This is a genomic window from Clostridioides sp. ES-S-0006-03, assembly GCF_020662275.1.
Classification (GTDB): Bacteria; Bacillota; Clostridia; order Peptostreptococcales; family Peptostreptococcaceae; genus Clostridioides.
Genome location: NZ_JADGMM010000007.1, coordinates 115,343 through 173,013, shown reverse-complemented (window position 1 = coordinate 173,013; position 57,671 = coordinate 115,343). Strand labels below are relative to the sequence as shown.

56 protein-coding genes, 1 pseudogene and 2 riboswitches (2 of these 59 running past the window's edge) are annotated in these 57,671 nt (G+C 28.4%); of the genes and pseudogenes, 1 reads left to right on the top strand and 56 read right to left on the bottom strand.

All coding sequences use genetic code 11. From position 1 onward, the window contains the following. From fliG to IR151_RS11300, 50 genes are all read right to left on the bottom strand, one after another. Nucleotides 1–214: the 5' portion of a flagellar motor switch protein FliG gene (gene fliG, locus IR151_RS11545; RefSeq protein WP_227434670.1), read on the bottom strand. It extends 857 nt beyond the left edge of the window; only the first 214 of its 1,071 coding nucleotides appear in the window; the start codon lies at nucleotides 212–214; its stop codon lies beyond the left edge, outside the window. Nucleotides 215–226: 12 nt separating this feature from the next. After that, nucleotides 227–1,771, bottom strand: coding sequence for a flagellar basal-body MS-ring/collar protein FliF (gene fliF, locus IR151_RS11540; protein WP_227434669.1), 1,545 nt, complete (start codon nucleotides 1,769–1,771; stop codon nucleotides 227–229). A 24-nt stretch (nucleotides 1,772–1,795) separates the two neighbouring features. Beyond that, a complete protein-coding gene (gene fliE / locus IR151_RS11535) occupies nucleotides 1,796–2,113 on the bottom strand; it encodes a flagellar hook-basal body complex protein FliE (protein WP_227434668.1) in 318 nt (105 codons plus the stop codon). 9 nt (nucleotides 2,114–2,122) lie between these two features. Beyond that, complete coding sequence (flgC, locus tag IR151_RS11530; protein WP_227434667.1) at nucleotides 2,123–2,527, bottom strand: flagellar basal body rod protein FlgC; 405 nt, start codon at nucleotides 2,525–2,527, stop codon at nucleotides 2,123–2,125. 7 nt (nucleotides 2,528–2,534) lie between these two features. After that, on the bottom strand, nucleotides 2,535–2,852 hold the full coding sequence (gene flgB, locus IR151_RS11525; protein ID WP_227434666.1) for a flagellar basal body rod protein FlgB: 318 nt from the start codon (nucleotides 2,850–2,852) through the stop codon (nucleotides 2,535–2,537). Between the two features lie 275 nt (nucleotides 2,853–3,127). Then, the gene (locus tag IR151_RS11520; protein WP_227434665.1) at nucleotides 3,128–3,286 is read right to left on the bottom strand and encodes a hypothetical protein; all 159 of its coding nucleotides are present in this window, start codon (nucleotides 3,284–3,286) and stop codon (nucleotides 3,128–3,130) included. Continuing rightward, a riboswitch (cyclic di-GMP riboswitch) is annotated at nucleotides 3,257–3,347 on the bottom strand. Its footprint overlaps the gene before it by 30 nt. A 298-nt stretch (nucleotides 3,348–3,645) precedes the next feature. Beyond that, nucleotides 3,646–4,737 (bottom strand): DegT/DnrJ/EryC1/StrS family aminotransferase, encoded by a 1,092-nt coding sequence (locus IR151_RS11515; RefSeq protein ID WP_227434664.1) that lies wholly within the window; start codon nucleotides 4,735–4,737, stop codon nucleotides 3,646–3,648. An 81-nt stretch (nucleotides 4,738–4,818) separates the two neighbouring features. Beyond that, nucleotides 4,819–5,226 carry a sugar 3,4-ketoisomerase gene (locus IR151_RS11510; protein ID WP_227434663.1) on the bottom strand — a complete coding sequence of 136 codons (408 nt, stop codon included), beginning with the start codon at nucleotides 5,224–5,226 and terminating at the stop codon, nucleotides 4,819–4,821. An 89-nt stretch (nucleotides 5,227–5,315) separates the two neighbouring features. Then, nucleotides 5,316–6,260: an ornithine cyclodeaminase gene (locus IR151_RS11505; protein ID WP_227434662.1), complete on the bottom strand. Its 945-nt coding sequence runs from the start codon at nucleotides 6,258–6,260 to the stop codon at nucleotides 5,316–5,318. Nucleotides 6,261–6,279: 19 nt separating this feature from the next. Beyond that, nucleotides 6,280–7,512, bottom strand: a complete 1,233-nt coding sequence (locus IR151_RS11500) for an ATP-grasp domain-containing protein (RefSeq protein ID WP_227434661.1) — start codon at nucleotides 7,510–7,512, stop codon at nucleotides 6,280–6,282. Nucleotides 7,513–7,603: 91 nt separating this feature from the next. Then, nucleotides 7,604–8,599 carry a peptidoglycan bridge formation glycyltransferase FemA/FemB family protein gene (locus IR151_RS11495; RefSeq protein WP_227434660.1) on the bottom strand — a complete coding sequence of 332 codons (996 nt, stop codon included), beginning with the start codon at nucleotides 8,597–8,599 and terminating at the stop codon, nucleotides 7,604–7,606. Between the two features lie 8 nt (nucleotides 8,600–8,607). Further along, entirely contained in the window at nucleotides 8,608–10,722 is a 2,115-nt protein-coding gene (locus IR151_RS11490) for a glycosyltransferase family protein (protein ID WP_227434659.1), read from the bottom strand. Further along, entirely contained in the window at nucleotides 10,715–12,595 is a 1,881-nt protein-coding gene (locus IR151_RS11485; RefSeq protein WP_227434658.1) for a bifunctional glycosyltransferase family 2 protein/class I SAM-dependent methyltransferase, read from the bottom strand. The genes IR151_RS11490 and IR151_RS11485 overlap by 8 nt, the downstream gene beginning before the upstream one ends. A gap of 24 nt (nucleotides 12,596–12,619) precedes the next feature. Next, nucleotides 12,620–14,761, bottom strand: a complete 2,142-nt coding sequence (locus IR151_RS11480; protein ID WP_227434657.1) for a glycosyltransferase — start codon at nucleotides 14,759–14,761, stop codon at nucleotides 12,620–12,622. Nucleotides 14,762–14,852: 91 nt separating this feature from the next. Beyond that, on the bottom strand, nucleotides 14,853–15,725 hold the full coding sequence (locus IR151_RS11475) for a flagellin (protein ID WP_227434656.1): 873 nt from the start codon (nucleotides 15,723–15,725) through the stop codon (nucleotides 14,853–14,855). Nucleotides 15,726–15,825: 100 nt separating this feature from the next. Further along, nucleotides 15,826–16,161 (bottom strand): flagellar protein FliT, encoded by a 336-nt coding sequence (locus IR151_RS11470; protein WP_227434655.1) that lies wholly within the window; start codon nucleotides 16,159–16,161, stop codon nucleotides 15,826–15,828. A gap of 2 nt (nucleotides 16,162–16,163) precedes the next feature. After that, on the bottom strand, nucleotides 16,164–17,687 hold the full coding sequence (fliD, locus tag IR151_RS11465) for a flagellar filament capping protein FliD (RefSeq protein ID WP_227434654.1): 1,524 nt from the start codon (nucleotides 17,685–17,687) through the stop codon (nucleotides 16,164–16,166). 22 nt (nucleotides 17,688–17,709) lie between these two features. Next, nucleotides 17,710–18,066 (bottom strand): flagellar export chaperone FliS, encoded by a 357-nt coding sequence (fliS, locus tag IR151_RS11460; protein WP_227434653.1) that lies wholly within the window; start codon nucleotides 18,064–18,066, stop codon nucleotides 17,710–17,712. After that, a complete protein-coding gene (gene fliS / locus IR151_RS11455) occupies nucleotides 18,066–18,461 on the bottom strand; it encodes a flagellar export chaperone FliS (protein WP_227434652.1) in 396 nt (131 codons plus the stop codon). The genes fliS (IR151_RS11460) and fliS (IR151_RS11455) overlap by 1 nt, the downstream gene beginning before the upstream one ends. Nucleotides 18,462–18,482: 21 nt before the next feature. After that, complete coding sequence (csrA, locus tag IR151_RS11450) at nucleotides 18,483–18,695, bottom strand: carbon storage regulator CsrA (RefSeq protein ID WP_095892764.1); 213 nt, start codon at nucleotides 18,693–18,695, stop codon at nucleotides 18,483–18,485. Continuing rightward, nucleotides 18,689–19,081, bottom strand: a complete 393-nt coding sequence (gene fliW / locus IR151_RS11445) for a flagellar assembly protein FliW (protein ID WP_227434651.1) — start codon at nucleotides 19,079–19,081, stop codon at nucleotides 18,689–18,691. Before fliW ends, csrA begins: the two co-directional genes overlap by 7 nt. 15 nt (nucleotides 19,082–19,096) lie before the next feature. Continuing rightward, nucleotides 19,097–20,029, bottom strand: coding sequence for a flagellar hook-associated protein FlgL (gene flgL / locus IR151_RS11440; RefSeq protein WP_227434650.1), 933 nt, complete (start codon nucleotides 20,027–20,029; stop codon nucleotides 19,097–19,099). Nucleotides 20,030–20,047: 18 nt separating this feature from the next. Next, on the bottom strand, nucleotides 20,048–21,358 hold the full coding sequence (gene flgK / locus IR151_RS11435; RefSeq protein ID WP_227434649.1) for a flagellar hook-associated protein FlgK: 1,311 nt from the start codon (nucleotides 21,356–21,358) through the stop codon (nucleotides 20,048–20,050). A 17-nt stretch (nucleotides 21,359–21,375) separates the two neighbouring features. After that, complete coding sequence (locus tag IR151_RS11430) at nucleotides 21,376–21,792, bottom strand: flagellar protein FlgN (protein ID WP_227434648.1); 417 nt, start codon at nucleotides 21,790–21,792, stop codon at nucleotides 21,376–21,378. Nucleotides 21,793–21,796: 4 nt separating this feature from the next. Continuing rightward, nucleotides 21,797–22,072 carry a flagellar biosynthesis anti-sigma factor FlgM gene (gene flgM / locus IR151_RS11425; protein ID WP_227434647.1) on the bottom strand — a complete coding sequence of 92 codons (276 nt, stop codon included), beginning with the start codon at nucleotides 22,070–22,072 and terminating at the stop codon, nucleotides 21,797–21,799. A 151-nt stretch (nucleotides 22,073–22,223) separates the two neighbouring features. After that, a complete protein-coding gene (locus IR151_RS11420) occupies nucleotides 22,224–22,538 on the bottom strand; it encodes a FliM/FliN family flagellar motor switch protein (protein ID WP_227434646.1) in 315 nt (104 codons plus the stop codon). A gap of 23 nt (nucleotides 22,539–22,561) precedes the next feature. Then, complete coding sequence (locus IR151_RS11415) at nucleotides 22,562–22,990, bottom strand: YaaR family protein (protein ID WP_227434645.1); 429 nt, start codon at nucleotides 22,988–22,990, stop codon at nucleotides 22,562–22,564. Between the two features lie 8 nt (nucleotides 22,991–22,998). Beyond that, nucleotides 22,999–23,667 (bottom strand): lytic transglycosylase domain-containing protein, encoded by a 669-nt coding sequence (locus IR151_RS11410; protein ID WP_227434644.1) that lies wholly within the window; start codon nucleotides 23,665–23,667, stop codon nucleotides 22,999–23,001. A gap of 38 nt (nucleotides 23,668–23,705) precedes the next feature. Beyond that, nucleotides 23,706–24,689: a dTDP-glucose 4,6-dehydratase gene (gene rfbB / locus IR151_RS11405; RefSeq protein WP_227434643.1), complete on the bottom strand. Its 984-nt coding sequence runs from the start codon at nucleotides 24,687–24,689 to the stop codon at nucleotides 23,706–23,708. Between the two features lie 35 nt (nucleotides 24,690–24,724). Next, the gene (rfbC, locus tag IR151_RS11400; RefSeq protein WP_227434642.1) at nucleotides 24,725–25,282 is read right to left on the bottom strand and encodes a dTDP-4-dehydrorhamnose 3,5-epimerase; all 558 of its coding nucleotides are present in this window, start codon (nucleotides 25,280–25,282) and stop codon (nucleotides 24,725–24,727) included. Nucleotides 25,283–25,333: 51 nt separating this feature from the next. Continuing rightward, on the bottom strand, nucleotides 25,334–26,203 hold the full coding sequence (gene rfbA / locus IR151_RS11395) for a glucose-1-phosphate thymidylyltransferase RfbA (RefSeq protein ID WP_227434641.1): 870 nt from the start codon (nucleotides 26,201–26,203) through the stop codon (nucleotides 25,334–25,336). A gap of 108 nt (nucleotides 26,204–26,311) precedes the next feature. Further along, complete coding sequence (gene rfbD, locus IR151_RS11390; RefSeq protein WP_227434640.1) at nucleotides 26,312–27,184, bottom strand: dTDP-4-dehydrorhamnose reductase; 873 nt, start codon at nucleotides 27,182–27,184, stop codon at nucleotides 26,312–26,314. Nucleotides 27,185–27,390: 206 nt separating this feature from the next. Beyond that, complete coding sequence (locus tag IR151_RS11385) at nucleotides 27,391–31,197, bottom strand: phosphoribosylformylglycinamidine synthase (RefSeq protein WP_227434639.1); 3,807 nt, start codon at nucleotides 31,195–31,197, stop codon at nucleotides 27,391–27,393. Between the two features lie 24 nt (nucleotides 31,198–31,221). Beyond that, the gene (gene purD, locus IR151_RS11380) at nucleotides 31,222–32,472 is read right to left on the bottom strand and encodes a phosphoribosylamine--glycine ligase (protein ID WP_227434638.1); all 1,251 of its coding nucleotides are present in this window, start codon (nucleotides 32,470–32,472) and stop codon (nucleotides 31,222–31,224) included. A gap of 10 nt (nucleotides 32,473–32,482) precedes the next feature. Beyond that, entirely contained in the window at nucleotides 32,483–34,015 is a 1,533-nt protein-coding gene (gene purH / locus IR151_RS11375) for a bifunctional phosphoribosylaminoimidazolecarboxamide formyltransferase/IMP cyclohydrolase (RefSeq protein ID WP_227434637.1), read from the bottom strand. Continuing rightward, nucleotides 34,008–34,601 (bottom strand): phosphoribosylglycinamide formyltransferase, encoded by a 594-nt coding sequence (gene purN / locus IR151_RS11370; RefSeq protein ID WP_227434636.1) that lies wholly within the window; start codon nucleotides 34,599–34,601, stop codon nucleotides 34,008–34,010. The genes purH and purN overlap by 8 nt, the downstream gene beginning before the upstream one ends. Continuing rightward, entirely contained in the window at nucleotides 34,595–35,671 is a 1,077-nt protein-coding gene (gene purM, locus IR151_RS11365; RefSeq protein WP_227434635.1) for a phosphoribosylformylglycinamidine cyclo-ligase, read from the bottom strand. Before purM ends, purN begins: the two co-directional genes overlap by 7 nt. Continuing rightward, the gene (gene purF, locus IR151_RS11360; RefSeq protein WP_227434634.1) at nucleotides 35,665–37,032 is read right to left on the bottom strand and encodes an amidophosphoribosyltransferase; all 1,368 of its coding nucleotides are present in this window, start codon (nucleotides 37,030–37,032) and stop codon (nucleotides 35,665–35,667) included. The genes purM and purF overlap by 7 nt, the downstream gene beginning before the upstream one ends. A gap of 11 nt (nucleotides 37,033–37,043) precedes the next feature. Beyond that, nucleotides 37,044–37,742 carry a phosphoribosylaminoimidazolesuccinocarboxamide synthase gene (purC, locus tag IR151_RS11355; RefSeq protein WP_227434633.1) on the bottom strand — a complete coding sequence of 233 codons (699 nt, stop codon included), beginning with the start codon at nucleotides 37,740–37,742 and terminating at the stop codon, nucleotides 37,044–37,046. 5 nt (nucleotides 37,743–37,747) lie between these two features. Then, on the bottom strand, nucleotides 37,748–38,224 hold the full coding sequence (gene purE, locus IR151_RS11350) for a 5-(carboxyamino)imidazole ribonucleotide mutase (protein WP_003420964.1): 477 nt from the start codon (nucleotides 38,222–38,224) through the stop codon (nucleotides 37,748–37,750). A gap of 476 nt (nucleotides 38,225–38,700) precedes the next feature. Further along, complete coding sequence (locus tag IR151_RS11345; RefSeq protein ID WP_227434632.1) at nucleotides 38,701–39,411, bottom strand: HAD family hydrolase; 711 nt, start codon at nucleotides 39,409–39,411, stop codon at nucleotides 38,701–38,703. A gap of 87 nt (nucleotides 39,412–39,498) precedes the next feature. Beyond that, a complete protein-coding gene (locus tag IR151_RS11340; protein ID WP_227434631.1) occupies nucleotides 39,499–40,764 on the bottom strand; it encodes a class II D-tagatose-bisphosphate aldolase non-catalytic subunit in 1,266 nt (421 codons plus the stop codon). Nucleotides 40,765–40,868: 104 nt separating this feature from the next. After that, the gene (locus tag IR151_RS11335; RefSeq protein ID WP_227434630.1) at nucleotides 40,869–41,177 is read right to left on the bottom strand and encodes a PTS fructose-like transporter subunit IIB; all 309 of its coding nucleotides are present in this window, start codon (nucleotides 41,175–41,177) and stop codon (nucleotides 40,869–40,871) included. A gap of 78 nt (nucleotides 41,178–41,255) precedes the next feature. Further along, a complete protein-coding gene (locus tag IR151_RS11330; protein WP_227434629.1) occupies nucleotides 41,256–42,311 on the bottom strand; it encodes a PTS fructose transporter subunit EIIC in 1,056 nt (351 codons plus the stop codon). Between the two features lies 1 nt (nucleotide 42,312). After that, a complete protein-coding gene (locus IR151_RS11325; protein ID WP_227434628.1) occupies nucleotides 42,313–42,765 on the bottom strand; it encodes a PTS sugar transporter subunit IIA in 453 nt (150 codons plus the stop codon). Further along, a complete protein-coding gene (locus IR151_RS11320) occupies nucleotides 42,762–44,792 on the bottom strand; it encodes a BglG family transcription antiterminator (protein WP_227434627.1) in 2,031 nt (676 codons plus the stop codon). The genes IR151_RS11325 and IR151_RS11320 overlap by 4 nt, the downstream gene beginning before the upstream one ends. A gap of 435 nt (nucleotides 44,793–45,227) precedes the next feature. Beyond that, nucleotides 45,228–47,471, bottom strand: a complete 2,244-nt coding sequence (locus tag IR151_RS11315) for an EAL domain-containing protein (protein WP_227434626.1) — start codon at nucleotides 47,469–47,471, stop codon at nucleotides 45,228–45,230. Nucleotides 47,472–47,843: 372 nt separating this feature from the next. Further along, a complete protein-coding gene (locus IR151_RS11310) occupies nucleotides 47,844–48,425 on the bottom strand; it encodes a sugar O-acetyltransferase (protein ID WP_227434625.1) in 582 nt (193 codons plus the stop codon). A gap of 174 nt (nucleotides 48,426–48,599) precedes the next feature. Next, the gene (locus IR151_RS11305) at nucleotides 48,600–48,815 is read right to left on the bottom strand and encodes a hypothetical protein (RefSeq protein ID WP_227434624.1); all 216 of its coding nucleotides are present in this window, start codon (nucleotides 48,813–48,815) and stop codon (nucleotides 48,600–48,602) included. Nucleotides 48,816–49,056: 241 nt separating this feature from the next. Further along, entirely contained in the window at nucleotides 49,057–49,617 is a 561-nt protein-coding gene (locus tag IR151_RS11300) for a hypothetical protein (protein ID WP_227434623.1), read from the bottom strand. A 162-nt stretch (nucleotides 49,618–49,779) separates the two neighbouring features. Between IR151_RS11300 and IR151_RS11295 the strand changes: the two genes are divergently transcribed. Beyond that, nucleotides 49,780–50,259 (top strand): MarR family winged helix-turn-helix transcriptional regulator, encoded by a 480-nt coding sequence (locus tag IR151_RS11295; protein WP_227434622.1) that lies wholly within the window; start codon nucleotides 49,780–49,782, stop codon nucleotides 50,257–50,259. 192 nt (nucleotides 50,260–50,451) lie between these two features. Here the strand turns inward: IR151_RS11295 and guaA are convergent, their stop codons facing one another. The 6 genes and pseudogenes from guaA to cls form a co-directional block, all read right to left on the bottom strand. Beyond that, nucleotides 50,452–51,990: a glutamine-hydrolyzing GMP synthase gene (gene guaA / locus IR151_RS11290; RefSeq protein WP_227434621.1), complete on the bottom strand. Its 1,539-nt coding sequence runs from the start codon at nucleotides 51,988–51,990 to the stop codon at nucleotides 50,452–50,454. 223 nt (nucleotides 51,991–52,213) lie between these two features. Continuing rightward, nucleotides 52,214–52,315, bottom strand: a riboswitch (purine riboswitch). 59 nt (nucleotides 52,316–52,374) lie between these two features. Then, a pseudogene (gene larC / locus IR151_RS11285) lies at nucleotides 52,375–53,507 on the bottom strand (nickel pincer cofactor biosynthesis protein LarC). Nucleotides 53,508–53,647: 140 nt separating this feature from the next. Beyond that, entirely contained in the window at nucleotides 53,648–54,388 is a 741-nt protein-coding gene (larB, locus tag IR151_RS11280) for a nickel pincer cofactor biosynthesis protein LarB (RefSeq protein WP_227434620.1), read from the bottom strand. A gap of 267 nt (nucleotides 54,389–54,655) precedes the next feature. Continuing rightward, the gene (gene groL, locus IR151_RS11275; protein ID WP_227434619.1) at nucleotides 54,656–56,284 is read right to left on the bottom strand and encodes a chaperonin GroEL; all 1,629 of its coding nucleotides are present in this window, start codon (nucleotides 56,282–56,284) and stop codon (nucleotides 54,656–54,658) included. A gap of 32 nt (nucleotides 56,285–56,316) precedes the next feature. After that, nucleotides 56,317–56,601, bottom strand: a complete 285-nt coding sequence (groES, locus tag IR151_RS11270; protein ID WP_227434618.1) for a co-chaperone GroES — start codon at nucleotides 56,599–56,601, stop codon at nucleotides 56,317–56,319. A gap of 192 nt (nucleotides 56,602–56,793) precedes the next feature. Then, a protein-coding gene (gene cls, locus IR151_RS11265; RefSeq protein ID WP_227434617.1) for a cardiolipin synthase crosses the window boundary here: on the bottom strand, nucleotides 56,794–57,671 show its 3' portion. 613 nt of this gene lie beyond the right edge of the window; 878 of the gene's 1,491 nt are visible here — the last part of the coding sequence; the start codon falls outside the window, past its right edge; its stop codon occupies nucleotides 56,794–56,796.

The window sequence follows — 57,671 nt, the reverse complement described above, 5'->3', positions numbered from 1 at the left end:
AAGCTATTGAAGAAATATTTGCAATTTCCAAACCTATTTTTTGAACTTGTTTATCTGGTAGACTTTTTATTATATCACTAGCCACAGTTGGACCTAATGTCATTAACAGTACAGCGGCTTTTTTTAAACCTTCACCTTCTACCTTCTCTTTCTTATCATTTTCACTTATATCACTTAAATCAAACGCATTAACATTTGTAATTTCCGCGGACACTTTCTATCCCCCTTACTCGTTTAACCAAGTTTTTATTATCTCTGTGACTTGGTCTGGTTTTTCTTCTGCATACATTTTAACAGCTTCCTCTAATGTCAATTCTGGGTCATCTCCTAATAGAGGATTGTCTTTCTTATCAATAGAATTAGTACTATAAACTTCATCTTCATAATCCATATCTTCTTGTTCACTTCTCTTTTTATATATTAAGTATCCAATAACACCTACTGCAACAACTGCTACTACTCCAACAACCGCTTTTATTATATTGTTTTTGAATCCTTCTTTTTCAATATCTTCCATTTCTTGTTTAGCTTCTGCCTTACCTTTAGGGTCAAATACCATTGAAACAACGCTAAGAGTATCTCCCCTAGCTCCATCCATGCCTATAGCATTATTAACAATATCTTCCACATCAGCTTGAACACCTTTAGCTATTTTTCCATCTATAGCAACAGAAGCTGTCAATCTTTTAAGTTCTCCAGGCGCAACTATAGTGTGAGTTTCAATCTTACCTGTTTCATATTCAAAACTCTCATCCAAACTATCTTCTGTATTAGTACCATTTTTATTTCCTTGGTTATTCATATTAGCATCTACACCTTGGACATTATTTGTTGCAGATTTAGATGAATTTTTTGACCTTGTTTCCTTTATAGCAACTTTATCAGGGTCAATTTTTATTTCAGTTTTTTCAGCTGTATCAAAACTCAAATCAGCATTTACTGTAGCTTTTACTTTTCCTGTACCAAATATTGGTTCTAACATATCTAAAATAGATTTTTCTAATTGTTTATTCAACGCCTGCTCAGATGCCTTATTTTTATCAATACTAATAGCACCATTTATCGGTTGATTGTTTTCATCAACTTCTTCATCATCTAAGATGCCTTCAGATAATAAGTTCATTTTGTTATCAATAACTTGAACATTTTTCTCTGGTATATTTGTAACACTTCCTGATACAAGTGCCATAACAGATTTTATTTGATTTTTCTCTAAAGTAGTTCCTGGCTTTAGCATCAAATAAACTGCTGCACTTCCTGGAACAGCTTCCTTCTCAAATACAGAAGACTCACCAAATGTTATATGTACTCTAGTATCTTCCACCTGAGGAAAACTCTTGATTGTTTTTTCTATTTCTCCTTGTATCATTCGTTGCTTCTTAATTTGAAACTCTTCATCAGTAAGACCTATTGATGAACTATCATCCATAAGTGCAAATCCTTTAGAACCACTTGTCAAACTTGGAGCTAACTCTAATCTCAACTTATCAACTTCTGTTCTAGGAACATAAATTGTACTTCCTTTTACCTTTGTATCTATCTTTCTAGACTCTAATTCTGCTGATATATCTGCAGCATCTTGAACATCTAGTTCTGAAAATAAGACTGCATACTTATTTTTGCTTGCAGATATTGCTGTAAATACTAGTGCTAAACATATAGCAACAATCCCTATACCTAATGCTATCTTAGTTCCCTTTTTTAGAGAACTTATTTTTGTCCTAGATTTAGCAACTTGCTCCTTAATCTTATTTTTAAAACTGGCTATCATTGATTATTACTCCTGTTCAAAAGGCTAAATTTGTACTTTATTCATTTCTTGATATGCATCATGAATCTTATTTCTAACTTCTATTAAATATTGCATAGATAGTTGTGCTTCTTGACCTTTTAACATAACTTCATGCATAGAAACATCTTCGCCTTTTATAAATTTTTCTTTCATATTATCTGCTGTAACTTGCTGAAAATTGACTTTATCTATAGTATCCATTATTACATCTTCGAAATTCTTTTTTTCTTCTTTATTATTAAAATTTAATGGTTTTGTTTCTCCAATTAAATTATCTAACTTTGCACCTTGCATTAAATTGTTAATTTGTGTAATTGGCATAATTTATCCCTACTTTCCTATTTCCAGTGCTTTTGATATCATAGACTTCTGAGCATTTAATGTATCTATATTAGACTCATATGCTCGTGAAGCTGTTATTAAATCTGTCATTTCAACCAATATATTTACATTTGGATATTCTACGTATCCATTTGGCTTTGCATCTGGATGAGATGGGTCATATACTTCTTTAAGAGGTGATTTATCATCTTCAACAGATGTGACTTTTACTCCTAGCATACCTAATTTGTTATCATAATTTTCTTCAAAGGAAACAATTTTTCTTCTGTATGCTTCCCCATTTGGACCTCTTGTAGCGTTTATGTTAGCTACATTAGATGATATGATATCCATTTTCAAGCTTTCTGCTGTTAAACCACTAGCAGAGATCTCCATTCCACTGAACACACTCATCTTCTAATTACCTCCCACTTATTATTGATTTGGTCATTGCTATTTTACCATTTGCAAAACCTATCAAAGCATTGTATTGTAACGTTGTCATTGCTTGATTTACTTTTTCTTCTTCTATATCCACATTATTTCCATCCACTCTTAAACCTTTAGAATTATCTGTTTTTTCTTCTATTTTTGGCATGGCATCATTTAATGTTTCTTCAAAGGTTACGTAATGTTTTTTGTAGCCTTCAGTATTTATATTTGCTATATTATTCGCTATTGCCTGACTTCTTAGATTAGTTGCATCTAATCCCATTTTTATAATGTCATATGTATTCATACTCACTCCTCCTCAAAATATATTTATCTACTATATTTAGTGATTAAAGTTGAAGTTGCTATATTACAAAAAATGACTTCTTTACCCATCTAAATTTATTACATTTCTATTATATTCAATATAACGCTTTATTTTTTAGTAATAAAACAAATCTTTTTTTAATTAACCTCAATGAAAATAAAAAAAAATTTTAATATGTATTTAAATATTTCTACGTAAAGTTGCTCTTTTTTGTAAAATAGCAACTTTTCTAGATAGTCTATTTTTATTTTTACTTATACTTGGTAAAATATGTTATAATTTATATTTCCTACTGTAATAAAGTGAACTTTAGCAACAAAATGACTGCCAAAAAGGCAGTCATTTTCGACTAATTCTACATATACAGTATACTTAGGATTCTTTTTGGCAACTGGCTGACATAGTTCGTACATACAAACCTTAGCCCCTATAGCTTTGCGTCACTAGATTTATCTAGTTTTGCCTATTTAGTTTTAATTTAAGTATACAATAAATAACAATTTTTTTAAATATTTTTTTTATGTATACTTAAACATTTTATTTTAAAAACTTAGTTATTATTAATTATACAGATTATAAATACTATATTCTACAATTTTATAATAAATTATCTGAAAATATTTTTATTTTAGAAAAATATAAGACAAATCTCATCTTTATTGTATATATTTCAATTTTATTTATATAATATATCAATATCTAAAAATATTAATTAACGAATCTTAAATAAACTATACATAAAAAATTTATTTATGGTATTATTATAATTCATTTAATATTCATTTATAATTTTAATTACATAGCTAACTTCTTCATCTTTCATACCAACAAATAAAGGTATACTAACAACTTTATTCGAATAATTCTCAGCTATATTAAAACTTCCCTTTTTATATCCCAAATAAGAATATGCTTCAGATAAATGGGGTGGTATAGGATAATGTATTATAGACTCTATACCATTTTTCTTTAAGTATTTCATAAATGTCTCTCGTTTTTCAACTTGTAAAACAAATAAATGCCATACATGTGTACAGTTCTTTTCTATTTTTGGAAGTATAACTTTTGAATTGTTAATTTCATTAAGATATCTATGTACGATTTTTGACTTTTCATTTTCAATTTCATTAAGATATTTAAGTTTTACTCTTAACAAACCTGCCTGAATTTCATCCAATCTTGAATTATATCCAACAAATTTATTATGATATCTCTTTTCTGAACCATAATTTCTAAACACTTTCACTTTATCAGCTATTTCTTTATTACTCGTTACTATAGCACCTGCATCTCCAAATGCACCTAAATTTTTACTTGGATAAAAGCTAAAACATCCTACATCTCCAAATGTCCCTGTCATTTTTCCATCATATTTAGCTCCATGAGATTGAGCACAATCTTCAATTAAATACAAATTATATTTTTCACACAATTCTTGTATCTCTTTCATTTTACTTGCCTGACCATATAAATGTACTACTAATATAGCTTTTGTCTTACTATTTATCTTTTTTTCTATCTTAGATGAGTCTATATTATAATACTCGTTAGGTTCTACAAATACTGGTTTAGCTCCATTTATACTTATTCCCATGACACTAGCAATATATGTATTTGATTGCACTATTACTTCATCGCCTTTACCTATCCCTAATGCTCTAAATGCAATTATCAGTGAATCTAAACCACTAGCTAAACCTACACAATATTTGCTACCTACATATCTAGCAAATTCTTCTTCAAAGTACTTTACTTCATTTCCAAGGATATAATATCCACTTTCCATTACATCCATAACCTTCTTTTCATATTCTTCTTTATGGATCTTAAATTGTTCTAATAAATTATTAAACTTAACTAACATAAAGTTACATCCTTATCTATCTATTATCTATGTGGCTATGCTAAATTCATTTAATTAATAAGATATCTGTATGCATAGTAACTAGATAATATCTATGTATTTTAAAAACTCTTCATAATCTCTGATATAATCATCTTCATTATAGTATTCAGAAGCTATTGAAATTAAAACAGTTTTCTCATCAAAATCAAACATTTCATGCCATACCCCTGATCCTATATACAGTCCCACATCATTTCTATTTAGAACAATGGTTGTATCTCTCACACCATCAAAACATCTTATCTTAACACTTCCATTTAGGCAAACTAACACTTGCTCTAAAGTTTTATGAGCATGAAAACCTCTCCTTACACGATGTGGTACATCATATATGTAATACACTCTCTTTATATCAAAAGGTATAGCCTTATTTGATTCTAATGCAATTAAACTTCCTACGTACTCACTTCCAATAGATTCAAACTTAATTAAATTGTACTTTTCCATAAATGTCCCTACCCTGTTTATAATAACTTTTTAATAAGATATTACTTCATATTTTAATTTACAATAAATTCTCGTTAATAAAAAATATACTACATCCAATATTTGTCCTTTGGCTCTTTTAAGTCTATCTCCTCACAATTTAGAGTTTCACATAATTCATAGATTTTACTTGCAAATAATATATCATGTATTGATAGGCCTATATTGTAAGACACTATTCTATCGTCATCAAGTTCTCTTCCTTGTGCTTGTTTACTTAAAACATCATGAAATTCACATGAATACTTGTATTTATCTATATTTTCCAGATGTTTCAAATGATTATAATCGTCTAAATATACTTTATCAAATAAATAATCTACATTTCCAAAGCCCATAACATGTACAGGTAATAGTAAAGCACCTTTTTTAAACCATTCAAATTCTGAAAGGTATTCATCTGTATATGTAACAGTTGAAATTACCACATCTGAATCCATAATGAGTTCTTTATGTGTATCACATATCTTAAAACTAAACTGGTCATTATCCTTATATTTTTGTACAAACGACTGTGCTTGGTCTTTATATCTAAGCAACTTTATATTTATATTCATATTTTTAAGGGTATACAAAAGCATATTCATTATAGAAGAAGCAGTTACTCCTAACCCCATAATAGCAATAGTATTAAAGTCTTTTTTAGCAAAAGTATCAATCGCGAGAGCAGCCACAGCAGCAGTCCTAAAGGCTGTAATATAATTACCATCTAAAATAGCCTTTAGCTTAGCATTCTTCATATCATATAGAAATATATCTGAATTTAAACTTGGATTTCTTCCTGGTAATCTTGTAACCATTTTTATTCCACCAATCATATGATTATGATTTAAAGATGGCATTATATTGTAAAATACATGCCCTTGTTCTACCATACTTATTTTTGGTGGTAATTGACAATCTTTTTTTGTTAAAAATGATTCTTTTATCCACTCATATCCTTGCTTCTGAGATATATTCAATGACATAATTTGTTCATGAGTTATTAACTTCATATCTACCATGCTCCCTTATTTAAAAATTTTCTATCATATTCTCATTATTCTCATCAAGTATTTCTATCATTTCATGAATATATTTCTTCTTTATATTTGCATCAAATATATTATTTGCTATTCCATAAATTCTTCCACAATCCTGTCTCTCATCCTCATATAATCCTATTGTATCTCCGTCTTTTACTAGTAATAGAAATTGAGTTACATAATCTAATTTTTCTATTTTATCTATATTATTTATCGTCTTTATTGTTCCAGGCCTTATGTATATTGGTAATGCGTATGCACACTTTGATAAATGCATATTATATTTTTTTATTTCATTAAAATCTATGTCATTATTCACACTAAAATTTGCAAATAGCCTTCCTATATCTAAATCTGTTATCTGTGAAATTGCTAAATAATCACATCCTCCAGGTAATCTTGGCATAACTTCAGATACCTTTATTCCATCTTCCCCCACTAGCATCTGAACATAAAGAGGTCCATTCTTTATATTAAAAGCCTCTGTTATCTTTTGATATATCGATTTTATTTCTTCTTCATACTGAAAACAATACTTTGATGGATATAGTAATCTGTCTGGCTTTCCAGCTCTCCCTACATGTATATTTACAAGTTCTCTATCTCCGATATAAAATACATGTGACTCTCCATTGTAGACCCAAGCTAGTCCTTGTATTTCCTCACTTTCATAAAATTCTTCAATTATTACTTTTCCATCTTGTGAAATTTCCCTAGAATATTTAAATTTTTCTATTAATTCCTCTATATTTGATACAAAATATACACCTCTTGAACCATAACCATCAACAGGTTTTATTACAAGCGGAAAATTTAACCCTTGTATTTTTTCTAAATCTTTTAAACTTTCAAGAATACAATAATCAGTTGTAGGTATTCCATTGTTTTTAAAATATTTTTTCATAACAGCCTTATTAGTTACAGACTCAAGTTGATTGCAAGAAATCACACATGGTAAATTTAATTCATTTGCAATATAAACATATGGTTTCATTAAAGAATCTGTAAATCCAGTCAAAATTCCATCTATCTTTTTATCTATGGCTATATTTTTTATTTTATCAAAATCAAATACATCAACATCTATTGCTTCATCACAAACTTTTTTTGCAGGAGTATCAATTCTATTATCACAAACAATTGTGTATATTCCTTCTTTTTTAGCTGACATAACAATATTCTCAAAATACTTAATTGAGCCTAAAATCATTAATCTTTTCATATACAAACCTTCTTTATAAGTTAATTACTTTTATGTAAAATTATAATACTAGATATTTACTATATTCTATAAACTCTATAAATCATAATTATCACTTATTTATACTTTTATAGTATGTTCTGTTACAGATTGCACTCGATCCAAAACCTTCTTTAAATGTAGCTAGACCTTCATCTAAATATTTTCCTCTATTTAGAGTGCTAATTCCAAAAGAAAGATACTTAAAATTTCTCTCTAAGGCATTTTTTATTAGATTATAGTATAAAAATATCATTGGATAATATTTATTATACTTTGAGTTTGATGCTAGATATTGAGTATGATAAACTCTTTCTTGAAAGTTAAATACCATACTTCCACAAATCATAATGTCATCAATATATACTGCATAAAATTCCACAATATCTCTTAATCTATTATTTTTAAACTCCAAAAGTTCTTCTATTGAATGTATTACTTTAGCTCCTTTACTATCTAAACAATTAGAAAGTAAATCAAAAAAATATACTATATCTTTATCACCATGTAGTCTTTTAAAGGTAAGATTGTTCTTCAAAGAATATTTAAAATATCTTCTTTTACTATATCTAAAATTGGCTAATATATCTTCTTTATACTTATTCAACTCTAAAAACATATTTAGTTCATCATAAAACATGTAATTATTCTTAAATAGAAAATACTCTAGTAATGAAGTATCTTCCTTACAAAATATTCTTGATGTATTTTTTAAATATACTTTATTAAAATTTTGTTCTTGTAAATACATTTCTAACTCATTTGTAATGGCATTTACATGCCTAATATCATTAAAACCACTTCTTATTATAATGCCCCCAAAGGTGCTTCCTAAATGAGAAAAAAATATTTTTTCACCATTTTCATAAATTTCACATGCAGGCACAACTGCGAGTATTTCTTCACCTTTATATATTACTAATGAGTGGTCAGAGAATTTTCCCTCTTTATGATAATTAAGGAAATTTCTAGTTTGCAGAAATGTACCATTTATAGATTTATTTTCTACAAAATAATCCCAGTTCTTTTCACAACTTTTTTCAAATTTATTAATATGAATATTGTTCATTTTATCACCTATAACATTTTTTTATTTTCTACCATATAACCATATAAAGCTACAAAAAATTGATAATCTTCGATTTCATCATTTTTATGTAAATCATACTTAACTTTATGATAATTAGCCTCACTGTATATTTTGTCTATATAGTTTTTTATTTCAACACAATGTTTATTCATAACAAAATGTTTTATTTCTAATTGTTTTTCTTTTAGATCATTCCTATCAAATTCATTAGCATTGTATCTTTTTATCATATCTACAACCTCTTTGATATTGTTATAATCAAATTTATCTATAAAATCCCACATATTTGTGAAAATTGGTGAAACTTCATTTTTAAATTTAACAGGAATTAAACCATATAAAATTGCATCTAATTTTGAAGTATGGCTTCCTACCATAAAAGATTCTAAATATATGTCTGAAATTCTGTAGAAATCATCTATATTCTTCGCAGTCCCAAAGCATAGAATTCTATTATTTGTAACATTACTTAGAGTTTTCCAATAGATATTATCTGTATCAACTCCTACAACAATAATAATTGTATTATCTGTATTTTCAATTAATGTCTTAGCAATCTTAAAGTAATTAATATCATTTACACTATTGTATTTTCTTTCACTAGCAATAGTTAATATTATTGTCACATCATCATCCAAATTATATTGCTTTCTAATTTTAGATTTTGAAAAAACTTCTTTTTCTATTAATGGAATTGGCAATATTTCAGATTTATCTACACCTCTTTTATTCAAAGTAATTGATTGACTAACTTCGCTAAAATCAATAACAATATCTGCAGTACTTGCTCCTAACCAAAAAGTACTATCATAATGATTAACATGTAAAATGGGTATTTTTCCATCAATTCCAAAAGCAACAACTGGTATTGTATCCCACATATGAACATATAAAACAACTATATCAGCCCAATCATAGGCTATTGTTCTTAAAGCCATAGCTCTTTTTAAATAATCATCTGAGACTGAATCCAAAGATATAATTTCACCACCACTCTCATCTGTTGCTTTTAATAACCAATCTGGCAATGTCTCTGATTGCCATGTAGTTATAATTGAATGAACAGAATCTTTGTCACTTTCAATCCAATTTTTAACTACTCTTGTATGACCTCCTGTTGAATACCCCTCACTTAAAACATGTAATACCTTTCTTCTTTTTAAATCTTTTTTCGTAAATAACTTTATATTTTCTACATCAGGTAAATTATTGGCACATTCTAACAATGCTCTTTCGCATTTTTCACAAGAATACAAACCAGTATGATTAAAAACAGAAAAACGAGCAATTTTAGAAACAATGTCTAAAACAGCATTATAGTTCTTTAATTTTAATTGTTGCTCAATTCCTTCTTTTAAACACTCTGTTACATACTTGTTTTTATTAAGTATAGTACAGGCCTTATCTTTATCAAATTCATAAAAATCTTCTCTTTCTAAATCAAGTTTTATGTACTCTTTTACAAATTTTAGTCTATATTCATCATAGCCATTACTTATATTTGCTATCCCAGAGTCATGCATGCACCAAGGTTTATCTTGTTTTGGTACAATAACCTTGTAGTTATTTTGCTTAAATTCCATACTTTGTGACAAATCATAAAAATGCCATCCATCAAATTTATCTTCTCTCCATAATATATCATACTGAGTAATCATAATTAATCCATCTATAGCCATGACTGTATCAAAATCTCCTTCAAAGCTATTAAATTCATAAATATCCATTCTACCTGTATGACTATCATATACTTTCCCCACTTTATTATTAGAATCCCACCAAACTCCACTTACAGGTATGTCTTTCACTCCAGCTACACCAATCATTCCTACATCAATATTTTTATTAAATATATCTAAAATATCATATATAAAGTTTTTATTAATTATAAATGTATCTTGATGTAAATATACCTTATATTTAGCATCTACTTCTCTCATAGCTTTATTATAAGCAGATGAAATTGAATTAGCTCCTCTCAAAGCAATTGTTTCTATACTAAAATCTTTTGGAATATCTAGACTATTTATATATACAAGACATTCCTCATAAAGTCTTTCATCATTTACACAGGTTATAAAACATAGCTTTTCATTATTCATATTTCTTTCTTCCTTCAATAAAATAAAGTATATCTTGTATATCACTTTCACTCTGTACTTTCTCACTACTATTCTTAATTAAGTCATAAGCAATTTCAAATTCTTTTAAATCACACAATACAGTAGTTATATTGTATATTGTGTCAATGTTATCTCTATCTATATTTAAAGCCATCATAAACATACTTATGCTAAAATCACCCAGACCTCTATTAAATGCCTCAGCACCCAATCTATTTAGTATAGTTGTCTTATTTATTGAAAACATATCAACTAAATATTCAATATCATCAATAAAACATTGTTCAGTTATATTATAATTATCAAATATATAACTTAAATTATCATCCACATCTAACTCATTATCAATTCTCATTAAAGCATATTTTAAATTAACCATACTAACGCTAGAATATCTTCTAGTATCTACACAGTTAGAAGCTTTTACTATATATTGATAACACTCATATTGTTCTCTCATATCTTTATGGCTTTCTTTACACATTGTATCGATGAATCTATTGTCATCCTCTGAAAGCCTCATTCTAGTAGCACTAATACTATCTATTATGTAATTACTATCATTAAACATTCTTATTATCTCATTTAATGTAAAAAATCTTAAGTGAGTCCTATCCAAAATTCCTGAATCAGTATATGTAAAATTACCTTGTACAAGGTTTCTTAAAACGGACACATGCATAATATTTGGTATACTTGATATCAAATGACCATCCTTCTTTAGATATCTCTTTAGGTCATTGACTATCTTCCATGGATTAACTAAATGTTCAAGTACATCTCCCAATATTATATAATCGAAGAAATTTTTATTATAATCTAATTGTACTTTTTCTATGTCTGCTATCAGTACCTCTCCAGTGTTTTTTGCTAATTTACCTGCTGATTCACTTATTTCTATTCCATATATGGATGAATTTTTATATATATTTTTTATTTCTAAAAGAGTAGCTCCTAAACCACAACCTATTTCTAAAACATTGATATTTTTCTCTACATTACAATCTATTTCAGAAATTAAGTCAGTTCGTATCATTCCACTGTATTCTGGATTAAAGCCCCATTTAGTCTCAAATTTTCTTCTATTAATATCCATTATATCTGTGTATTTATTACGATTTTCTTTAAAAGATACACTTCCAAAATGGTGTATAAAAGTATCCTGGCATAATAATAATTTGTATCCTTCTTCTAACATTCTAAAAGATAAATCATCATCTTCAAAATTTCCAGGTGTAAATAGCTCATCTAAAACACCTACATTATCTACTACAGATTTCTTTATTAACATACAGAAACCAACTAATTTAACTCTATATTTCCATGAATTGATGTTAGATTTATTTATTTTTTGTGCAAATATAAACATATCCTCAATTGATTTGTAATCCACATCAATTTGTTGATAATATGAGCATGCATTTGTTATTGGACCCACAGCTCCTATATTATCTTGTGACCATAAAGCTTTATTCAAATTATAAAGCCAATTAGGAGTAACTATTACATCATTATTTAATAATAATATGTTTTCACCCTTAGCTAACTCAATACCTTGGTTGCACCCTTTTGGAAACCCTAAGTTTTTATTATTATATACAGATTTTATATCTGATTGTTCCTTTAGCCAATCCACTGTTTCATCTGAAGAGTTATTATCAATTATTATTATTTCATATTTATTTTTTGGCGTAAATTTTCTAATACTTTCAATGCATAATTTGGTATATTCTATTTGATTATATGTCAATATTATTATACTGGTAAATTTTATATCTTCATTTGCAAACGTATATTGCCAATCTTTTATTATATTTTTAGATTCTTCATTAACGGTTATTGGTATGCTCATTCTCTAAGTCTCCTATTTTTAAATTTATTTTAAACTTTTTAGGTATTCTATATTATATATAGTATCCTCATTTTCTACATCTAATGATAACGCCTTTTTTAACATAAAATCAGCTTTCTCAAGTTTATTTTCAAACATATATAAAATCCCTTTTATATTTAAAATTTTGACATCATCTACAAATGTTTTTGAATAGTCTTCTACCAATAATTTTGCATCATTTATTTTGCCATTTTCAATCATATTTTCTATACTAATAATAAATCTATCTTTTAATTCTTTAAATTCTTGACTTTCTTTTATATTTTCTTCTAATTCATTTATAAGTATTTTTATTATTTTGTTATAAAAAGGATATTCATTTAGTAATTTACTCATATTATTTATATATTCTAATTTTTCATTAGTATCATTTATTTTGTTCTTAGTATCAAGTAGATTCTTAAATTCTATAGTAAATTTATCTAAATCATTACACACAAACTTTATTAATTCAAAATCACTTAGATTACTATATATGTATTTTATATATTTATAAGAGTACATTATATAAATATAAAAAATATCCTTATACTTTTCATCACTTAAACTAATATTTTCTAAAACTACTTTCGATATAACTTTATATACTCTTATCTTTTCTATTTCTGATGTGTTTGGACGACTAATTATGTACTTATATAATTCTAAATTAAAACTTCTTTCCAATGCTAAAAGATATTTTAGATATTTCTCTATCCAAACATATTCCATATCATAAAAAATATCTAGTAAATCAATTTTTTCTTCAAAAGCTATTTTTATAATACATGCATAAATTATTTCTTTCTCTTCATTTAGTATTTCTTTGCATGTATCTACAGATACATGTTTATTTATTCTTATCTGATTTAAAAGTCCATAATTACCTTCAATATCACAAAAGCTTTTATATACAGCCTCTTTTTCATCATCTTTTATATTATTTATAAATTCTTCTATATTTCTATAAAAACTATTTCTTTCAACTTTAGAATTTGGAATTTCCTTATAATAGTTTTTTATATCTTCAAATCTATTCAATTTATATAAGGACATAAATAAGCTAAAATACACATTTTTCTTTTTTTCTATATCTTCAATATTATCATATTCTGAAATCACTAAATCATATTTTTCAAGCTTATAATAGACCTTTATCAATGTAATAATAGCCTCATCTCTAAGCCCTACAGTATCAGTATCTGAAAATAAGCTATTTGCTTGTGTACTTATTTCATAATTATCTAACAGATAAATATATCTCTTGTACGAATCTATACTATTCTCGTATTTACCTAAATCAACTTGTGCTCGTGCAACATAATAATATATATCAATATTATTCATATCTTTCTTGATATACTTTAAACATAATTTTTCACATTTCTTATGTTTTCCTAAGTATAAATATGTTTTTACAAGGCTTGTTATCAAGTAACCAGGTGCCGATTCTAGTTTAGAGTATAATTCATAAGACTTCTCAAGATAATCTAAAGCCTCTTGATATTTTCCTAATATAATAAAATTTTTCCCTAATTGGTAATTTATATATGGAGATCTCTCATCCTCTTTTAACTCTTCAAACAATAATTTTTCATTTCTTTTTACTTTATTTAACCTTATTTCTTCATCTTCAAACAAATATCCATAATGTTCAAAGTCAGCAATATTATTAAATATAGGATTTTTGTACATTGGTTGTTCATGAACTTTCCCATGGTATTTAAAATCAACATTCTTGAAAAGTCTAAGTACTGAACAATATCCATATGATTTTTTATCATATGAATAAAGATTTTTTAATTGTATAGATGCAGAATTAAATTTTTTATCAAGTCCATCTTTAAAAAATCTTACAATAGTTGAAGAATCAATTAGTATTTCATCTGCATCTAATATAAGTAGCCATTCACCCTTGGCATATGATATTGATATGTTTCTCATACTAGAAAAATCATTATTCCAATTATGAACATATACCTTCTCTGTGTATTTTCTAGATATTTTTATAGTGTCATCTGTAGAACCTGTATCGACTATTATAAGTTCACTGTCTATAGAGTTTCTTAATGTGGTTAATGATTTTAAAGTTTTTTCAAGTATCTTCTCTTCATTTTTGACAATCATGACTATACTAAGTAACATATATATTTTCCTTTCAAAGCTATATTTTCTAAAAAAGAAAAGAGTAAAGCAAAGCCCTACTCTTCTTCTCTATCCAATATACAAAATTATTTTATCCTAATAATTGTAAAACTCCTTGTGGCTGTTGATTAGCTTGAGCAAGCATTGATTGTGATGCTTGAACTAATATATTCATTTTAGATAAGTTAACCATTTCTGAAGCTACATCTGTATCTCTTATTCTTGATTCAGCAGCTGTAACATTTTCTAAAGTATTACTCAAGTTAGTTTGAGTTGACTCTAGTCTATTTTGTTGTGCCCCTAATTTTGCTCTTGATGTATTTAATTCTTTAAGAGCTGCATCTAAGCTAGATACCATTTGTTTAGCTGCCTCAGTTCCTGAAGTTCCATCTACATTCATACTTGCTATTGTAGAACTAGTTATTCCAGCTGAACTCATTATACTTGCAGTGTTTACTAGTGCAACTTTTATTTCATTGTTATTATAAGATGTACCTGCAACATTTGTTCCATAGTTAGCTCCAACTTGTAATCTTACCTCTGTAGAACTTCCATCAAGTAGTTTCTTACCATTAAACTCTGTTGAACTTGATATTCTTTCAACTTCATCTTTTAGTTGTGATAACTCATTAGCTATTTTTTCTCTTTCTTCAGCATTATTAGTTTCATTTGAAGATTGTACTGATAAAGTTCTCATTCTTTGTAGTATGTTTCCAGTCTCTTCTAATGCACCCTCTGCTGTTTGTACAACAGATATACCATCTTGAACGTTTCTTCCTGCTTGGTCTAAACCTTTTATTTGAGCTCTCATTTTCTCAGATATTGCAAGTCCAGCAGCATCATCAGCAGCTCTCTTTATTCTAACCCCAGAAGATAACTTCTCCATAGACTTACTTTGCGCATTTACGTTTCTTCCCATTTGATTATTTGCTACCAAAGCACTTACATTTGTATTAACTCTCATTATTTTACCCTCCTTAGTATAGTTGACATCCTTGTCATTTCTACTTTTAACCTTTATATTAATTCTTCAATTATATCATCGGACAAGTTAACCTATAACTTTATACTTTTTTATTAAAAATATTTACTTTTTCTCTATTTAAGCTATAATACATTGTGTTTACTTGTTTAGTAAGCTTGTACTCATGTAACTCTTTTTTTACTTCTGACAATTGTTCTTGTAAAGAATTTCTTATTCTATCATCAATTTCAATTAATTCCATATCATTATAAAACTGTATAAAGTCATTTTTATCCACTTCACTTATACTATTTATAATATTTTGTCTCTCATTTAATCTATTACTTATATTTTTATACTCCTCTTTTTCAATCAAGGTTATAATTTGTAAAGATATATCTTTATATAAGTTTATTTTTTCTTCTAATTTATCCATAACTAATTACCTTGTGCTTGTGAGAAATAGTTCATTTGGGAAGAATATTGATTTAATAAAGACTCCAAAGCTGAATATTTAGCATAAAGTCTTTTCTCTTTATCATTCATTTTTTCAACTAGTCTGTTTATATTTTTTTCTTGCTCTGCAATTTGTTTTGAATACACATTTTCACTGGCAGAAGAAGTCTTTTCTATACCTGATTTTTTAACAAATTTAGAAAATGAACTTCCTGAATAATCATATACGATATCTTTCAGTTTTTCAAACATTCCCTTATCATCATAATTTGAAGAATATCCAGCTAAAGTTTTGTACACCTTGTCACTATCATCTATAAGTGCTTTTGAAAAAGCATCTGCATTAAATGATATTTGACCTTTTTTATTATAATTCTCATGTTCATTGATACCTAATTTACTTAATACAGAAATATTTTTCCCATCTCCAAAAAATGCAGATTGAATCTCTTCAACAAAAGCTCTTAATTCATCATCGTTTCTAAGTATACCTTCTTTAGCCTTTTTTTCCCATTTTTCTATTTCTTCAGTTGTCATATCTTCTTTTTGGTCATCTGTAAGAGGTGGATAATCTTTTGGCTTTTTAGTAGTAACTAGTCCATAAACCTTATCCATCAACTTATTATAGTCATCTACAAATGCCTTCATATTTTTAGTAGCTTCTTCAGTATCAGTAACAGAAACTAGTTTAGCATTTCCTTTTGAATTTACATTGTAATCAATATTATCTATTTTAAATGAGTTCTGTTCTTTACTTATATGTGTTACTCTTCCTTGTTCATCAGTTACATCAGCTTCTAGATTTTTTCCATGTACCACTGCAAATTTACTTCCACTAGTATCAGTTCCAAATGTAATACCATTATCAGTAGCAATTTGCTGAGCTAAATTATCATTTCCAGTTACTTTTAAATCAAGATCTGATGACGAACCAGTCTGTTTTCTCGAAATAATCAATTCACCTGTCATCTCGCTATAAGAAGCCTTTATATCGCTATCTGCACAAAGTGAATTTATCTTACTTACAATAGTACTTGTAGTATCTTGTTCAGATATTGGTACATTTACACCACCTATAGTTAAAGAACTAGCTCCACTAGCATTTGGTGGGAATTGTTGAACAATAGGGTCACTTGAGTTTAACTTAATAGTCACTTTTGCTGGTTCAGCCATTTGAGAAACTGCAAATTGATAATTTATTTTCTCTGCACCAGCTGACCCTTTTGCTACTATAATGCTTTCATCAGAGCTAGTTATTCTTGTAGCAGAGTATGCATTTTTACTTACTATACTGTTAGGAGATTCTATACTTAAATACTTATCATAAAGATCCTTTGATTCCTGTATAATATTTCTATATATTTCTTGTTTCCATTTAACTATTTGTTGATCCTGTTTCGCTTTATCAACTTTTTCCTTATCTCTTGTCATACTAGCTTCTATTATACCTTCCATATCAAAATTTCCTGAAAGGCCTGTAACTCTTATAGGACTTATACTTGACATATATTTATCCCCCCATCCATAATTATACTTCTAATTTACTATAAACTTCATGCCATGTATCTCTAATCTGTTCTACTATTGGCAATATCTCATCAATTATTTTAATCTCCTTATTTACATCAGCTCTTATTAATTCAGCTTTTATAAACTCATAAACCTTATACATATCTTTTGCCCATTGTCCTGCATTTTGGTCTAATGTAGTCATTAATTCTGTAAATATATTTTGAACTCTCACAAGTTCACTATGTGCTTTCAAATAATCCTTATTTAAAAGTGCTACTCTTGATATATTAGTATATTCTACTGTAGCATCTACAAGCATTAATAGTAGTTCTTCTTTTGATAACTCATTTAGTTTATCTAAATTTAAATTCATTATTTATACCTACTTCTTTCTTCTTTGCTTTTTTTATCAGCTTCATGCCATGTATCTTTAATTTGCTCTATTACAGGTAACACATTATCTATTATCTGAATGTCTTTTCTAATATTGGCTCTTGAAAGTTCATATCTTACAAAATCATAAACTTTGTACATATCTTTTGCCCATTGTCCTGCATTTTGGTCCAATGTAACCATTAATTCTGTAAATATATCCTGTACTCTTATAAGCTCTCTATGTGCTCTTTGTGTATTTTTATCTACAATAGCTCCTCTGGCTATTTTTGTATATTTTACTGCCCCATCAACAAGCATAAGCAACAATTGTTCCTTTGATGCCATAAAAACAGCATTTTGCTTATAAGAACTATAAGGGTTTTCTCCATACATATATTACTTCCTCCAAGAATTTTATTTTAATGATTTTAAAATTTTTATATTTTTATTTGTAGCCTTTATATTTTCACTCTTTACTTTCTCATATATTTCTTTTCTTAGTATATTTATATTGTTAGGAGCTGATATGGCTAGTTTGACATTATTTCCATCTACTCCTACAACTTTGACCTCTATGTTCTCTCCTATAAGTACTGCTTCATCTTTTTTCCTTGAAATGACTAGCATCCACCATCACCTCTCAGTAATGGATGCCTTATTGAATATTTCTCATCCTGTAAAATTATTTGCATTCCAAAATTATTTCTTACATTTATTACTATAGGAGCTTTCATGTTCACAGTTGATTCTTCAAGCGTCTGTCCAAGAGTGATTATGTTCAATAACATAATATCATTTGGAGATTTCACTTCTAGTTTTTCAATTGTATCCTGATTTAGGACTATCTCATATTCTTTAATAATTTCAAATGGGGATACAACAATAAATCCGATACAATCTTCCTTGGTAGAATTAAACTCTTTTAAAATATCATTATCTTCTATATCTAAAAGCTTGTATTCTCTTAAATTTTCAAATCCTAGTATCCCTTTTTTTAATGTAACCTTCATCATATCTGCGTTATTTTACTATATGTAATCTAATATAGATACATTAAATAACTTTCCTCCTGTTTGTAGTGAAGCTTGATAAGTTAATTCTGCTGCCTTTAATTGAACAAGTTTTTCTCCATAATCTATTTCTTCATTTTGTGACAGAATATCCTTTAACTGTATCAAACTATCATTATTTTTTTCCTTCATAGCCTCTACTGTATTTGCTTTTGTACCATATATAGACCTAACATTCACTGTATTTTCTATTAGTTGTTCCATGTCACCTAAACAAGTTGTTGTCAGCTCTTTTATAGCATCCGCATCTGGATTTGCTAATTTTTTTGATATATTATTTAACTCTTTAAAGGGGTCAGCCTGTGTTGGGTCAAATCCAAGACTACTCAATTTAACGTTATAATCTACACTTATCCCTTGAGCTATATCCATACTCAAAGAGTCATTTAATTTATTAAGATTTAGACTAGAATTAAACTTTAAACTCACTGAACCGTCAGCATTATCTATACATTCAACAGGTGGTACACCTGTATTTGAGCCTGAAAATATGTACTTTCCTTCATGTGTTGCATTTAAAGCATTTGCAATTTCTTTCATTTTTTCATTAGTTTCATTACTAAGAGTCTTTAGTTCATCATCTGAATATGCACCATCACCACTTGCCACCAAAGTTTTCTTTATATCTGATAATAGTTTTCCAAGCTGATCTAATGCGGTATCAGTAGTTTCTAACCAATCTCCTGTATCTTTACAATTCTCAACATAAGTCTCCATAGTTTTTATTTCACTTTTTGAGTTCAATATTTTTATTGCTTTATATGGATTATCGGATAGTTTGTTTATTTCTTTTGTTGTATTAACTTGTCTATTAACCTTATCTAATCTTTGTAGATTATCTTGTAGCGAGTTTAGATAACTGCTAGACATCATACCTGTACTAACTCTCATTATAAATTCCCCCTTCTATTAAATTATTCCATTTATTACAACATCCAATAGTTGCACAGCCGTGGACATAACTTTTGCACTGGCTTGATATGAACGTTGTACTTTTATAAGCTCTGTCATTTCTTCATCTAAGGATACTCCTGAAACACTCATTCGAGAGCTATCAATATTATTTATAATTTTACGTTGATTCACTTCATCTTGATTTACTTTTTTAGAATCTAAACCTACTGATTCTGCAAAAGCTTTATAGTGGTCACTTATTGTACTTACTTTTCCACCAACTACCCCAATATCTATTTTTTCATCCTTTAATTTAGCAATCTTTGAAGCCTCATCAGCAGTAAGCTTTAATTCATTTGGATTACTCTTTATAGCTGGATTTACCTTTATGATATCTTCACCAGCTACATTTGAAGTTACAAAAAAATCTCTTACTGTTATTCCAGCAGATGTATTATAAACATCATTTATCTGTTTAGCTAATCCATCAGATACATCTTTTAAATCGCTTTTATATGTATCAATCTTACCATGCATTTCAAACAGCCCTTGTAAAGTTCCTGATACACCTGTTTTCCAAGTTCCATCTGGATTTTTTAATTCATTAAGTTCTAATTTACCATCTGCAAGCATATTTTTAACATCACCATTTTCAAGGTCTAATTTAAAACTTAAGTCATCTAATATTCTATCTCTTTCATCAAGTAAATCATTTGGAGTAGAACCTGAGCCAGATATAACATCAATAGATTTATTCAAATCTTCAAGACTTTTTAACATATCATTTATCTGTTTTATTTCAGAGTTTATATTATCATCTATATCTCCTTTTAACTTATCAAGCTTCTTATAACTTTCACTTATTAAAGTTGCTAAATTTGATGCATTTTCTACCACGAGACTTTTTTTACTGTCACTATTTATATCTTTTGCTAATGATTCCCATCCTTTAAAAAAGTCATCTATACCTGCAGATATTCCATAATCCGATGGTTCATTTATTATAGTTTCTATAGTATTATAATAGTCATACTTTGAAACTGTCTTACCATATTTATGGGCTTCTGCTCTAAATTGATAATCATAAAAACTATTTCTAGCTCTTGTTACATCTGTTACATGTACACCTGTACCTAATTGACCTCTCCCAATTGCATTGTTCAAGCTAGGCATATACATAGGGCTATTTGTGGCAAATTCTGTTCTTTGCCTAGAATAACCTTCCGTATCTAGATTACTTATATTATGAGAAATCGTCTGTATTGCTTTTTGATGTGCATTCATTCCTGAATTGGCTGTATTTAAAATGGAAAATAATCCTGCCATATTTTTCCTCCTAATATCTATTTTCTAATATTTCCATAAGAATTATAAGTTGTAGTTTGTTTGTCCATTGGTTTTATAAAATTAATCATCTTTTTTGTAAAGATAAGTTCTTTCTTTATTAGAGAATCATTTGACTCTTGTTGATTTTTAGCCAAAGCAATAATGTTCTTTAAATCTGTATATATTTCTTTTAGATATTCATCATTACTATTTTCAACAACTTCACTCATTGAAATATCTTCATTAAAAAGTTGTCTTCTCTTTATCTCTATAGATGCAAGTTCCCTACTAATATCTTCTAATTTAGGATTTAACCTATTTAAATTTTCTATATCTTTTGCAACTATATAGTCAAATTGCTCTTTTAATAATTCCATCATATTACTAAGTATCTTTTTTTCTTCATATATTATAACTTTTAAGTCTGTAATCATGACTTTATCCTCGCATATCCTCTATCATTTTTTTCGCAATTTCTTCTGGTTTTATTTTGTAAGTTCCATTTTCCAATGCATTTTTTATTTCATCGATTTTTTTATTTCTAATAGTCTCATCACTCATATTTGATACACTTGCCATTTCCTTTGCAAATTTAGATAGCTCTATCTTGTCTGTTTTACTAGTTTTTTGAACTTCTTCCACTTTTTTTACACCTGATGTATTCTTTAAATAATTATTTATTACAATATTTGAACTTACATTTTTAATATCCATATTTTCACCTCCAAAATTACATACTTATAATTTAGTTATCGCTCAAAAAATAAAAACATTTATATGATTCAAACATATTTTAAATTTTTTATAAAAATATCCCCTTAGCTAAACTCATACAGAACAGCTTAAAGGGATACTATTTAAAATGCTAATTTATATCTGAATCTTCTATTTTAGATAATCTTACAGATAATTTCTCATTTGTAATAATGCTTTCTCCATAAGCAAACAATCTATCATTTGCATATATATCTAATTTTTCATCCACATTCTTATTTAGTTTTATTATAGAACCTTCTTTTAATTCTAATATATTTTTTATTGTTTCTGTTGTATTTCCTATAGAAACAGCTACATTTACTTTTGCATTAAAAACATTTTGATTTTCTTCTATAACGCCAGTCTTTTCTTCTATTAGTTGCCCAAAATTCAATTCATATATATCCTCTTTTTTGCTATTCATAAAACTTTTCTCCTTGTATAACCTTATCTATACATATCTATCAACAAGCCTTGTATCATATCAACAGTAGAAACAATATCTATGTTTTCTTTTTCTTCACTAAGTAATTTACTAGTCATATCCTCAAGTTTATCATCAACAATCTTTACATTCTTATAGTATTGATGCTCCCAAAAACTGCTATTTTTATCAAGTGAATACATATTATCTACAACAGATTTTAGGTATTCTTTTACTGCATTTTTGTATATACTAATATCACCATAGTTTTGAGTAAGTACAAGCCTTTCCCCCGCCTTTTTTACACTTTCCAGATTTCGTTTTATATCTTCCATTGAAGAAGATTGTTTTACAGAGTTTAAGTTATCAGAAAATTTATTATTCTCTTTTAGTTTTTTAACCTCTATATTTCTACTTGGACTTATGTTTAGCTTATCTATATTTATACCCATAATAAAGCCTACCCTCTATAATATTTCATAACCTTAGGAATATAATTTTGTGTTTCTTTTGGCATTTTATACAGGTCAGAAATTGATTCTACCCCTCTGCTTTTCATCCTTCCAGGACCACCATTATATGCCATCAATCCCATTTCTATGCTCCCTCCAAACATATCAATGTATTCCTTAATGTGTCTAGTTCCAGCATCTATATTCTGTTCTATATTAAAAGGGTCTGTAACACCCAAATCTTTGCAATTTTCCGGCATAAGTTGCATAAGACCCTTCGCACCAGCAGAAGATACAGTATTTGGATTAAAATCTGATTCAACTTTAATTATTGCTTTTATAAGGTTCGCATCCACATTATATTTTTTTGATGCTTGCTCTACAGCACTTTCAATTCTTGACTTTAAATTTTTATCTTTTGTATCAACATCTATAAACCTACTAGATGTATTATTTACTGCATTATCAAGCTCGTTAAATAAATTTTCAGAATTAGACAATAAATTATATCCATTAGAAGTCTGTTGATTATTTTGTGACAATGCTTTTAACAATGTCATCATAACCATGTCAAATCCAGATGAATTATTATATGTACAGTTACACTGATTTGTAGTGTTGCTACCAGATAATTGAGTTAATGCCAATATATTAATTAATGAACTTATCTCATTCAATATAAAACTCCCCTTTCTAAATTTTATAAACTTCAAAATTAAACTGATAGAACAGATTTCCACCAATATTCATGCTCTATATACCATTTAACTGTTTCTTTTATACCTGAATCAAAATCATATTTTGCCTTCCAACCTAACTCATTCTCTATTTTAGATGGGTCGATAGCATATCTTAAGTCATGACCAGGTCTATCATTTACATAGGATATTAAATCCTCAGATTTACCTAAAATATTTAATATAGTTTTTACTACTTCTATATTACTTCTTTCATTATGACCACCTATATTATAAACCTCACCAATTTTTCCTTTATGTATTATTAAATCTACAGCAGTACAATGGTCGTATACATGTAACCAGTCTCTTATATTTTCTCCATTTCCATACACTGGCAATTGTTTGTCTTCAAAAGCATTTAAAATCATAAGCGGTATCAATTTTTCAGGAAAATGATATGGCCCATAATTATTTGAACATCTAGATATAGTTGTTGGAAGTCCATATGTCCTATAGTAAGAGTTAACCAATAAATCTGCTGCTGTTTTAGACGCTGAATAAGGGGAACTTGGATTAATAGCTGATTTCTCTGTAAAGAATAAATCCCTTCTATCAATTGGTAAATCACCATAGACTTCATCTGTAGAAACCTGATGATATCTTTTTATCCCATATTTTCTACATGCATCTAAAAGTACTTGTGTTCCTATAATATTTGTTTGTATAAATAATTGTGGATTTTCAACTGACCTATCTACATGAGATTCTGCCGCAAAGTTAACAGCTATATCAAACTTTTCCTCTTCAAATAATTTATAGACATGCTCTCTATCTGAAATATCTCCTCTAACAAATTTATAATTGGGCTTATCTTGTACTTCTTTTAATGTTTCCAAATTACCAGCATAAGTCAATAAATCTAGATTAACAATAGAATAATTTAGATACTTATTAAGCATATAATGTACAAAATTACTTCCAATAAATCCTGCTCCTCCAGTTATCAGTATTTTTTTCATATTTTTCTCCTAAATATTAATTCTAATAAATTTTATTAACGTTCTATACAGATATCTTTAAAACTTTTTTGTTTTTTGTCCTTTACTGATAAGAATATTTCTTCAATTCCTTCTAAAGGCCAATCAATCGATACTTGCTTATCATTCCACATAAAACCACTCTCAAATTCTGGATAATAATAATTTGTACACTTATAACTAAATACAGCTTTTTCTGATAAAACTAAAAATCCATGTGCAAATCCTTCTGGAATATAAAATTGCTTTTTATTTTTATCAGACAGTATTACTCCTTCCCACTCTCCAAATGTTTGTGAATCTTTCCTTAAGTCAACTGCAACATCGAAAACTTCTCCCTCTGTAACTCTAACTAATTTTCCTTGAGGATATCTATTTTGAAAATGCATTCCCCTTAATACGCCTTTCCTTGAGCTAGATTCATTATCTTGAACAAAACACATATCAAGTCCAAACTCCATAAAATCTTTTTTATTATAACTCTCAAAAAAATATCCTCTATTATCATAAAACACATTTGGTTCGACTATATATAGCCCTTCTATTTTTGTCTTTATAAAATTGAATTTTACCATTACAATAAACTCCTTTATTGAAATAAAATTTATGATAAATTTTATTTCATATTACATATCTTCATTGGCTAGTTTTAATAGATACTGGCCATACTCAGTTTTTATCAGTGGTCTAGCTAGTTCAATTAACTTCTCTCTACTTATATATCCCTTTGTATATGCAATCTCTTCTAAACATGCTATATACAATCCCTGTCTTGTCTGAACTACTTCAACATAATTAGAAGCATCTAATAGCCCCTTATGTGTACCAGTATCCAACCAAGCCATACCTCTTCCTAAAAGTTCTACTTTTAGTTTTCCTCGTTTTAGATATTCATTATTTATTGAAGTTATTTCTAGTTCCCCTCTATCTGATGGTTCAACAATCTTTGCTATTTCTACAACATCATTGTCATAAAAGTATAACCCTGGTATAGCATAATTAGATTTAGGTATTTTAGGTTTTTCTTCTATTGATAAAACATTAAACTCTTCATCAAATTCCACAACACCAAAAGCATTTGGATTACTAACATGATATCCGAATATGGTTGCTCCAGTTCTTTTAACTGCATTCTCTAATCTTTCGCTAAATCCATACCCATAAAATATGTTATCACCTAATACAAGAGAAACACTATCACTTCCTATAAATTCTTCTCCTATTATAAATGCTTCTGCAATCCCATTTGGTTTTTCCTGAATTGCATATGCTATTTTAAGTCCCAATGAACTTCCATCTCCAAATAGTTCCTCAAAAGCTATTATATCTCTTGGTGTAGATATTATAAGTATTTCTTGTATCCCTGCCAACATAAGAACTGACATTGGATAATATATCATTGGCTTATCATATATTGGAAGTGTTTGTTTTGATATACATTTTGTTATAGGATATAGTCTTGTTCCAGACCCTCCTGCTAAAATAATTCCTTTCATATTTATTCCATCCTTAAATTTACTTTGTCATATAATGATTATCGGATAAATAAAAGAAATATTTATATTTTACGTAATATCTTATTTTATTTTTTATAAATAGAATATTTACCTTCTAATGATATCATATTCTTTTAAATACTCTTCTATAGACTCTTCCCATTTTCTAAATGAATTTAATCCAATTAATTTCAGCATAAAATTATCAAGTACAGAATATTGTGGTCTTTGAGTTTTACTCTTAAAATCTTTACTTTTAATTGGATTTACTTTTATATCTATATTTTTTAACTCAAATATCTTTTTAGCAAAATCATACCAACTACACTCACCTTCACATGTGGCATGATAAACTCCATAATTCTCTGTTTCCATAATATTTATTATAACCTTTGCTAAGTCTACTGTACTTGTTGGACTCCCAAACTGGTCATCAACGACATTAACTTCTTTATTTTGTTTAGAAAATTTTATCATAGTCTTTACAAAATTATTTCCATCACCATATAGCCATGCTGTTCTCAATATAAAGTACTTATGTGAGAATTGTTCCACAAATTTTTCTCCCATAAGTTTACTTTTTCCATAAATAGAATTAGGTTCAGTTTTATTATCTTCTTTATATGGATATTTAGAAATACCATTAAATACATAATCAGTTGATATGTGGACAAGTTTAGCATTCACTTTTTTTGATGCTATTGCTAAATTCCTAGCTCCTAAAGAATTTATTTTATATGAAGTTTCTATATTGTCTTCACATGCATCGACCTTTGTATATGCTGCACAGTTTATAATTACATCAGGTTTATTATATGTTATAAAGCTATCTACATTAGCTTGATTAGATATATCTAAATCATCTCTTGTTGTAGGTAATATATCATATTTTACTTGTTTTATACTTTGATTAATTGATTCTAATTGATTGACCAATTCTCTCCCTAATTGACCATTAGATCCTGTTATTAATATTTTCATTGATTGTTTTTACCCTCCAATAAATATTCAATTCCTCTTAATAATTAATTATAACATAGCTTATATTTTGACTTAGGTAGAATATATATTATTTTTATATAAATAAAAAAAGAGATGTAACATTAAATGATTATCATCACATTATTACATCCCTTTAAATCTAAATATATAAAATATATTGTAATTACCAATTAATTACCAGAATCCTATCTAAAATACTTAACTCCAGATTCAAATATCTTTTGATCTTTCTCACCTATGATATTCTTAAATACTTCCTCACCAATTCTCTCAGAATGTCCCATTTTACCAAACACTCTACCATCAGCACTAGTTATACCTTCAACAGCATAGAATGAACCATTTGGATTAAATTCAATATCATAAGTAGCTTCATTATTAAAATTAACATATTGAGTTGCTACTTGTCCATTAGCAATTAATTCTCTCATAACATCTTCACTAGCAACAAATTTACCTTCTCCATGAGAAATAGCTATATTGTGAATATCTCCAACATTAGTTTGAGCTAGCCAAGGAGATTTATTAGATGAAATTCTAGTTCTAGCAATCTTAGCTTGATGACGTCCAATATTATTGTAAGTAAGTGTTGGTGCACTTTCACTTGGAACTCTTATTTCTCCATATGGAACTAAACCTAACTTAATTAATACTTGGAATCCATTACAGATACCTAACATCAAACCATCTTTTTGAGTTAAAAACTCATTTATAGCTTCTTGAACTCTAGGGTTTCTAAATACAGTAGCTATAAATTTACCAGAACCATCTGGCTCATCACCAGCACTAAATCCTCCTGGTAACATTATTATTTGAGAAGATTTTATTTCATTCACTATTGTATCTATAGAATCTTCTATGTCTTTATAAGTTAAATTCTTAAATACTCTTATATTTGCATTAGCCCCTGCTCTTTCAAATGCTCTTGCAGAGTCATATTCACAGTTTGTTCCAGGGAATGCTGGTATAAATACTCTTGGAGTAGCTATACTTAATGATGATTTTTTAGCCTCTCCTTGTGATATATAGCTTATAGTCTCTATTTTTGACTTTACTTCTTCTGTTTTAGTTGGGAATATAGGCTCTAAAGTACTACAATGCGCTTTATATAATTCATCTAATGAAAGTTCTTCACCTTTAATGAATATACTAGCATCTTTAACTGTACTTCCAAGCACTATGTAATTATATCCATCTAACATGCTTAAATCATCATTTGCTAATTCAAGTACTATATTTCCATAACTAGCTTCAAATAATTTATCATCTGTATATACTTTTTCAGCTTCTTCATTAAACTTAAATCCTATTTTGTTACCAAAAGCCATTTTACTTATTGCTTCACCTACACCTGCAAATCCCAATGCATATGTTGATAAAACTTTATTTTCATGTATAAGTTCTCTTACTTTATCTAAGTTTTTCTTTAGTTCTTCAAAGTCTATAACATTATTTTCTGCTTTATTTACACATAACATTACTACTTTTGAATCTGCTTTTTTAAATTCTGGAGATACTACTTTTCTAGCATCTACTGTATCAACAGCAAATGAAACTAATGTTGGTGGAACTTCAATATCTTTAAATGTACCAGACATACTGTCTTTTCCACCTATAGCAGGTATTTCAAACTTACTTTGTGCATAAAATGCTCCTAAAAGTGCTGAGAATGGTTTGCCCCATTTTTCTGGATTGTTACCAAGTTTTTCAAAGTACTCTTGGAATGTAAGTCTTGTTGTACTGTAATTTCCTCCAATAGCAACTAATTTACATACAGATTCTACTACTGCATATAAAGCTCCATGGAATGGACTCCATTTCCCTACTTTTGGATTATATCCATAAGTCATTATTGTAGAAGTATTAGTTTCTCCACCAAGAACTGGTATCTTAGCAACCATACCTTGAGTTGGAGTGGCTTGATACTTTCCACCAAATGGCATAAGTACTGTATTTCCACCAATTGTATTATCAAACATCTCTACTAATCCTTTTTGAGAACAAACATTAAGGTCAGATAATACTTTTGTAAATTTATCTTTCATACTTGCACACTTAACATCTTTTACTATTTCATTAGAGCTAAAGAATGTGTTTTCTTCATCTACTTTAGTAACATGGACATCAGTAGTTTGTTTCACTCCATTTGTATCTAAAAACTCTCTATTTATATCTACAATTGCTTTTCCATTCCAGAACATTCTTAAATATCCTGTATCAGTTACTGTAGCTACATGTGTAGCTTCTAAGTTTTCTTCTACTGCTAATTGTATAAATTTATCTTTATTTTCTTTTTTTATAGCTACTGCCATACGCTCTTGTGATTCTGAAATTGAAAGTTCAGTTCCATCAAGCCCATCGTATTTTTTAGGCACTAAATCTAAGTTTATGTCCAAACTATCAGCAATCTCACCTATAGCAACACAAACTCCTCCTGCTCCAAAGTCATTACATCTTTTTATCATTTGAGCAACTTCTTTATTTCTAAAGAATCTTTGTATTTTTCTTTCGTTAGGAGCATCACCTTTTTGGACTTCTGCACTACAAGTTAATATTGATTCTTCACTATGTTCTTTAGATGAACCAGTTGCACCTCCACAGCCATCTCTTCCTGTTTTTCCGCCAAGAAGAACTATTACATCTCCTGCTTCAGGTCTTTCTCTTACTACATTTTCTTTTGGTGCTGCTGCTATAACTGCACCTATTTCCATTCTTTTTGCAACAAAGTTTTCGTCATATACTTCTGCAACTTGTCCAGTTGTAAGACCTATTTGGTTCCCATATGAGCTATATCCATGAGCTGCTTCTGTAGTTATTTTTCTTTGCATAAGTTTTCCAGGTAAAGTATCCTCTAAAGTTGTTCTTGGGTCAGCACTTCCTGTAACACGCATTGCTTGGTAAACATAACTTCTTCCTGATAATGGGTCTCTTATAGCTCCACCTAAACAAGTAGCTGCTCCACCAAACGGCTCTATTTCAGTTGGATGGTTATGAGTTTCATTTTTAAACATTACTAAATATTTTTCCATCTTTCCATCAACTTCAACATCCACATTTATACTACATGCATTTATTTCTTCACTTTCATCTAGGTCATTTAACTTACCATTTTTCTTTAATTCTTTTACTGCAACTGTAGCTATATCCATTAAGCATATATCTTTATGTCTATTTACATATACATTGTCTCTTGAGTTAAGATACATTTGATACGCTTCTTTTACTATATCATTAAATTTACCATCTTCTATTTTCACATTTTCTATTTCAGTCATAAAAGTAGTGTGTCTACAATGATCAGACCAATAAGTATCTAGAACTTTTATTTCTGTTATAGTTGGGTTTCTCTTTTCTGTATCTTTGAAATATTTTTGAACATGTTGTAAGTCTCCTAAAGTCATTGCTAATCCTTTGTCACTTACAAATGATTTTAATCTGTCTTCATTTAAATCTATAAATCCATCTAATATTTCAACTGCTGTTGGTATCTCAGTTTCCATTTTTAATGTTTCTGGTTTTTCTAAAGATGCTTCTCTACTATCCACTGGATTTATGCAGTAATCCTTTATTTTGCTAAATTCTTCATCAGTTATTTTACCTGATAATATATAAACCTTTGCTGTATTAATAGCAGGTCTTATACCTTGATTTACTATTTGGACACATTGAGCTGCCCAGTCACCCCTTTGGTCATATTGACCAGGTAGGAACTCTATTGCAAATACTTTTTCTCCATTTAATTCTGGTATTTCCTCATAGTATACTACATCTAGATTTGGCTCAGAAAAGATTGTCTTTGCTGCATTTTCATAAACATCTTCTGATATTCCTTCTACATCATATCTATTTAATATTCTTAAATCTTCTATACTACTTATGTGCAAACTTTCCACTAAATCCTTTTTTAAAGCTTTAGCCTCAAGGTCAAAACCTTCTCTTTTTTCAACTAGTACTCTTCTAACCATTGAGTCTTTATTTCCAGTATTCAACATACCTTATCCTCCATTTTAGAAAAATTATCTACCTATGTCTGTTCTATAATGCATTCCTTCAAAATTTATTTTTTTTATATTTTCATAAACTTTTTCTGCTGCATCTTTAACTGTATCTGATTTTGTAGTTATACCAATTACTCTTCCCCCATTAGTAACTAAATTGCCGTCAAGAATCTTAGTACCACTGTGGAATACTACTATATCATCATCTAAATTTTCAAGACCAGTTATAACTTTTCCTTTTTCATAACTGTCTGGATACCCTCCTGATGTAAGCATAACACATACAGCTTCATCATCACTATAATTTATTTCTATGTCTTTTAACTTATTGTCAAGTATAGCTTCCATTATTTCATGTAAATCTGTTTCTAATCTAAATAAAACAGATTGTGTTTCAGGGTCTCCAAATCTTACATTATATTCAAGTACTTTCTCTCCATCATCAGTTATCATAAGACCAACAAATAAAATACCTTTAAAGTTAAGTCCATCTTTTTTGAATCCTTCTAATGTTTTTTCTAGTACTGTTTCTTTTACTTTATTTGCTAATTCTTCTGTATAGATTTCACTAGGTGAAAAAGTTCCCATTCCACCTGTATTCGGTCCTTGTTCATAATTATTTACCTTTTTATGGTCTTTTGCACTTGCCATAGGAACTATTGTATTATTGTCTACAAATGCCAAGATAGAAGTTTCTATACCTTTTAAAAATTCTTCAATTACTATTTTATCTCCAGCAGTTCCAAATTTCTTATCTGACATCATTTCTTTTAAAGTTGCTATAGCATCTTCTCTATTTTCAGGTATTACAACACCTTTTCCAGCAGCTAATCCGTCCGCTTTTATTACTACTGGATACCCAAAGCTATCTATTTCTGATATAGCTTCTTCTAAGTTTGTATATTCTTTATATTTTGCAGTAGGTATGTTATGCTTTATCATAAAATCTTTTGAAAAAGCTTTACTTCCTTCAAGTTGAGCACATTTTTTATTAGGTCCAAATACTCTTAAACCTTCTTTTTCAAATTCATCTACTATTCCCATAACTAGTGGTACTTCTGGACCTACTATTGTTAGACCTATTTTGTTATCCTTGGCAAATTTTAAAAGCCCTTCTACATCAGTATCACCTATATTTACACATTCTGCTACATTTGCGATTCCTGCATTACCTGGCGCACAATAAACTTTTTCTACATTTTTTTCATTGCTTAATTTCCAGCATATAGCATGTTCTCTTCCGCCACCGCCTACAACCAATATCTTCATAATATCCTCCTTAGTGTTTGAAGTGTCTTATTCCTGTAAATACCATAACCATATCATACTTATCACAAGCTTCTATTGAATCTTTATCTTTTATAGAACCACCTGGCTGAACTACTGCTGATATTCCATATTCATGAGCTAATGTTACACAATCATCAAATGGGAAAAATGCATCTGATGCTAAAACAGCTCCTGTAAAATCTTTATCTTTATTATTTTCAAGAGCATTTTTTAATGCCCAAATTCTTGATGTTTGTCCACAACCTAGAGCTAGAGTTTGACCATTTTTTACTATTGCAATTGCATTTGACTTCATATTTTTTACCACTCTCATACCAAATTCCATGTCTTTAAGTTGCTCATCTGTTGGTTTTGCTTTTGTTACATTTTCACTTTTTTCTGCTAATGTATTGTTTCTATCTTGTATCAATAATTTTCCATCTAAGTATTTCATTTCATATGGTTGTAAACTATTTTCTATCTTAGCTAATTTTAAGATTCTTAGATTTTTCTTTTGTTTAAGTATCTCTAACGCTTCTGGTTCAAAATCGTATGCTACTACTATTTCTAAGAATATTTCATTTAATTTCTCTGCTGTAGCTTTGTCTATAGTAGAAGTTATTCCTACTATTCCACCAAAGATTGATACTTTATCTGCTTCATAACATTTTGTATATGCTTCAAAAGCATCTTTTCCTAATCCTACACCACATGAATTAGCATGTTTTATAGCTACTGAAACTACTTCTTCACTATCTTTAAATTCTCTCATAACTTCTAAGCAACCATGTAAATCATTTAAGTTGTTGAAAGAAAGTTCTTTACCACCTAGTTGTTCATAATTTAAGATTGGATTTTTTGCATTTGATTGTGAATATAAGAAACCATTTTGATGTGGATTTTCTCCATATCTTAAAGTTTGTTCTTTTTGGAAAGTTAAATTTAATATGTCAGGATATGTATCTCCTACTTCTCCAGCAAAATAGCTAGATATTAAAGCATCATATCTTCCTGTAGTTGAGAAAGCTTTATATGATAATTTTTTTCTATCTTCTAATGTCATTGTCTCTGTTTTTAATTTTTCTATTATAGAATCATAATCTTTTATATCTACTACTACTATTACATCTTTATAGTTTTTAGCAGCAGAACGTATCATAGATGGTCCACCGATATCTATATTTTCTATCATTTCATCGTGGCTTTTCCCAGCTTTTAAAGTTCCTTCAAAATCGTATAGATTTACAGCTACTAAATCTATTGAATGTATTTTATGTTCATTCACAGTTTCTACATGAGATTCTTTGTCTCTTTTATAAAGTATTCCACCATGTATATATGGATTTAATGTTTTTACTCTTCCATCCAATATTTCTGGGAAGTTTGTAACATCTTCAACTTGCATTACATTAACTCCATTTTCTTTTAATGTTTTAAAAGTATTTCCTGTAGATATAATTTCATAGTCTAACTTATTTAATTCTTTAGCAAATTCAACTACACCTGTTTTGTCAGTTACACTTATTAAAGCTCTCTTACTCATTTATAAACACTCTCCTACCTTGAAGTTTTAATTTATTTTCACAAAAAAGACTTAAACTCTCTTCCAAAATCCTATGTTCAACTTCTAACACTCTTTTTGCAAGTGTTTTTGCATCATCATCTTGATTTACCTTAACTACATCTTGCATTATTATTGGTCCAGTATCAGCACCTTCATCCACAAAATGAACTGTAGCACCAGTTACTTTAGCCCCATAATCTATTACTCCCTGATGGACTCTTTCTCCATAGAATCCAGCTCCGCAAAATGAAGGAATTAATGATGGATGTATGTTTATCATTTTGTTTCTAAACTCATTAACCAGCTTTGGGCTGATTATTTTTAAATAACCAGCCAAAACTACTAAATCTATTTTATTTTCTTTAAGAATTTCTATTATCTTGTCTTCATTAGTTTCACAAATTGCCTTTATGTTATGATTTTTAGCTCTCTCTAAACCATAAGCATCTTGCTTACTTGAGATAACTACTTTAACCTGACCTTTTATTTTTCCAGACTCAGTACCATCTATAACTGCTTGTAAATTTGTTCCTCCACCAGATATCAAAACTCCTATATTTAGCATAATTCTACACCTTCATGACTATCTACTACTTCACCAATTATATATGCTTTATCTTCTAATAATTCACTATACTTTTTATCTACATAAGCAGCATTGTCATTTTCTCTATTATTTATAAAGTTTACAACATCGTTGGCATTTTCTTTATCTACTATTAAAACTAGTCCAATACCCATGTTAAAACTCTTATGAAGTTCTCTCTCATCTACAGCATTAAAACCTTCTATCATTTTAAATATAGGAGGCTTCTCCCAAGATTTTTTATTGATGTCTAATCCTAATCCTTTAGGTATAACTCTTGTTATATTTTCTATAAGCCCTCCACCAGTTATGTGAGCTATAGCTTTTATATCATGTTTAGCTAATACATCTAAAGCTAACTTAACATATATTTTAGTTGGTGTTAAAAGTGCTTCCCCAACTGTCATTCCTAGTTCTTCTACATATTGTTCCATCTTATAATCATAAGTTTCTAAGAATATCTTTCTTATAAAAGAAAATCCATTACTGTGTACTCCACTTGAAGATATACCAACTAATACATCTCCTGATTTAACATCATTTCCAGAAACAATCTTTTCTTTGTCAGCTATACCTACAGAGAATCCTGCTAAATCATAATCATCATCTCCATACATTCCAGGCATTTCAGCAGTTTCTCCACCAATTAGTGCACAACCAGACATCTTACAGCCATCTGCTATTCCACCAACTACTTTTTCTATATGCTCAGGAACTAATTTTCCAAGAGCTATATAATCAAGGAAGAATAATGGCTTAGCACCTTGACATATTAAATCATTTACACACATTGCAACTAAATCTATTCCAACAGTATCATGCTTGTCCATCATTTGAGCTATTTTTAACTTAGTCCCAACACCATCTGTAGATGCAAGCAAAACTGGCTCTTTCATTCCCACAAAATCTTTTAAACTGTATAATCCACTAAAGTTTCCTAAATCTCCAACTACATTTCCATCATAAGTTCCTTTAATTTTACCTTTTATAAGGTCTACTGCTCTATTTCCTTCATCTATATCTACACCTGATTCTTTATATGTTAACATGAAAGTAGTTCCTCCTTATCAATTTTTTTAACTGGGTATTCTCCATCAAAACAAGCTTTACAGAAAGTAGACTTATGTTCTGCTGCATCTAACATTCCTTCTATATCTAGGAATTTTAAACTATCACATCCAATATATTCTCTCATTTCTTCTACGTTGTTACTTGATGCAATTAACTTAGAGCGATTTGGAGTATCTATTCCATAATAACAAGAGTAAGCTACTGGAGGAGATGTTATTCTAAGATGAATTTCTTTTGCTCCTGCTTCTCTTAAAGATTTTACTAACTGTTTAGATGTAGTTCCTCTTACTATTGAATCATCTACTAAAATTATAGATTTTCCTTTTATTACTGTTGAAAGAGGATTTAATTTTATTTTTACAGCTATTTCTCTTTCCTCTTGTGTAGGTTTTATAAATGTTCTTCCTACATATCTATTTTTAACTAGACCTTCACTTATTTTTAATCCACTAGCATTTGCATAACCAATAGCTCCTGGCCAACCTGAATCAGGAACTGGAACTACTACATCTGCTTTTACATTTTCATCTTGAGCTAATCTTTCCCCACATTTAATTCTGAACTCATATGCATTTACATTATCTATAGTTGCATCATTTCTTGCAAAGTATATGTGTTCAAATATACAACTTTTCTTAACTGGTTTATAATTTTCTGAATAAAAATATGATTTTAATTCACCATCTTTAACTACTATTATTTCTCCTGGCTCTACATCTCTTATAACTTCTCCGCCAAGTATGTCTATTGCACAATTTTCTGATGCAAATATATATTCATCACCCTTTTTACCAAGTACAAGAGGTCTGAATCCATGTGGATCTCTAACTGCAACCAATTCATCTTGACTCATTATTACAAGGGCATATGCACCTTTGATATAGTCCATTGTTACTTTTAAACTTTCTACTATATCACCTTTGTAATATCTTGCAAGTATATATAAAATTACTTCTGTATCTGAATTAGTTTGGAACATATATCCATCTTCTTCTAGCATATCTTTTAAATAATTTGCATTTACTAGATTTCCATTATGAGCTATAGCTAATTGTCTTTTTCTGCAACTTCCAACTAAAGGCTGACAGTTAGAAACATGACTTCCTCCAGCTGTTGAATATCTAACATGTCCAATACCTATATTTCCTTTTAACTTAGATAATTCACTTTCCTTAAAAACATCTCCAACTAATCCCATATCTTTTTTGTACTTAATTTCTCCATCATCTAAAAGAGCTAAACCACAGCTTTCCTGCCCTCTGTGTTGCATAGAATATAAAGAATAATATAGTTCTTTAGTTACATCTTTATTAGAGTAAATCCCTAAAACTCCACACATACATTTGCCTCCTATTTATTATTCATTCTCGAAAGTACTTCCATATAACCTTCTACAAGGTCTCCAAGGTCTCTTCTAAATCTGTCTTTGTCTAATTTTTCATTTGTGTTTACATCCCAAAGTCTACAAGTGTCTGGTGATACTTCATCTGCCAATATTATGTTTCCTTCTGAATCTTTACCAAATTCTATTTTAAAGTCAACTAACTTTAGGTTTAATTTTAAGAAGAATGTTTTTAGCAATTCATTTATTTTTAGAGTTTCTTCTCTTAAGAATTTCAATTCTTCTCTAGTTGCTAATTTCATTGCCACTGCATAATCGTCGTTTAGCATTGGGTCACCATAATCATCGTTTTTATAGCTTATTTCAAAGATTGGCTCATCGAAAACTACACCTTCTTCAAGACCAACTCTTTTGCAGATAGAACCAGCAGCAATATTTCTTACTATCACTTCTAATGGTAAAATTTCTACTTTCTTAACTAGCATTTCTCTATCTGATAAACTTTTTACAAAGTGTGTATTTATATTATTTTCTTTTAACATTTCAAAGATTATTGTTGATATTTTATTATTTAGTATACCTTTTGAAGATATTTCTGCTTTTTTTTCTCCATTAAATGCTGTTGCATCATCTTTATAATAAACAACATATTCGTTTTCATTATCTGTAGAATATACTTGTTTTGCTTTTCCTTCATATAATAACATTTCTGTTACCCCCTTAAGTTCTTGTCGTCTTCTAGCACCTTTTGTGCCATTTCTTCTCTATATGATTTCAAATCTTCTTTTAATTTTGGGTATTTTAGAGTCATTATTTGTAATGCCAATAAAGCTGCATTTAAACCTAAATCTATTGTAACTGTTGCAACTGGTATTCCTTTTGGCATTTGAACTATTGATAAAAGTGAGTCTAATCCATCCATAGTTGATGATTTAATAGGCAATCCTATTACTGGAATTAGAGTTTGTGAAGCTATTACACCTGGTAGATGTGCTGCTTTTCCTGCTGCTGCTATTATTACATCTGTATCATCTTCTATTTCTTTTAGGAATGTTGAAAGTTGTTCTGGTGTTCTATGAGCAGATAATGCTCTTGCTACAACTTCTATTCCATATTTTTCAAGCAGTTTTATCCCTTCTTCTAATTTTGGATAATCTGATTTTGAACCCATAACTACTGCTACTTTCATTAGACTTCCCCTCTCCGTTTATAAGTTATTTTACATTTTAAATCATTCGTATCATTATACGAATTATACACCTTAAATTTTATATTAATATACATATATTATCAACTCTTTTTTGAAATTTTTTAAAAAAAATATTACTTGTATTTTTTTTATTCGCCCCATATCGAACTTTATTCGCTTTTTTTGATACCTAATAAAATTACTTTTCATTTATTTATTATTTTTTGATAAATAAATATATTTTATATAATTTTAAAGTAAACTTGCATAGTATTTTTTAAATTATAAGATTTATAATTCAGTAAGATACTCATTTCTATACATACTTGTATCAGAGTCTATACTAAAAAAGGAAGTTAATTATTATAAATCATCTTCCTTTTCATTAGTGTATAATTTTATAGTTGTTAATTTAAAAATATAAAGTGCCGTTTTTAATTCTGTATTTTATCAATAAATTCATATCTTGCCAATAGTTAATCATCCTTAAATAATCTTTTATATAACAATTTCATTTCTTGATAATCTAAAATTACAAAATCAGGCTCATAAATCAAATCTTCTAAACTATTCCCCCTATGATTCATCCATATACTCTTCCATCCAGCTTTTTTAGCACCTACTACATCATTTTTATAAGAGTCACCTATATAATATGTATTTGCCCTATCTAAACCCATAAATTTCTCAGCTAATCTAAAAATATTAATGTCTGGCTTAGAAAAGCCAACTTCACTAGAAATAAAAATATTCTCTTCATCAACCCACTTTTCAATATTTAATTGCTTTAATTTCATTCTTTGATGAGAAGATGGTCCATTAGTTATAATTCCAATATTAATATTTTTTTCTTTAGCAAAATTCAAAACTTGCTCCATCTCTGGTATTAGAGTTATTTGTGATTGTTGATATATATACTCATCTTGAAAATTTTGAGCATCTTTTTCTGTAATGGGGTTTCCTAACTCTTCAAAAGCTTTCATTATTCTATACACATGCATTTTTTCAATTGGCATCTCTCCACTCTCAGTCAAATGAAATACCTCATCACTATACTTTCTGCTACTGATATATAAATCTTTAACAGAAATATTCTTTATTGAAGAAAATACTTTATCATATGCGATATAAAAAGGTGTTAACTGATTGTATAAAGTATCATCTACATCAAAAATTAAATTAATCAAAATATTAGTCCTCCAAAATTTAATAGTGGTAAATATAATTATAACTATAAATACCTAGTATAACAATACCTACCACTATAAGTCCTATTATTTATTTAAAATTCTAGTAGTTACACCTTTTAGATTATAACATTCTGCATAATCACGTAAAGGACGCTTAATATGGTCTACAACAAATCTTTGACCATTGATGTTATTTTTTCTTAAATTACTATAAAGCATTTCTATCTCTCTTTTAACATCATCATTATTGAATGTATAGTGACCTGCAATATCTAATATTTCATTAGATAAAACTTCATCCTTAAAGATTTCTTCAGTAGTTAGATTTTTCTGTTCTCCTATCACCCATTTTCTCCAACGTCCACATTCAATAGCATCTACAAGAAGAACATGTCTAATATTTGAAGTCTTTTCAATTAATCCTTCTTCCTTTAGTTTTCTTTCAACTTCTGCTAGCTTTAAGTATGCTCTAGTCTCTTCAGTACCATATTGAGGAGCAACATTTGTCGCAATAATTTGAGATGGTATATGTTCTAATAAAGTCACATCATCCAAATAATCTCCATTATGTTCCTTTAACCCAACTCCATACTTTTTAGCCATTTGAGCTAAATCATAAGCATTCTTAAAGTTAAAAGTGCCTACCTGTTCTGTTTTTCTAGTTAGAGTACCTGTCTGACCAACTATAAATGTCGGCATTGGCAAATCTCTCTTTTCAAGTTCAACTTTTAATCTAGTTATAAATGTTTCATATGTCTCAGTTGAAGTTAAGCCTCCATTTGTTTCCTCTGTCCCAACTTCATATCCTATCTCTGGCAAATTAAGTCTTTTTCTTTCTTTTTCGCAATATTCAATTAATTCTACAGTTCGTTCTAACACTATATCCAATGGAATCACTTTTCCCATTTCAAATGGGTCTTTTGTAGGGTCAATCATTAATAAATCAAAACCTGCCTCAATATCAGCTAAATAAGATTTTTTTCCTAATTCCATAGCTTTGTCAACAGGTAAATGGTCATTTCTCTCTTTATCTCTTTGCCATGGTCCTCCATGGTCTCTGCATAAGTAATATAAACCATCAAATCCCACTTCATCAGCTATTTTCTTAATATCTCTTGTAAATGTTTCTTGATTCCAACCATTTACATAACCTCCTCCTAGCTCATCTGCATCTACTTGATTTCTACTTGCAATAAACATTAAAGGAAAATCATCATCCTTTGCTAATTCAAAACTCGCTTGTAACAAATTAGGTGACATAGGACCAATCCCTAAAAGTGTTGCACTTTTCCCCTCTTTTTGTAAGTCTAGTAATCGTTGTACGACAGTTTTTATTGGTAATTTTTTCATTACTATATCTCCTTTTATTCTATTTTTTAAGATGTTTTCAAAGATGCTTTTAATAAAATCTTCAATAAAAACATCTTTATGTTATATGTAAAATAAATCAAACTTTATTGAAAAGTATCTTTTATTTTCTTAATTAATGCATCAGATTTTTTAATAATATCAGACACACTCATTCTTACTACTTTCTTGCCTTTAAAACGCTCCATATTTCTAATCTCAACATCATTAGTTAATATTACACAAGTTGCTTCTTCAATTTCTTTAATTGACAACTCATTATCTATTCCAGAGCTTCCTTGAGTTTCAACCTTTATTTCTATACCAAATTTTTTTGCTGATAATTCAAGTGATTCAGCTGACATATAAGTATGGGCCACTCCACTAGGACAAGATGTTACTGCTACAATTTTCATATCTTTATCTCCTTTAAATTTATAGTTCTATATAATTTTCTTACAATTTTATATAAATTAATTTATTATTTTATATATCTATAATTCTTCAAATATTAGTTCAATAGAATCATCTATATCTTCTTCAATTTCTTCATCTTCTTTTACATCTTTCTTTACTAATTTCATCAATATTGCGACAACAACTGCTCCAGTTAGTACAGATGCTATATAACCCAACCTGTTATCAACAACTGGAAGTACTATCAATCCTCCCCAAGGAGCATGATTCAAACATCCCAGTAAAAAAGCCATAATATTTCCAATAATTGAACCAGCCATAATACAAGGAATTACTCTAACAGGGTCCGCTGTTGCAAATGGAATAGCTCCTTCCGTGATTCCAACACATCCCATTAGAAGTGATGCTTTTCCTGAATCTCTTTCTTCTTTACTAAATTTTTTTGGGAATAATAATGTTGCTAACCCTAATCCAATTGGAGGTATACAAATCGCAACTCCAACCCCTCCCATTAAGTATGGAAGTGTATCAACTTGTGTTTGAGCAAAAGTCGCAGCAACTTTATTTATAGGACCACCCATATCAGAAGCTATCATTCCTCCCAAAATACCCCCTAAAGGAATCTTTGAAACACCAGACATTCCATTTAACCAGTTCGTCATCCATGCCATAAAAGAAGCTATAGGTTCTCCAATTAAAAATACAATTATACCACCTGTAATCAATGTACCAAGCAAAGGATAAATAAATATGGAACCTAGAGTTCTCATTGTAGGAGCTAATTTTATTTTCTTCAGTTGTAATACAACAAATCCTGCTATGAACCCTGCTATAATACCACCTATAAAACCAGCATTTACTTCTTTTGCTAAGTATGCACCTATCATACCTGGTGCTAGCCCTGGCTTATCTGCCATACTAAATGCTATATATCCGCCTAATATTGGAATGAATAAAGCTAGACCTGCAGCACCAATTTGATTTAGTTTAGCTAACCATCCAGTTTCAGGAACAGCAGCTTGTCCACTTAATGTTACTGATAAAGCAAATAATATTCCCCCAGCAACTACAAATGGAATCATATATGATGTTGCTGTCATAAGATGTTTTTGTAAAAACTTTAAAATCCTCATTTTAATCTTCCTCCCCTATCTTTTCTTTTATAAGATTATAAACTGTTTGTTCATCTGCCCCTCTAATTTGATTTCTAAAACTCTCATGCATCAATAAACGTGCCAGTTTTGATAAAATCTTTAAATGAAGATTATTTTCATTATCTTTTGTTACTGATATTAAAAATATCAAGTCTACTTTTTCACCTTCTTCTGTCCATTCAATAGGAACATCAAACTTTCCAATTGTAATACAAGAATCTTTGACACCTATACTTTGACTATGAGGTAGACCTATACCATGCCCAATATATGTTGATAATGTTTCCTCTCTCTTTAAAACATCTTCTAAAAATTGATTTTTATCTCTTAAATACCCCTCTTTTGATACTACATCCACTAATGATGTAATAGCTTCTTCTTTTGAATCTGCTTTCATTTTGAATGAGCATTTTACATTGACTAATTTACTCATACAGTGACCTCCTCCTCATATTTATGAATTAAACCTTCTGCTTCTTCTTTTGTCCTTGCACTTTCTAACATACTAATAAAATTAGTCTTATAAACCATTTTAGTTAAATTAATTATTGCTGGAATTTGCTCTTTCTTATCTCTACTTGCTAAACAAAATATAACTTTAACCTTTTTATCACCAAAACTAATTAGCTCTTTACATATTAGTAAACTTATTGAACTTACTTTAACTAATGAACTGTCATTTCCATGCAATAAAGCAAACTCTTCATCTTTTACAGCATAGAAACCTACATTATTTAAAATATCTATAATATTCTCAGCATATTGTGTTGATACAAAATCACAATTAGCAAGTATATTTGAACTAATTTTAACAGCATCTTCCCACTTAACTTCTCTATCAATTATACTAATAGTATCAGCACCTATTAAATCACTTAATTTAAGCTGTCTAGATAATATTCTCTCATCACTATATCCAAGCTCCTGCCATATGATACTCAATACTCTTTTTTGAGCATCTTCTTCTAAGAAATCCAGCCTTTTTTTGATTGATATATAGTTAGTCAAGACATTCTTTCTTTTTATTCCTTTTTCTTCGAGTTTTAAATAATCGTTTTCCTGCAAAAATGGATTAATCTCAATAACTACTTTAGGCAAAGTTACAACTATCTTTGATGTTGTTATAATAAAATCTATATTTTCCCATTCCTTATAATCTTGTAATTTATATGCTGGAATACTATCCACTATATTTATTTGATAATCATTTATTAGAGTATCTTTTAACATAGCAATTACACCATATCCAAATCCACAAACTAATAATATGTTTTTATAATTATTTCTCTCATTTCTTTGTACACTTCCTAAAAAGTGTATTGCTAAAAGTATTATTTCATTTTCATTTTTTATTTGATTTAACATCCTATTTTTTTGTATAGAAACCTTAGTAGCTTCAAGTACATATTGATACTTATCTGGTATTACATGAAATAGTTCTTCATAAATCTGTATGTTTTGCTTGATTCTTTCTATTAATGGGGCAATATGATTAAGCAATCCTTTATAAAGAATCATATCTTCTTTAAAATCAACACTCAATATTTCTGACATATTGTAAATTAAATCTTGAACTATTATTTCTGTACTAATCAAATCCATATCTTCATTTAAACTTGCATATTTATTTGTAAAAAACACAAAACTTTTTAGCAATAAAATTTGTTCTTTAGTCAATTTCTTTTGAATGATTTGTTCAAATTCTTGGTCAAATTTATTTTCAAAATATGGTTCACTTAATGAGGAAGATTCCAAAGGATGTTTTTCATCTGAATGTATGTACCATGTAAAAAGAAAAATATTTGAAACATACCATGTGAAAGATTCATCATTTAAAATCCAATCCATTTTGGAAAGTAAATCTATTGACCAATTATATATATTATTCAAGGAAATCCCCTTGAATATTTGTTCAATAATTTTCACTAAGTACTGCTCAAACACACTTAAATCAGACTTTTCTTTACCAAATAGGTAAGAATATAATTTTAATATACTTAGTCTTTGTTTATATATAGTGTTTTCATCTCCACTTATTTTGAAAGTCTTATCATATGTAATAGTTATTTGGTTTCTTTCTAATTCACTTGATAGAACATTAAGGTCGTTTTTAATTGAACTTCTAGAAACCTGGAATTCTTTGCTCAACTTTTCTAAATTTAGCTTATCTATTTTAAACATTGATATAATCTTCATAATAGATACTCTCTCAGTTAAAGAAAATACATATTCATTATTATCTATATATACTACTTGGAAATTCTTAGGAATAATTAGTACACCTTTATTTATTTTTTGTATTAATGGTTTATTTAATGACTGTAAAACTATATTTAAATTATTTATGTCATATCTAACTTTTCTTTCTTCTATACTTAATTGTTGGCTAATTTCCTTATAACTTGTCTTCTCTTTTCCTTTTAGAAAATTCATAATGAGTAACATTCTTCCACTTATCATATTTTCCCTCCTTTCAAAATAATTAGAGTTATTAATACTGCAAATTTTATGTTATTCTGTATATTTAAGTTTTTTTATGTCTAAAAATAGTAACTATCTTTCTATATTCAGAATAATACAATAAAGCTTTAACTACAACTTACAATATTTGAAAATTGTTTTTACAAAATCTGTAGACATATTTTTATTAAAAAATATAATATTTATATTTAAAACTTTATATCACCTACTAATTACAATATATTTTAACATTACATAGTATTTTCAACGCTTTACTAATAACTGCTACATATCTTTAACTATATGGGTAACAACAAAATAGTTAAAAGTTTTACTTAAAAGTAAAACTATATCTGTAGATTTAAACATACAAATAAAAAAAGCAAGCTATATATTTAAATTATATAACTTGCCTAAATATTTAATTTTATAAACCTAATCATTAGGTATTGTTAAATTTTTTACTTTATCACCATTATATGCGAATTCTTCAAATTCATGTATTGATAATGGTTTAGAAAAAACATAACCTTGAATATAATCACATCCAATACTTTTTAAGAAATATACTTGTTCAACTTCTTCAATACCTTCAGCAATTACTTTCATACCAAGTCTCCTGCTAAGTTCAATAATAGATTCCACAACAACTTTACCACGTTCTATATTATTTTTACTAACAAAAAATGAACGATCTAATTTAATTATATCGACTTTAAACTCCTTTAATATCCCTAATGATGAATATCCAAATCCAAAATCATCTATAGAACATTTAAAGCCTTTACTGTGGATATCATCTATTACACAAATTGCTTCTGGATTTTCTAAAAAAATAGATTCTGTAAGTTCTAAGTCTATTAAAGATGTAGGTACATTATATTTAATACATATCATCTCATATTTTTCTAAGAATGATTTATCCTTTAAATGTTGTCTTGATACATTAACAGAAATTATTAATAACTCCTTACATTCTTTTATCCATTTAGAAATCAATTTACATGTTTCTTCAAGAACATATAGGTCTAACTCACATATAAATCCACTTTTTTCAAAAATGGGAACAAAATCACTAGGATAAATCATCCCCTTCTCTGGGCTATTCCAACGAACAAGAGATTCTGCACCACTAACCTTTCCAGTTTTTATATCAATCTTTGGTTGTAAGCATATAAAAAATTCTTTATCATCAAGAGCTTTTTCCATTAAATTTGACAATTCCTTTTCAAATATCAATCGTTTTTTTTCTATATCACTATAAAAATTAAAATCACTTTTATGTGCTTTATTAAAACTTTTTCTTGCTGTATTCACATGGTCTTGTATTGTAATTAAATCTTCGTCATGATTTTCAATTGCGTAAATACCTACTGATATTCTTAAAAAGTATGGGTTTTCTTTTCCTTTGTTAAAATAATTAATCTCATCTTCTATTTTATACAGTAATTCTAAAACTTCTAATACTGGTCTATTCTTCATAAATAGATAGAACAGGTCTGCATCATGCCGACATACAAACTCCTCATCATTAGCAATATTTTTTTCTAAAACATTATAAATATATTTAAGTGTATTATTTCCTTTTTCACTACCAAAACAGTCATTTATTAGCTTAAAATCCTTTATATTTATTGCTATCATCATATAAGTATTATCAGGAGATTTTGAAATTAAAGGTTTTATTAACATACTAAATTTTGTTGAATTAATACCATTTGTTATATTATCTAAATAAGCAATATCTTCAATTTGTTTTATGTATTTTCTTCTAATAGTATATAAAATCCATGTTATAATTCCAATAATAAAAATAATTATAAAGGTCATTATTATTGTAAAAATGTTTAATTTATTCAATTCACCTAAAACAGCTTCTTCAGGCACTATAAGAATGAAATACCAATCATTTAAATCTTTTGTTACTGGATGATACGTTAGCAGACACTTTACATTTTTTGACGAAGTTATTGTAATTTCTCCTGATTCTTCATTCTTAAAGTCATCCATTATTTTGGGAACCCAATGCTCATTTGTAGCACCTTTATATTTATGACTAAGGTCCTTTATCAACTCACTATTTTTACCTATAAAGAGAGGTTTCCCCTTAGTATTAACAATTTCAATAGTTCCTTCTCCGTTAAAACTGTCAATACCAAGAATATTATTCACACTTTCTTTTTGAGAAACACCTACTAAAATACTAGATACCTCATGTTTATAATCAAATATAGGTACACTGTAGAGTACAACATCTATTGACTCTATAAGTTCTGTGTATTCCTTTCCCTCTATCCCCTTTTTATATGAAATAGTATTCTTTAAATCCGCTTCTTTTCCACTTAAAAACTTTGTTTTACCTTTTAAATCTATTATTCCAATATCAGAATATTTATAACTAGTTTTTCTTTTTGCTAAGTAATCATATCGACTATCACCTTCATATTGTTTAATAAAATCTGCCATTAGCCTTAAATCAGATAAAATAAACTTAATTTGATTATCAACATTTGTTACAACTTGTGTAGATACATCATTTAGATAGTTTTTAGTTTGCTTATTAGATATGTTGTACAGTTTTACAGTAGTAAAAACAGTAATTACAAGAATTGAAATAATAAGTGCACATAAAACCACAGACAAAACCATATTGTTTTTTTCGTACCTTGATAATTTCATTTTTTGTCCTCCAAACTATAAGTCCATTTTTAGCATAAATACTAACTCTACAAATTTCATTACCAAAAAACTATTCACACTATATTATAATATTCTACTTATCAATATTCAACAAAACTCCTTTATATTTCAATAATAATTCATTAATAAGCATTTTATTGATTTTATTTATGTAATATTTTTCCTTAAACTGCTGTAGAATATTGTTTAAAAACAAATTCCATAATCTAAGTTTATGTTTCTATTTATTCAAGACTAACAAATTCTATATACTTATATCAAAAAAGCTATCCCATATTTTAAGATAGCTCTTTATTTTAATGAGACACTTAATATCTCTAATATCTCATAACTAAATATATTATTAAACCTTCACTTATTTTCTTTAATAACACAACAAGGATTCCCATAAGCTATAGTATTAGATGGAATTGACTTTGTTACAACACTACCTGCACCAATAGTTACATTGTCTCCTATTGTTACTCCTGGTAAAATAATACTCCCTCCACCAATCCAAACATCATTACCAATTTTCACTGGTGCAGTTATAGTTTTGCAAAAACTAAATCCATCATCAGTTCTTTCCTCAAATCTATCTTTAGCATTAGTTGGATGAAATGCTGTATATATTTGTACATTAGGGGCAATCAATGCATTGTCACCTATTATGATTTCATTATCATCTAAAAATGTACAATTCATATTTACTTCGCAATTATTACCAAAATAAATATTATTTCCATAATCAACATAAAAAGGTGCAGTAATCCATATATTTTTTCCCTTTCCACCTAAGAGTTCTGTTAAGATACGTTCCTTGTTAATACTATCATCTGATTTCAAACTATTATACTCTTTTGTTAAATCCTTGGCTTTGTGCCATTGACATAATAATTCTTTATCTCCACAGTCATACAATTCTCCTGCCAACATCTTTTCACGTTCTGTCATCCCAACCTCCTAAAATATATTAGTATATTAACTAAAAATAATATTTGTTATTAATATTGTTCCATATTTATATTGTAATATAAAAAATTAAATACTCAATGAAACTATCTTATTGAATATTTAATTTACTTACATCTTGCAAATACAAAGTTAGTATATAATTATAGGTTCTACTTAAATCAAATCTATACTATAGATATTTTCATTATTCATTGAATCAAAAATGCTAAATTTAAAATCTACTTTTTTCAATAAATTATTTGAAGCCAGATTATCTGATAAAGCACTTGCTAATACTTGTATAAACTTTTGTTCATTATTTCGGTAAGACATAAAAGAATCAATATAGCTTTCTTGAAATCTTCTGATTTTATATCTTTCAGTTGGCATATGCAGTCTCTTTTTATAATGATTTTTTTTAACAAGTGTGTAGTTACTATATCTTCAATACACCAAGCATAACACAAACCATATTTGTATGACAATTCATAATTATATTATTTATTTAGTCATTTTTAAATAATTGATATGAATTTGTATCATATGAATTTAAAAATCATTATTTGATAGAATCGCTGTAACTCTTTTTTTATTTAACTTATCAAAATAAATAGAGATTATAGCAAGTGTACTACCTAAATAATGAATGTAATACATCTGGTAACCATCCAATAATATTTGAAGCACCTGCTAATATCAAAAATACTAATTCTATCTTTCTTAAATAGAAAGAACAGTTATAGCAAAATGATATTACATAAAGCTCTAGCAGTAAAGTAAATAGGGTGAAAAATGAAATTGAAGTTAACAAAATATATACTAGTTGTAATTGATTATGTGCAACTCCAAATGAAATACTAAAAGCATAATACAAAATGATACCTAGAATTGTTAGAAAATTTGTTTTTTGTTCTACTGTATCTATATCACGAAATATGTATGAACCAATGACTGGAACGATAATTAAAAGCATTGTTAAGTCTGAACCTATCAATATAGGTGCCTTGAAATATGAGTCATATTGATAAATACCTGTACCATACATCTCAATAACCTGCCCATATAGGTTTATTGCTTCATATTTATTATCTATAGAAAATGAAAATATTCCACAAACTGTAATGATTAGCAATAATATGAATATAATGGTTGGTGAAATATTTAGCCAGGTCATTTGTTTTTTCTTTATCATTTAATTTCCTCCCTAAGGTAAAGTGTTTAAAGACTCTAAATGTTATTAGTTAGTATAACTGATAAATCTCTTGTATAAATCTATAGTAATAAGTTACCATTTACACTATAGCAACTTATTACTATAATATAAATAGTAGATTTCACATGAAAGGAGTATCTTATGCAAATTAAAAACATGATTAGAAATTTTAGTGGTGAAAGAAATAATGAAGTTCGTGGTATTTTTGCAAGCATATTTATTTTACAAAACCGATTACAAACTATTTTTGATAAAGCAGATGAACATCTTACTTTAAAACAATTTATGCTTCTTACAATGGTAAAGCATGCTGATGAAAAAACTACTTTTACTTATCTTGGGAAACTCTTAGGGTCTTCACGTCAAAATATAAAAAAACTAGCTGTTTCTCTTGAAAACAAAGGTTTTATAACTATTGAACATGAACCCAATAATAAAAGAAATACTTCTATTGTACTAACAAAAAAAGCAGATGAATATTCACAAAAAGTACAGGAACTCCATACTGAGAAATTAAACAATATATTTCAGGATTATTCAAATGAAGAAATCAGCCTGTTTTATCAAATGATTACAAAACTATATACAGGAGTTGAAAGAGAAGAAAAATACTATGAGTAAAATAATTATTTATAGCACAAAATTTAACTCAACTAATATGTATTATGACTTTGAATTTTATGCATTCCATTGAAAACATAAATATAGTCCAAAAGAATAGTTACACAGCACGATATGTATTAAAACAAGTAAAAAATAGACCGAAAAAGAGCTAGAAATACCCTATTTAAAGGCTTTCTAGCTCATTATTAATTATTCCCATTCTATTGTTCCAGGTGGTTTAGAAGTTATATCATAAACTACTCTATTTACTCCATCAACTTCATTAATTATTCTATTAGAAATTTTTTCTAACACATCATAAGGCATCTTATACCAGTCAGAAGTCATTCCATCAGAAGAAGTAACTGCTCTTAAACCAACTAAATAAGCATATGTTCTTTCATCTCCCATAACTCCAACAGTCTTAACATCTGGTAATGTTGCAAAAGCTTGCCATATTTCTCTATATAAACCAGCTTTTCTAAGCTCGTCCATATAAACAGCATCTGCTTCTCTTAATATATCACATTTTTCTTTAGTTACATCACCTATAACTCTTATTCCAAGACCTGGCCCTGGGAAAGGATGTCTAAATATTAATCCTTCTTCTATACCAAGTTCTAATCCTATTTTTCTAACTTCATCCTTAAATAGTTCTCTTAATGGCTCAACTATTTCTTGGAAATCCACATCTTCAGGAATTCCACCAACATTATGGTGAGATTTTATAGTAGCAGCACCATTTCCATGTCCACTTTCTATAACATCTGGATAAATTGTTCCTTGAACTAAGAAATCCATTTTTCCTAATTTATTTGATTCTTCTTCAAATACTCTTATAAATTCTTCACCAATTATCTTTCTCTTAGCTTCTGGCTCAGAAATTCCTTTTAGTTTAGATAAGAATCTATCTTCTGCATTAACTCTTATTAAATTTATATCGAATTTCTCTCTAAATATTCTTTCTACATCGTCACCTTCATTTTTTCTAAGTAAACCATGGTCAACAAATATACAAGTCAAGTTATCTCCAATTGCTCTATGAATAAGAACTGCAGCAACAGAAGAGTCAACACCTCCACTTAAAGCACATAAAGCTTTTTTGTCACCTATTTTTTCTTTTAATTCTTTTATTTTATCTTCTATGAATGAATCTGTAGTCCAGTCACCTTTTACTTCACATACATTGTATAAGAAATTTTTAAGTATCTTATCTCCCTCTAAACAATGTTCTACTTCTGGATGGAATTGAACTCCATATAGTTTTTGTTCTACATTTTCCATAGCCGCTACTGGACAATCTTTAGTATTTGCAACTATAGTAAATCCTTCTGGAGCCTTTTCTATTAAATCAGTATGACTCATCCAAACACTATTTGTAGTAATCCCTTCAAATAATGATGATTTTCCATAAGTTATAGATGTTTTTCCATATTCTTTTTCTTGTTTATTGCCTTTTCTTACAACTCCACCTAATACATGAGACATTATTTGAACTCCATAACATATACCAAGTATTGGTACTCCTAGTTCAAATATTTCTTTTGATATTGTTGGAGAATCTTCTAAGTATGCACTATTTGGCCCACCTGTAAATATTATCCCTTTAGGATTTTTTGCTTTTATTCTTTCTATGCTTGCAGTACATGGAAGTATTTCACAATATACGTTGTTTTCTCTAACTCTTCTAGCTATTAACTGATTATATTGACCTCCAAAATCTATTACAAGTACTAATTCATGTTTCATAAATTTCCATCTCTCCTTGTATAATATAGTTTTTATATATATTTATTTTAACACAATACAGTCTAAATTATATTAAATCTTTTTACACAAAAAACCTGTATAGTAACTTCCATAATTTCTAGCAAAAGTGAAATTACTATACAGGCTTCCAAAATGCCCCTTATCTTATAGCCAACATATAGGGAGTATAACTCAGCCTACACATTTACTTAACTAGGTCTTTTGGTATAATAATTTCACTCATAGTCAAGATATTTACGGTATCTTGGTAGAGACTCTCAGACCATATCTCTGAGCATATACGAGTGAGTTTATATTTTATATATTTTTTTCTGTTTGCTTTTATTTATTAAAGCTGAGTATTAATTTATCAAAATTTATTACTTATGTCAATAAGTTTTCACTAAATTCTTCTTTTATTCTAAAATTTATATCAGCAAACACTTTTTTTATAGGAATATCTTCATTTTTTGCTATAGTTTTGCATTCATCATATTCTGGAGTAGCTTTAACTAATTTATCTTTGTAATACCCTAGTTTTATTGTAACTAATCCATATTTTGTGTCTAATTTTACAAACTTTCTATCTAAAATTTCTCTGTTGTAAGCATTATATCGTACTCCAAAAGTGCTAGTTTCTAAAAGCAATATTTCAATAAATTTTTCTAAATCTACTTTATTACATAAAATCGATATTTTTGTTGCAGGTCTATTCTTTTTCATATAAATGCTTTCTGTATAAATATCTAACGCTTTCTCGTCTAATATTTTTTCATACAAATAAGAATATACTTCTGAAGACATATCATCGATATTTGCACTAATTTCATAAATTAATTCTTCTTTTTTTTTTCTCCTAATACTATTCTTAACATATTAGGTACTTCAAATTTCTTATGACCTATTCCATATCCAATTTTTATTGGAGAAAACTCAAAATCCTCTACAAATTCATCACACAGAACTTTTATTATTGCAGCTCCTGTTGGAGTCGTACATTCTCCTTTTACATTATTTAATTTGATTGGTACACCTTTTAATATTTCCATAGTTGCAGGTGCAGGTACAGGCATGACTCCATGGTCACATTTTACAAATCCTGAACCAACAGATACTGTACTAGAATAAATCTTATCTATACAAAGTAAATCAACTAATATAGATGCTCCTACGATATCTACAATTGAATCTATAGCTCCTACCTCATGGAAGTGTATCTTATCTATTGTAGTTCCATGAACCTTTGCTTCTGCTTCTCCAATTACCATAAATATTTTTTTAGCATTAGCTTTTACATTTTCATTTAAATCACTTTCATCTATAATTTCAAATATATCCACTAAATTCCTGTGTATATGTGTTTCTTTCGTAATTACTTTTACTGTTATACCTGATATTCCACTTTCACTTTTTGAGCTTATATTTATATTAAATTCATCGCTCATTTTTAGTTTATGAATTTCCTCCAAAAAAATTTCCTCAGGTACACCTAAATTTAATAAGCTTGCAAGGGTCATATCCCCTGATATACCACTTACTATATCAAAATAAAGTATTTTTTCACTCATATATTTCTCCTCAGTTTTAATAATGAAAAATCTAATAAACATTAGATTAACATCGTATAATTTATGTTTAATTTATATCAATATACCTATTATAATTTATTTATCATAGCTGCCAAATATCCTGCTCCAAAACCATTATCAATATTTACAACAGATATTCCAGATGCACAACTATTTAACATAGCCAATAATGCTGCTAATCCTCCAAAATTTGCTCCATATCCAACAGATGTTGGTACAGCTATTACTGGAACATCAACTAGGCCTCCAATTACACTTGCAAGTGCACCTTCCATTCCTGCAACAGCTACTACTACTCTAGCACTATCTATTTTGTGTCTCTTATTTAAAAGTCTATGTATACCAGCCACTCCAACATCATATATTCTATCAACATCATTACCTAAAAATTTAGCTGTATAATATGCTTCATCTGCTACTGGTATATCAGAAGTTCCTCCTGTTGCAATTACAATTTTGCCTTTTCCAATATTCTCTATAGCATGATTTTGAATTTTAAGAATTTTAGATAATTCTTCGTATTCAGCATGACTATAAATTTCTTTAACTTTTAAAAATGTTTCTTTTCTACATCTTGTCCCCAATATATTAGAACCTTTTTGATTCATTTTATCAATAATTCCTAAAATATGTTCATCACTTTTACCTTCACAATAAATTACTTCTGGATATCCATTTCTTAATTCTCTATGATGGTCTATATTGGCATATCCAAGGTCTTCATAGGGTAAATCTTTTAATTGTTCTAATGCAACATCTATATCAATGTTTTCATTTTTAACCTGTTCAAGCAATTTTCTTAAGTCCATATTATCGCATCCTTTTAAACTTTGATTTATTCTCTATCAACAATTATACCTTAATTAATATATATCTAACATCATAACCTAAAAAATAACAATACAACTTCAAAGATATTATTATAATCCAGATACTAATTATCCAGATATATATATTAAAATTGTAAATACACAAAAAAATTAAATATATACAAAAGAACTATTTCAACTTAGATACTAAAATCTAAGTCAAAATAGTTCTATATCTTAAAATTTATATTTTTAAATATTTTAAGATTACATCATTCCTGGCATACCGCCACCCATTCCTGGCATTCCTACATCTTCTTTTTCAGGAAGGTCAGCAACAGCAGCTTCAGTAGTTAAGAAAGTACTTGCTATTGATGCAGCATTTTGTAGAGCACTTCTACTAACTTTAGTTGGGTCAACTATACCAGCTTCTATCATATTTACATATTTTTCATTTAAAGCATCAAATCCAGTTTCTGCTTCAGCGTTAACAACATTTTGTACAATTACAGCACCTTCAAGACCAGCATTTATAGCTATTTGTCTTAATGGTTCTTCTAATGCTTTTTTAACTATTTGAGCACCTAGTTTAACTTCTCCAGTTAAACTCTCAACTAGTGTTCCTATTGCTGGTATAACACTAACAAAAGCAGTTCCTCCACCAGCTACTATTCCTTCTTCTACAGCAGCTCTAGTTGCATTAAGAGCATCTTCTATTCTTAATTTTCTTTCTTTTAACTCAACCTCTGTAGCAGCACCAACTTTTACAACAGCTACTCCACCAGCAAGTTTAGCTAATCTTTCCATTAATTTTTCTCTATCAAAATCTGAAGTAGTTTGCTCTACTTGATGTTTGATTTGATTTACTCTATCTTCTATAGCTTTTTTATCTCCAGAACCATCTACTATTGTAGTGTTTTCTTTAGTTACTTTAACAGATGAAGCTCTACCTAACATAGATAAATCAGCTTCTTTTAAATCATATCCTAATTCTTCTGATATTACTTGACCACCTGTAAGTATAGCTATATCTTGAAGCATTTCTTTTCTTCTATCTCCAAATCCTGGAGCTTTAACTGCTACTACATCAAATGTTCCTCTTAATTTATTAACAACTAATGTAGATAATGCTTCACCTTCTACATCTTCAGCAATTATTAGTAGCTTTTTACCTTGTTGAACTATTTGTTCAAGAACTGGTAATAGCTCTTGTATGTTAGATATTTTTTTATCAGTAATTAATATATATGGGTCATTTAAAACTGCTTCCATCTTGTCTACATCTGTAACCATATATGCAGAAACAAATCCTCTGTCAAATTGCATACCTTCAACAGCATCCAATTCAGTATTCATAGTTTGAGATTCTTCAACAGTTATAACTCCATCTTTACCTACTATTTCCATAGCTTCTGCTATTAATTTTCCAACTTCTTCATCACCAGCAGATATAGAAGCAACTTGAGATATAGCTTCTTGTGTTTCTACTATTCTTGATTGATTTTTTAATTCTTCTACTGCTACTGTTACTGCTTTTTGTATTCCTTTTCTTAAAAGTATTGGGTTAGCACCTGCTGTTACATTTTTTAAACCTTCTCTGATTATAGCTTGTGCTAAAACTGTAGCAGTTGTAGTACCATCTCCAGCTACATCATTAGTTTTAGTTGCTACTTCTTTAACTAACTGAGCACCCATATTTTCAAATCTATCTTCTAATTCTATTTCTTTTGCTATAGTTACACCATCATTAGTTATAAGTGGAGAACCAAATTTTTTATCTAATATAACATTTCTTCCTTTAGGTCCTAATGTTACTTTTACTGTATCTGCTAATTTATTTACACCAGCTTCTAAAGCTCTTCTTGTTTCCTCTGAAAATTTAATTTCTTTAGCCATTTTAAACCCCTCCTAATAAATTTATTCTATATTTATTCAATAACAGCTAATACATCACTTTGTCTTAGTATTGTATACTCTTGTCCTTCTATTTTAACTTCTGTTCCAGAATATTTTTGGAATATAACCTTGTCTCCAACTGCTAATTCCATTTTTACTTCTTTTCCTTCAACTATTCCACCTGGTCCAACTTCTACAACTTCAGCTATTTGAGGTTGCTCTTTAGCTGCTCCTGGTAAAACTATTCCACTTGCAGTTTTTTCTTCTGCTTCCACTTTTTTAATTACTACTCTGTCAGCTAATGGTCTTATTTTCATTATTCACGCCTCCTAAAATATTAAGTATAGACTAGTTTGCCTATGTTTTTAGTTATTTTTAAATTAATACTACTTTTATATGTAGATTTATATATATACTTTTTATTTATTATCACTCTATCTACTAGAGTGCTAACAACTATTATAATATACCAATCACACATAATTTTCAATACCTTTTTTAATAATTTTTTATAATATTGGTGAAAACAATCTGGCTACAGATTCTTTAATTTTTTGTACAATATTTCTGTTCTTGAATACCTCTAAATTAAGTTCTTCACAATGACTTAAATCTTCATAGAAATCATCTGTCATTACTTTAATAACATCTTCATCATAGATAAAAGCATTTACTTCAAAATTAAGCATGAAACTTCTTAGGTCCATATTTGCTGTACCTGCAGAAGCAATTTTATCATCTATTATTACGACTTTGGAATGTATAAATCCTTTTTTATACAAATAAACTTTACCACCTGCTCTTAATATTTCTTCAAAATATGAATAAGATGCTATATTAACTATTTTGTGGTCTGCAATTTTAGGAAATATTATTCTTACATCTACACCACTAAGCGCAGCACTTTTTATAGCTTTCAGCAGACTCTCATCTGGAATAAAATATGGAGTCTCTATATAAACACTTTGTTTAGCTTGACATATAGCAGAAAAATAAGCATAATGAATGTCTTCCCAATCACTATCTGGTCCACTAGCTACAACTTGTATCATACTCTCACCTATATTTCCGACACTTGGAAAGTAATTTTTAGTAACTAAAACCTCTTTTGTTGTATAGTACCAATCAATCAAAAATGTCATTTGAAGCATATATACAGAAATTCCTTTAATTCTAATATGAGTATCTCTCCAATACCCAAACTTCTCATTTTTTCCTAAATATTCATCTCCTATATTTATTCCACCTGTATATCCAATTATTCCATCAATAACAACAATTTTTCTATGATTCCTATAGTTTAACTTTCCTCCTATTATAGGGAATTTTGTAGGTAAAAAAGCTGCTATTTCTATACCTACTTCTCTCATTTCTCGGAAAAATTTTC

Bases quoted from the DNA above. Each gene is read 5' to 3' on its own strand.
- fliF (WP_227434669.1), bottom strand. From the start codon at position 1,771: ATGATAGCCAGTTTTAAAAATAAGATTAAGGAGCAAGTTGCTAAATCT.
- fliE (WP_227434668.1), bottom strand. From the start codon at position 2,113: ATGCCAATTACACAAATTAACAATTTAATGCAAGGTGCAAAGTTAGAT.
- flgC (WP_227434667.1), bottom strand. From the start codon at position 2,527: ATGAGTGTGTTCAGTGGAATGGAGATCTCTGCTAGTGGTTTAACAGCA.
- flgB (WP_227434666.1), bottom strand. From the start codon at position 2,852: ATGAATACATATGACATTATAAAAATGGGATTAGATGCAACTAATCTA.
- IR151_RS11520 (WP_227434665.1), bottom strand. From the start codon at position 3,286: ATGTACGAACTATGTCAGCCAGTTGCCAAAAAGAATCCTAAGTATACT.
- IR151_RS11515 (WP_227434664.1), bottom strand. From the start codon at position 4,737: ATGTTAGTTAAGTTTAATAATTTATTAGAACAATTTAAGATCCATAAA.
- IR151_RS11510 (WP_227434663.1), bottom strand. From the start codon at position 5,226: ATGGAAAAGTACAATTTAATTAAGTTTGAATCTATTGGAAGTGAGTAC.
- IR151_RS11505 (WP_227434662.1), bottom strand. From the start codon at position 6,260: ATGAAGTTAATAACTCATGAACAAATTATGTCATTGAATATATCTCAG.
- IR151_RS11500 (WP_227434661.1), bottom strand. From the start codon at position 7,512: ATGAAAAGATTAATGATTTTAGGCTCAATTAAGTATTTTGAGAATATT.
- IR151_RS11495 (WP_227434660.1), bottom strand. From the start codon at position 8,599: ATGAACAATATTCATATTAATAAATTTGAAAAAAGTTGTGAAAAGAAC.
- IR151_RS11490 (WP_227434659.1), bottom strand. From the start codon at position 10,722: ATGAATAATGAAAAGCTATGTTTTATAACCTGTGTAAATGATGAAAGA.
- IR151_RS11485 (WP_227434658.1), bottom strand. From the start codon at position 12,595: ATGAGCATACCAATAACCGTTAATGAAGAATCTAAAAATATAATAAAA.
- IR151_RS11480 (WP_227434657.1), bottom strand. From the start codon at position 14,761: ATGTTACTTAGTATAGTCATGATTGTCAAAAATGAAGAGAAGATACTT.
- IR151_RS11475 (WP_227434656.1), bottom strand. From the start codon at position 15,725: ATGAGAGTTAATACAAATGTAAGTGCTTTGGTAGCAAATAATCAAATG.
- IR151_RS11470 (WP_227434655.1), bottom strand. From the start codon at position 16,161: ATGGATAAATTAGAAGAAAAAATAAACTTATATAAAGATATATCTTTA.
- fliD (WP_227434654.1), bottom strand. From the start codon at position 17,687: ATGTCAAGTATAAGTCCTATAAGAGTTACAGGCCTTTCAGGAAATTTT.
- fliS (WP_227434653.1), bottom strand. From the start codon at position 18,066: ATGAATTTAAATTTAGATAAACTAAATGAGTTATCAAAAGAAGAACTA.
- fliS (WP_227434652.1), bottom strand. From the start codon at position 18,461: ATGTATGGAGAAAACCCTTATAGTTCTTATAAGCAAAATGCTGTTTTT.
- csrA (WP_095892764.1), bottom strand. From the start codon at position 18,695: ATGCTAGTCATTTCAAGGAAAAAAGATGAAGCAGTACTTATAGGAGAG.
- fliW (WP_227434651.1), bottom strand. From the start codon at position 19,081: ATGATGAAGGTTACATTAAAAAAAGGGATACTAGGATTTGAAAATTTA.
- flgL (WP_227434650.1), bottom strand. From the start codon at position 20,029: ATGAGAGTTAGTACAGGTATGATGTCTAGCAGTTATCTAAACTCGCTA.
- flgK (WP_227434649.1), bottom strand. From the start codon at position 21,358: ATGGCAGGATTATTTTCCATTTTAAATACAGCCAATTCAGGAATGAAT.
- IR151_RS11430 (WP_227434648.1), bottom strand. From the start codon at position 21,792: ATGATTACAGACTTAAAAGTTATAATATATGAAGAAAAAAAGATACTT.
- flgM (WP_227434647.1), bottom strand. From the start codon at position 22,072: ATGGATATTAAAAATGTAAGTTCAAATATTGTAATAAATAATTATTTA.
- IR151_RS11420 (WP_227434646.1), bottom strand. From the start codon at position 22,538: ATGAATAGCAAAAAAGAGGATATATATGAATTGAATTTTGGGCAACTA.
- IR151_RS11415 (WP_227434645.1), bottom strand. From the start codon at position 22,990: ATGGGTATAAATATAGATAAGCTAAACATAAGTCCAAGTAGAAATATA.
- rfbB (WP_227434643.1), bottom strand. From the start codon at position 24,689: ATGAAAAAAATACTGATAACTGGAGGAGCAGGATTTATTGGAAGTAAT.
- rfbC (WP_227434642.1), bottom strand. From the start codon at position 25,282: ATGGTAAAATTCAATTTTATAAAGACAAAAATAGAAGGGCTATATATA.
- rfbA (WP_227434641.1), bottom strand. From the start codon at position 26,203: ATGAAAGGAATTATTTTAGCAGGAGGGTCTGGAACAAGACTATATCCT.
- rfbD (WP_227434640.1), bottom strand. From the start codon at position 27,184: ATGAAAATATTAATAACAGGATCTAATGGTCAATTAGGGAGAGAATTG.
- IR151_RS11385 (WP_227434639.1), bottom strand. From the start codon at position 31,197: ATGTTGAATACTGGAAATAAAGACTCAATGGTTAGAAGAGTACTAGTT.
- purD (WP_227434638.1), bottom strand. From the start codon at position 32,472: ATGAAGATATTGGTTGTAGGCGGTGGCGGAAGAGAACATGCTATATGC.
- purH (WP_227434637.1), bottom strand. From the start codon at position 34,015: ATGAGTAAGAGAGCTTTAATAAGTGTAACTGACAAAACAGGTGTAGTT.
- purN (WP_227434636.1), bottom strand. From the start codon at position 34,601: ATGCTAAATATAGGAGTTTTGATATCTGGTGGAGGAACAAATTTACAA.
- purM (WP_227434635.1), bottom strand. From the start codon at position 35,671: ATGTTAACATATAAAGAATCAGGTGTAGATATAGATGAAGGAAATAGA.
- purF (WP_227434634.1), bottom strand. From the start codon at position 37,032: ATGTGTGGAGTTTTAGGGATTTACTCTAATAAAGATGTAACTAAAGAA.
- purC (WP_227434633.1), bottom strand. From the start codon at position 37,742: ATGTTATTATATGAAGGAAAAGCAAAACAAGTATATTCTACAGATAAT.
- purE (WP_003420964.1), bottom strand. From the start codon at position 38,224: ATGAAAGTAGCAGTAGTTATGGGTTCAAAATCAGATTATCCAAAATTA.
- IR151_RS11340 (WP_227434631.1), bottom strand. From the start codon at position 40,764: ATGAAAAAATTACCAATAAAAACTGTCGTACAACGATTACTAGACTTA.
- IR151_RS11335 (WP_227434630.1), bottom strand. From the start codon at position 41,177: ATGAAAATTGTAGCAGTAACATCTTGTCCTAGTGGAGTGGCCCATACT.
- IR151_RS11330 (WP_227434629.1), bottom strand. From the start codon at position 42,311: ATGAGGATTTTAAAGTTTTTACAAAAACATCTTATGACAGCAACATCA.
- IR151_RS11325 (WP_227434628.1), bottom strand. From the start codon at position 42,765: ATGAGTAAATTAGTCAATGTAAAATGCTCATTCAAAATGAAAGCAGAT.
- IR151_RS11320 (WP_227434627.1), bottom strand. From the start codon at position 44,792: ATGATAAGTGGAAGAATGTTACTCATTATGAATTTTCTAAAAGGAAAA.
- IR151_RS11315 (WP_227434626.1), bottom strand. From the start codon at position 47,471: ATGAAATTATCAAGGTACGAAAAAAACAATATGGTTTTGTCTGTGGTT.
- IR151_RS11310 (WP_227434625.1), bottom strand. From the start codon at position 48,425: ATGACAGAACGTGAAAAGATGTTGGCAGGAGAATTGTATGACTGTGGA.
- IR151_RS11305 (WP_227434624.1), bottom strand. From the start codon at position 48,815: ATGCCAACTGAAAGATATAAAATCAGAAGATTTCAAGAAAGCTATATT.
- IR151_RS11300 (WP_227434623.1), bottom strand. From the start codon at position 49,617: ATGATAAAGAAAAAACAAATGACCTGGCTAAATATTTCACCAACCATT.
- IR151_RS11295 (WP_227434622.1), top strand. From the start codon at position 49,780: ATGCAAATTAAAAACATGATTAGAAATTTTAGTGGTGAAAGAAATAAT.
- guaA (WP_227434621.1), bottom strand. From the start codon at position 51,990: ATGAAACATGAATTAGTACTTGTAATAGATTTTGGAGGTCAATATAAT.
- larB (WP_227434620.1), bottom strand. From the start codon at position 54,388: ATGGACTTAAGAAAATTGCTTGAACAGGTTAAAAATGAAAACATTGAT.
- groL (WP_227434619.1), bottom strand. From the start codon at position 56,284: ATGGCTAAAGAAATTAAATTTTCAGAGGAAACAAGAAGAGCTTTAGAA.
- groES (WP_227434618.1), bottom strand. From the start codon at position 56,601: ATGAAAATAAGACCATTAGCTGACAGAGTAGTAATTAAAAAAGTGGAA.